This is a genomic window from Pedobacter sp. AC190, assembly GCF_979258025.1.
This window is the reverse complement of the sequence record NZ_OZ409824.1, coordinates 1326446-1384116: the sequence shown is the minus strand read 5'-3', so window position 1 is coordinate 1384116 and position 57671 is coordinate 1326446. Positions and strand designations below refer to the sequence as shown.

The 57671-nt window shown below is 36.7% G+C and carries 55 protein-coding genes and 1 tRNA gene (2 of these 56 running past the window's edge); 29 read left to right on the top strand and 27 right to left on the bottom strand.

Annotation, left to right across the window (positions count from 1 at the left end; genetic code table 11):
* A protein-coding gene (locus tag ACZZZI_RS06015) for an acyl-CoA carboxylase subunit beta (protein WP_463488934.1) crosses the window boundary here: on the bottom strand, positions 1-448 show its beginning. 1094 nt of this gene lie to the left of the window's left edge; 448 of the gene's 1542 nt are visible here — the first part of the coding sequence; it begins with the start codon at positions 446-448; the stop codon falls past the left edge of the window.
* Positions 449-832: 384 nt separating this feature from the next.
* Between ACZZZI_RS06015 and ACZZZI_RS06010 the strand changes: the two genes are divergently transcribed.
* From ACZZZI_RS06010 to can, 3 genes are all read left to right on the top strand, one after another.
* Positions 833-1177 carry a hypothetical protein gene (locus ACZZZI_RS06010; protein WP_316764473.1) on the top strand — a complete coding sequence of 115 codons (345 nt, stop codon included), beginning with the start codon at positions 833-835 and terminating at the stop codon, positions 1175-1177.
* 157 nt (positions 1178-1334) lie between these two features.
* Positions 1335-2939 (top strand): SulP family inorganic anion transporter, encoded by a 1605-nt coding sequence (locus ACZZZI_RS06005; protein ID WP_316764470.1) that lies wholly within the window; start codon positions 1335-1337, stop codon positions 2937-2939.
* A gap of 4 nt (positions 2940-2943) precedes the next feature.
* Positions 2944-3600 carry a carbonate dehydratase gene (gene can / locus ACZZZI_RS06000; RefSeq protein WP_344765866.1) on the top strand — a complete coding sequence of 219 codons (657 nt, stop codon included), beginning with the start codon at positions 2944-2946 and terminating at the stop codon, positions 3598-3600.
* Positions 3601-3646: 46 nt separating this feature from the next.
* Here can and ACZZZI_RS05995 read toward each other — a convergent pair whose 3' ends face one another.
* The 3 genes from ACZZZI_RS05995 to ACZZZI_RS05985 all read right to left on the bottom strand — a co-directional run bounded on the left by ACZZZI_RS05995 (position 3647) and on the right by ACZZZI_RS05985 (position 5178).
* A complete protein-coding gene (locus ACZZZI_RS05995; RefSeq protein WP_316764465.1) occupies positions 3647-3922 on the bottom strand; it encodes a hypothetical protein in 276 nt (91 codons plus the stop codon).
* Positions 3923-4252: 330 nt separating this feature from the next.
* On the bottom strand, positions 4253-4972 hold the full coding sequence (locus ACZZZI_RS05990) for a DUF3667 domain-containing protein (RefSeq protein ID WP_463488933.1): 720 nt from the start codon (positions 4970-4972) through the stop codon (positions 4253-4255).
* Positions 4973-4977: 5 nt separating this feature from the next.
* Positions 4978-5178 (bottom strand): hypothetical protein, encoded by a 201-nt coding sequence (locus ACZZZI_RS05985; RefSeq protein WP_344765868.1) that lies wholly within the window; start codon positions 5176-5178, stop codon positions 4978-4980.
* Between the two features lie 133 nt (positions 5179-5311).
* Here ACZZZI_RS05985 and ACZZZI_RS05980 point away from each other — a divergent pair, with 133 nt between their 5' ends.
* A complete protein-coding gene (locus ACZZZI_RS05980; RefSeq protein ID WP_463488932.1) occupies positions 5312-6073 on the top strand; it encodes a response regulator transcription factor in 762 nt (253 codons plus the stop codon).
* A 269-nt stretch (positions 6074-6342) separates the two neighbouring features.
* Here ACZZZI_RS05980 and pruA read toward each other — a convergent pair whose 3' ends face one another.
* The 3 genes from pruA to ACZZZI_RS05965 form a co-directional block, all read right to left on the bottom strand.
* Positions 6343-7977 carry an L-glutamate gamma-semialdehyde dehydrogenase gene (gene pruA, locus ACZZZI_RS05975; protein WP_316763620.1) on the bottom strand — a complete coding sequence of 545 codons (1635 nt, stop codon included), beginning with the start codon at positions 7975-7977 and terminating at the stop codon, positions 6343-6345.
* Positions 7978-8131: 154 nt separating this feature from the next.
* Positions 8132-9271 carry a sterol desaturase family protein gene (locus ACZZZI_RS05970; RefSeq protein WP_463488931.1) on the bottom strand — a complete coding sequence of 380 codons (1140 nt, stop codon included), beginning with the start codon at positions 9269-9271 and terminating at the stop codon, positions 8132-8134.
* A gap of 250 nt (positions 9272-9521) precedes the next feature.
* Positions 9522-10346 (bottom strand): alpha/beta hydrolase family protein, encoded by an 825-nt coding sequence (locus ACZZZI_RS05965; protein ID WP_344765870.1) that lies wholly within the window; start codon positions 10344-10346, stop codon positions 9522-9524.
* A 144-nt stretch (positions 10347-10490) separates the two neighbouring features.
* On the opposite strand from ACZZZI_RS05965, the gene ACZZZI_RS05960 reads away from it, so the two are divergent.
* Complete coding sequence (locus tag ACZZZI_RS05960; protein ID WP_463491816.1) at positions 10491-10721, top strand: hypothetical protein; 231 nt, start codon at positions 10491-10493, stop codon at positions 10719-10721.
* On the opposite strand, the gene ACZZZI_RS05955 is transcribed toward ACZZZI_RS05960, so the two are convergent.
* Positions 10629-11042 (bottom strand): DoxX family protein, encoded by a 414-nt coding sequence (locus tag ACZZZI_RS05955; RefSeq protein ID WP_463488930.1) that lies wholly within the window; start codon positions 11040-11042, stop codon positions 10629-10631. The genes ACZZZI_RS05960 and ACZZZI_RS05955 overlap by 93 nt on opposite strands.
* 103 nt (positions 11043-11145) lie before the next feature.
* Between ACZZZI_RS05955 and hemA the strand changes: the two genes are divergently transcribed.
* The 17 genes from hemA (at position 11146) to ACZZZI_RS05870 (ending at position 28409) form a co-directional block, all read left to right on the top strand.
* Complete coding sequence (gene hemA, locus ACZZZI_RS05950) at positions 11146-12372, top strand: glutamyl-tRNA reductase (protein ID WP_424058731.1); 1227 nt, start codon at positions 11146-11148, stop codon at positions 12370-12372.
* A gap of 460 nt (positions 12373-12832) precedes the next feature.
* A complete protein-coding gene (gene hemC / locus ACZZZI_RS05945; protein WP_424058733.1) occupies positions 12833-14413 on the top strand; it encodes a hydroxymethylbilane synthase in 1581 nt (526 codons plus the stop codon).
* Between the two features lie 417 nt (positions 14414-14830).
* Complete coding sequence (hemB, locus tag ACZZZI_RS05940) at positions 14831-15799, top strand: porphobilinogen synthase (protein WP_463488929.1); 969 nt, start codon at positions 14831-14833, stop codon at positions 15797-15799.
* Between the two features lie 96 nt (positions 15800-15895).
* Positions 15896-17266, top strand: coding sequence for a glutamate-1-semialdehyde 2,1-aminomutase (hemL, locus tag ACZZZI_RS05935; protein ID WP_463488928.1), 1371 nt, complete (start codon positions 15896-15898; stop codon positions 17264-17266).
* A 359-nt stretch (positions 17267-17625) separates the two neighbouring features.
* Complete coding sequence (locus ACZZZI_RS05930; RefSeq protein WP_344765878.1) at positions 17626-18492, top strand: sensor histidine kinase; 867 nt, start codon at positions 17626-17628, stop codon at positions 18490-18492.
* A gap of 8 nt (positions 18493-18500) precedes the next feature.
* Complete coding sequence (locus ACZZZI_RS05925; RefSeq protein WP_109926856.1) at positions 18501-19205, top strand: response regulator transcription factor; 705 nt, start codon at positions 18501-18503, stop codon at positions 19203-19205.
* On the top strand, positions 19205-19720 hold the full coding sequence (locus ACZZZI_RS05920; protein ID WP_463488927.1) for a hypothetical protein: 516 nt from the start codon (positions 19205-19207) through the stop codon (positions 19718-19720). Before ACZZZI_RS05925 ends, ACZZZI_RS05920 begins: the two co-directional genes overlap by 1 nt.
* A gap of 150 nt (positions 19721-19870) precedes the next feature.
* Positions 19871-20896 carry a uroporphyrinogen decarboxylase gene (hemE, locus tag ACZZZI_RS05915; protein WP_344765880.1) on the top strand — a complete coding sequence of 342 codons (1026 nt, stop codon included), beginning with the start codon at positions 19871-19873 and terminating at the stop codon, positions 20894-20896.
* A 44-nt stretch (positions 20897-20940) separates the two neighbouring features.
* Positions 20941-21174 carry a hypothetical protein gene (locus tag ACZZZI_RS05910; RefSeq protein WP_316763575.1) on the top strand — a complete coding sequence of 78 codons (234 nt, stop codon included), beginning with the start codon at positions 20941-20943 and terminating at the stop codon, positions 21172-21174.
* 2 nt (positions 21175-21176) lie between these two features.
* Positions 21177-21875: a zeta toxin family protein gene (locus ACZZZI_RS05905; protein WP_316763572.1), complete on the top strand. Its 699-nt coding sequence runs from the start codon at positions 21177-21179 to the stop codon at positions 21873-21875.
* A 36-nt stretch (positions 21876-21911) separates the two neighbouring features.
* On the top strand, positions 21912-22472 hold the full coding sequence (locus ACZZZI_RS05900) for a CopD family protein (RefSeq protein WP_463488926.1): 561 nt from the start codon (positions 21912-21914) through the stop codon (positions 22470-22472).
* Between the two features lie 50 nt (positions 22473-22522).
* Complete coding sequence (locus ACZZZI_RS05895; RefSeq protein WP_316763565.1) at positions 22523-23092, top strand: hypothetical protein; 570 nt, start codon at positions 22523-22525, stop codon at positions 23090-23092.
* Between the two features lie 156 nt (positions 23093-23248).
* Positions 23249-24397: a hypothetical protein gene (locus ACZZZI_RS05890; RefSeq protein ID WP_463488925.1), complete on the top strand. Its 1149-nt coding sequence runs from the start codon at positions 23249-23251 to the stop codon at positions 24395-24397.
* Positions 24398-25080: 683 nt separating this feature from the next.
* A complete protein-coding gene (locus tag ACZZZI_RS05885) occupies positions 25081-25650 on the top strand; it encodes an RNA polymerase sigma factor (RefSeq protein ID WP_025146912.1) in 570 nt (189 codons plus the stop codon).
* Entirely contained in the window at positions 25631-26386 is a 756-nt protein-coding gene (locus tag ACZZZI_RS05880; protein WP_344765882.1) for a hypothetical protein, read from the top strand. The genes ACZZZI_RS05885 and ACZZZI_RS05880 overlap by 20 nt, the downstream gene beginning before the upstream one ends.
* A 94-nt stretch (positions 26387-26480) precedes the next feature.
* A complete protein-coding gene (locus tag ACZZZI_RS05875; protein WP_316763547.1) occupies positions 26481-27296 on the top strand; it encodes an outer membrane beta-barrel protein in 816 nt (271 codons plus the stop codon).
* Between the two features lie 120 nt (positions 27297-27416).
* Positions 27417-28409 carry an ABC transporter ATP-binding protein gene (locus ACZZZI_RS05870; protein ID WP_463488924.1) on the top strand — a complete coding sequence of 331 codons (993 nt, stop codon included), beginning with the start codon at positions 27417-27419 and terminating at the stop codon, positions 28407-28409.
* 10 nt (positions 28410-28419) lie between these two features.
* Here the strand turns inward: ACZZZI_RS05870 and ACZZZI_RS05865 are convergent, their stop codons facing one another.
* The gene (locus tag ACZZZI_RS05865) at positions 28420-28830 is read right to left on the bottom strand and encodes a hypothetical protein (protein ID WP_316763541.1); all 411 of its coding nucleotides are present in this window, start codon (positions 28828-28830) and stop codon (positions 28420-28422) included.
* A 138-nt stretch (positions 28831-28968) separates the two neighbouring features.
* On the opposite strand from ACZZZI_RS05865, the gene ACZZZI_RS05860 reads away from it, so the two are divergent.
* Positions 28969-29529: a DUF4230 domain-containing protein gene (locus tag ACZZZI_RS05860; RefSeq protein ID WP_424058129.1), complete on the top strand. Its 561-nt coding sequence runs from the start codon at positions 28969-28971 to the stop codon at positions 29527-29529.
* A 57-nt stretch (positions 29530-29586) separates the two neighbouring features.
* Here the strand turns inward: ACZZZI_RS05860 and ACZZZI_RS05855 are convergent, their stop codons facing one another.
* The 15 genes from ACZZZI_RS05855 to ACZZZI_RS05785 form a co-directional block, all read right to left on the bottom strand.
* Positions 29587-29934, bottom strand: coding sequence for a cupin domain-containing protein (locus tag ACZZZI_RS05855; protein WP_463488923.1), 348 nt, complete (start codon positions 29932-29934; stop codon positions 29587-29589).
* Positions 29935-30060: 126 nt separating this feature from the next.
* Complete coding sequence (gene ilvA, locus ACZZZI_RS05850) at positions 30061-31311, bottom strand: threonine ammonia-lyase IlvA (RefSeq protein WP_463488922.1); 1251 nt, start codon at positions 31309-31311, stop codon at positions 30061-30063.
* Positions 31312-31712: 401 nt separating this feature from the next.
* Positions 31713-33218, bottom strand: coding sequence for a 2-isopropylmalate synthase (locus ACZZZI_RS05845; protein ID WP_463488921.1), 1506 nt, complete (start codon positions 33216-33218; stop codon positions 31713-31715).
* Positions 33215-34315: a 3-isopropylmalate dehydrogenase gene (gene leuB, locus ACZZZI_RS05840; protein WP_316763529.1), complete on the bottom strand. Its 1101-nt coding sequence runs from the start codon at positions 34313-34315 to the stop codon at positions 33215-33217. Before leuB ends, ACZZZI_RS05845 begins: the two co-directional genes overlap by 4 nt.
* A gap of 99 nt (positions 34316-34414) precedes the next feature.
* Entirely contained in the window at positions 34415-35884 is a 1470-nt protein-coding gene (locus tag ACZZZI_RS05835) for an ATP-binding cassette domain-containing protein (protein ID WP_463488920.1), read from the bottom strand.
* Between the two features lie 164 nt (positions 35885-36048).
* Positions 36049-36630 (bottom strand): 3-isopropylmalate dehydratase small subunit, encoded by a 582-nt coding sequence (gene leuD / locus ACZZZI_RS05830; protein WP_463488919.1) that lies wholly within the window; start codon positions 36628-36630, stop codon positions 36049-36051.
* Positions 36631-36688: 58 nt separating this feature from the next.
* Complete coding sequence (locus ACZZZI_RS05825; RefSeq protein ID WP_463488918.1) at positions 36689-37426, bottom strand: class I SAM-dependent methyltransferase; 738 nt, start codon at positions 37424-37426, stop codon at positions 36689-36691.
* Positions 37427-37440: 14 nt separating this feature from the next.
* Positions 37441-38844 (bottom strand): 3-isopropylmalate dehydratase large subunit, encoded by a 1404-nt coding sequence (gene leuC / locus ACZZZI_RS05820; protein ID WP_463488917.1) that lies wholly within the window; start codon positions 38842-38844, stop codon positions 37441-37443.
* 98 nt (positions 38845-38942) lie between these two features.
* Positions 38943-40424: a ketol-acid reductoisomerase gene (gene ilvC, locus ACZZZI_RS05815; RefSeq protein WP_463488916.1), complete on the bottom strand. Its 1482-nt coding sequence runs from the start codon at positions 40422-40424 to the stop codon at positions 38943-38945.
* A 156-nt stretch (positions 40425-40580) separates the two neighbouring features.
* Entirely contained in the window at positions 40581-41051 is a 471-nt protein-coding gene (locus ACZZZI_RS05810; RefSeq protein ID WP_463488915.1) for a DinB family protein, read from the bottom strand.
* A 79-nt stretch (positions 41052-41130) separates the two neighbouring features.
* Positions 41131-41769: an acetolactate synthase small subunit gene (gene ilvN, locus ACZZZI_RS05805; protein WP_316763511.1), complete on the bottom strand. Its 639-nt coding sequence runs from the start codon at positions 41767-41769 to the stop codon at positions 41131-41133.
* Positions 41770-41826: 57 nt separating this feature from the next.
* On the bottom strand, positions 41827-43575 hold the full coding sequence (ilvB, locus tag ACZZZI_RS05800) for a biosynthetic-type acetolactate synthase large subunit (RefSeq protein WP_463488914.1): 1749 nt from the start codon (positions 43573-43575) through the stop codon (positions 41827-41829).
* A gap of 163 nt (positions 43576-43738) precedes the next feature.
* Entirely contained in the window at positions 43739-45421 is a 1683-nt protein-coding gene (ilvD, locus tag ACZZZI_RS05795) for a dihydroxy-acid dehydratase (RefSeq protein ID WP_463488913.1), read from the bottom strand.
* A gap of 75 nt (positions 45422-45496) precedes the next feature.
* Positions 45497-46387 carry an aminotransferase class IV gene (locus tag ACZZZI_RS05790; RefSeq protein ID WP_463488912.1) on the bottom strand — a complete coding sequence of 297 codons (891 nt, stop codon included), beginning with the start codon at positions 46385-46387 and terminating at the stop codon, positions 45497-45499.
* 705 nt (positions 46388-47092) lie between these two features.
* Positions 47093-48238 carry a clostripain-related cysteine peptidase gene (locus ACZZZI_RS05785; protein WP_344765897.1) on the bottom strand — a complete coding sequence of 382 codons (1146 nt, stop codon included), beginning with the start codon at positions 48236-48238 and terminating at the stop codon, positions 47093-47095.
* Between the two features lie 556 nt (positions 48239-48794).
* Between ACZZZI_RS05785 and ACZZZI_RS05780 the strand changes: the two genes are divergently transcribed.
* A complete protein-coding gene (locus ACZZZI_RS05780; RefSeq protein WP_463488911.1) occupies positions 48795-50444 on the top strand; it encodes a fimbrillin family protein in 1650 nt (549 codons plus the stop codon).
* A 28-nt stretch (positions 50445-50472) separates the two neighbouring features.
* Positions 50473-51924 (top strand): fimbrillin family protein, encoded by a 1452-nt coding sequence (locus ACZZZI_RS05775; RefSeq protein WP_463488910.1) that lies wholly within the window; start codon positions 50473-50475, stop codon positions 51922-51924.
* A gap of 206 nt (positions 51925-52130) precedes the next feature.
* Here the strand turns inward: ACZZZI_RS05775 and atpC are convergent, their stop codons facing one another.
* Both atpC and atpD read right to left on the bottom strand, forming a co-directional pair.
* Positions 52131-52376, bottom strand: coding sequence for an ATP synthase F1 subunit epsilon (gene atpC / locus ACZZZI_RS05770; protein WP_010601039.1), 246 nt, complete (start codon positions 52374-52376; stop codon positions 52131-52133).
* A gap of 85 nt (positions 52377-52461) precedes the next feature.
* Entirely contained in the window at positions 52462-53964 is a 1503-nt protein-coding gene (gene atpD, locus ACZZZI_RS05765; protein ID WP_316763625.1) for a F0F1 ATP synthase subunit beta, read from the bottom strand.
* Positions 53965-54125: 161 nt separating this feature from the next.
* On the opposite strand from atpD, the gene ACZZZI_RS05760 reads away from it, so the two are divergent.
* From ACZZZI_RS05760 to ACZZZI_RS05750, 3 genes are all read left to right on the top strand, one after another.
* Positions 54126-55040: an SDR family oxidoreductase gene (locus tag ACZZZI_RS05760; RefSeq protein ID WP_344765901.1), complete on the top strand. Its 915-nt coding sequence runs from the start codon at positions 54126-54128 to the stop codon at positions 55038-55040.
* 117 nt (positions 55041-55157) lie between these two features.
* Positions 55158-55622 (top strand): redoxin domain-containing protein, encoded by a 465-nt coding sequence (locus tag ACZZZI_RS05755; RefSeq protein WP_316763484.1) that lies wholly within the window; start codon positions 55158-55160, stop codon positions 55620-55622.
* Positions 55623-55720: 98 nt separating this feature from the next.
* Positions 55721-55794: transfer RNA gene (locus ACZZZI_RS05750), tRNA-Arg, on the top strand.
* Positions 55795-56289: 495 nt separating this feature from the next.
* Here the strand turns inward: ACZZZI_RS05750 and ACZZZI_RS05745 are convergent.
* Positions 56290-56415, bottom strand: coding sequence for a hypothetical protein (locus tag ACZZZI_RS05745; RefSeq protein ID WP_316763482.1), 126 nt, complete (start codon positions 56413-56415; stop codon positions 56290-56292).
* 164 nt (positions 56416-56579) lie between these two features.
* Between ACZZZI_RS05745 and ACZZZI_RS05740 the strand changes: the two genes are divergently transcribed.
* Positions 56580-57671, top strand: partial view of an NAD(P)/FAD-dependent oxidoreductase gene (locus ACZZZI_RS05740; RefSeq protein ID WP_424056834.1) — the 5' portion only. 42 nt of this gene lie beyond the right edge of the window; 1092 of the gene's 1134 nt are visible here — the first part of the coding sequence; it begins with the start codon at positions 56580-56582; its stop codon lies off the right edge, out of view.

The following is a 57671-nucleotide window of genomic DNA, read 5'->3' as shown; positions in this document are numbered from 1 at the left end:
TTTTATAGAAAATATCAGCATAACCACCTAAAGAAACCACACCTTCCTGAATACGGGCACCACCGCTATCGTTCAAGCCAATTAAAGGCGCACCATTTTTCATGGCCATATCCATTAATTTGCAAATTTTTTCGGCATGTGTTTCCGACAAAGACCCGCCAAAAACAGTAAAATCCTGAGAGAAAACATACGTTAATTTGCCATTTATTGTGCCGTAACCTGTAATTACCCCATCGCCCAGATATTTTTCGCGTTCCATGTCAAAGTCGGTACTTCGGTGGGTAACCAGCATGCCAATTTCCTCAAAACTACCTTCATCCATTAAAAAGTGAATGCGTTCCCGTGCAGTAAGTTTGCCCTTTTTGTGCTGGCTATCAATACGATCTTGTCCGCCGCCAAGGTTGGCCTGGTTTATTTTATCTTTAAGTAAGGCAATTTTCTTATCCATATTTGGTCGTAATAGATTTTAAAATTAAAAATTAAATTTAGATGTAGCGCAAAGGCAGTACATCTAAATAACATTGCTCCCGTTTTTTGCTTGTACGCTTCACTTCGTCGATTCCTCCTCGTTGCAGGGTACCGCTTCAACCGGGGCTATTATCTGCTTTGGTTGCTTCGTTTTAATGGATTGCAAATTGCCAGGTATTTTATCTAAAATCCTGCTTAATCTGAAAATACTATGTGTTTTAGAAGGTTAGGTATACATTTTAAAAAGAAACAAAAATAATTTAGTTACCTTTTATTGCATTTTTTTTACAACATAATGCATAAAAAAACCAATTATCCGATTACTTTTGCAATACAACATTAGAATAAGATTAGAATTAGATCGATGTTTTTAAGAAAATACAGGTACATAATCGTAGCAGCATTTATGTTCATCTTCAGTTCGAAGATGGCTATTTCTGGTGCGCCTGTTTTTTGTGGAAGTATTGATAAGGAAATTATGAATGCCGTAATCATGCAAATCGAGTTAGAGCATGAAGGGGGCAAAGATACTTCTAAAAGCTCCGCAAAATTCACCGATTTTAAACTCAATGAACTAAACTACCCAATATTCTCTTACGAGTTTTCTTCAAGCCACATCATTCTGAAGAACAGTTTTATTGAGCATTTCAAAAGATATGTAGATCCATATCATGCTACCGTTCCAACACCACCTCCCAACTTTATCTAGTATTTTTTTATTGGGGCAACCTTTTATTTTTCTTTCGTAGAATTAATTATTAAAATTCGGGTTTATTTAGCGCGTTAATAATGTTATTCTTTTGAAAAAATTATTAAGGATTTTCCCACGATTTATTCGTTAAAATTTACCTGATAATTATATCATTATGCAAAAGTTTAATCCAGCCTTTTCTGGCTCGGACATGAAGAAATATTTTCTTAAAAAGAATTTAAAGAAAGATTTACCTTCAAGTATTGTAGTTTTTTTAGTGGCATTGCCACTGTGTTTAGGTATTGCCCTTGCCTCGGGCGCACCATTATTTGCTGGTTTAATTACCGGAATTATTGGTGGTATCGTTGTCGCTTCATTTAGTGGATCACAATTAAGCGTTAGCGGTCCCGCTGCGGGTTTAACCGTTATTGTGTTAGGTGCAATAACCTCGTTAGGAAGTTATCCAACCTTTTTGTTAGCTGTGGTTTTAGCAGGTGTGTTTCAGGTAATTTTGGGCATGGTTAAAGCTGGCACAATTGGCAATTATTTTCCTTCGAGTGTTATAGAAGGAATGCTTGCCGCAATTGGTTTAATTTTAATCCTTAAACAGTTGCCTCATGCTTTGGGGGTAGATAGCGATTTTAGTGGAGACGAGGGTTTCTTTCAGAAAGACCACGAAAATACCTTTTCTGCAATTTCTGCTGCCTTTAGTCATTTTAGTTTAGCTGCAGTTGTTATTAGCTTATTATCAATCGGTATTTTAATTTTCTGGCCTAAATTTAAAAAACTAGCTATTGTGCCTGCACCGCTTTTAGTTGTTATACTTGGAGTAACAGCAAGCTTTCTTTTTGCAGGAACAAATTATCAGCTACGGGCAGATCAAATTGTAAAAATTCCTGTTGTTAGTGGTGCAAGCGAATTCTTTAGCTTATTTACAATGCCCGATTTTTCTCAATTGGCTAATAAGGATGTGTACATTGTTGCCTTAACTATTGCAGTAGTAGCCAGTTTAGAAACTTTACTTAGTATAGAAGCGATAGATAAAATCGATCCGATTAAACGGGTATCGCCAACCAACAGAGAATTAGTTGCCCAAGGTTTAGGTAATATAGCCAGCGGTATGGTAGGTGGTTTACCAATGACATCGGTTATTGTACGAAGTTCTGCCAATGTAAATGCTGGAGGTCGAACAAAAATGTCGGCAATATTTCATGGTGTTTGGTTACTGCTTTCCCTGTTATTTATTCCGCAGGTTATTAATATGATTCCGCTTTCATGTCTTGCGGCAATACTCTTGGTAACAGGTTATAAATTAACCCGAATAGCTTTGTTTAAACACATGTACCATAAAGGCTGGAGCCAGTTTGTACCATTCGTTATCACGATAGTAGCGGTATTATTTACCGATTTATTAAAAGGTGTAGCGGTTGGTATGCTCGTATCGATTTTCTACTTATTGCGTACAAATATGCGTAATCCTTTCTTTTACAGAATTACCAAAGATGGCGACAAAAAGAATATCCGAATTAAATTGGCTGAAGAGGTTTCTTTCTTAAATAAAGCAGCAATACAGGTGGTTTTAACAAATATACCTCGTGAAACAAACGTAATTATCGATGGTTCTAACGCCCGATACATCGATCCTGATGTATTGGAAACCATTTTTAACTACAAACATAACGCCTATACAAAAGGCATTATAGTGACTCTAGAAGGTGTACAGAAACATTATACTGTACCAAAATTAAATAATACAATAATAGAAGACATTAATAAATAAAATTATGTGCGCTAAGACAATAGAAACAAAAGATATAACATACGATAGTTTATTACAAGGAAATAAGGATTGGGTGAAAGATGTGATTGATCAGGACCCTACTTTTTTCGATAAACTTTCCGATGGACAAAGTCCGCCAGTATTATGGATTGGTTGTTCTGATAGCCGTGTGCCAGCAAATCAAATTACCAATACGAAGCCAGGAGATATATTTGTACACAGAAACATTGCAAATGTTGTTGTGCATACCGATATGAATATGCTTTCGGTTTTAGATTATTCGGTAAACGTATTAAAAGTAAAACATGTAATTGTTTGCGGCCATTATGGCTGCGGTGGCGTTAAAGCTGCTTTAGGCAATAAACAAGTTGGTATTATTGATAACTGGTTAAGAAATATTCGCGATGTATATCGTACCCACGAACGTGAAATGGCCACCATTAAAGATCCAGACCAAAGGTTTGATCGTTTGGTAGAATTAAACGCCATAGAAGGCGCTGGAAATATTATGAATACCTCAATTGTACAAGCTGCATGGGCCAATGGCCAGGAATTAGCCGTACATGCCTGGGTTTATAGCTTAAAAACAGGGATAATTAAAGATATGAAGGTTACCTGTACCTGTCTAGACGACGTTGCACCTGCGTTTAAGGTTGGCTAAACATCTCTTTAGATGTAGTTTTTAGTTGTTTGTTAAGCCCTGGTCTTTATTGATCGGGGCTTTGTTTTTGCTCCGAATTTGGCATATTGCCTGCGTGGCCCTTGTTGCCCTTTTCGGCATCCTCTCGAGCTTCTTCTGAGCCGAAATCACCTCTTCCAAAGTTCCTTCCGAGGTTTCCAGCATCCGATTTTACTTTGTTCTTTTCATGGTTTTCATCGCTATGATGGCGAGGAACCAACTGATCGGGCATATTGGTTTTATCGGCTGAATTGTCTGCATTTTTATCTTTTAAATTCTCATTGTTATTTTTCTCGTTTTCCATGATATTATAATTTAGCTATAGAACAGTTGGAAATGACTATAGTTTTAAAGGATTTGGAAATAAATGCTTCAGGCGCTAAGGATGCTGAAGTCCCGTCATTTGGTATAGCCCTGGTAAAAACTCGGGCTGTCGCGGCTGTCGGGTTTAGGTTTAAAGAATGTGCTTTCTACATCATGCAGCCCTAAATAGTTGCAGAGACTTTATTACATAAACGGGATTGAAACAACATTTTTTCAGTTGTCTTTTCGAGTGCAGTCGAAAAATAGGGCTAAAGATTTATTATAATCCGATTAATGTTCGTACTGGTTTTTGCCTTAAAAAAATAAATTACTACGTAAATATCGTATCAATAAGGTAACCTATTAGTATTGCGGTAATCATTGAGGTAAGCATGCCTAATACATATGCGAAAAGCGCTTTTACATAGCTTGATATTTTTCTTTGATCGAAAAACTGACCAATTGCCCAGCTAATGTAACCAAATGAAAGCATGCCAGAATATTGCATTAGGCCAATTTTTGTAACACCTTGAATTAGTGCAAAAAGTGCTAAAATTAACATGGCTACGCCGATAACAAAGCACAATAGAATTAAGATTTCGAAAAAATTATAGTCATACTTTCTGAAAAACAACTTTAGCCAGGCGGCAATAAACACCCCCATAATAATATTTGCATAGCCATAATGACTTTGAATCCAGCCAAAAATGCTTGTTATTGCCTTGCTTTTGACTTCGTGAACACTGATATAACCATCCTCTATGTGGAAAAAGTGATTAATTGTTGTGTAAATTAAGGAAGTGATAATGATAAAGATAACAGGTTTTACCAGTCGGCTCCGATCATCGGAAATAAATCTTTTTATGCTTTTGCCTGGCCTGATCAGTAACGCTTTTATGGTGTATAAAATGCCCTTATCAAAATGCAGGATGTGTTCGATTTCGTGAAGGATATAATGCCCGTCGATTCTTTTTAATTGTGCTGGCTGAGCACAGTTGTTGCAATATTTACCAGCAAAATCATTGCTACAGTTAGTACAAGTAAGTATCATCAAAGTTAATTAAGATTAAATGAGTTTAACGCTATGCTAACTTGTTCAAAGTTATTAAGTGTTGGTAGAAAAATGATTACCAGGGCAATTATAATTTGTAAAAAGGCAAAAGCGTATTTGCCTTTCATAAATACGATGTACATAATTGCACATACCAGAATGGTGCATATTATGCCTGCTGAAATGATAAGGCCTTTAAGTTTCATTTTGTTTTTGGTTAACGCTTTTAAACTAAGCTTAAGAGTGTTTTTTTGGTTTAGTAAATGATGAGCGAACTTAACCGATCTAAATTTTATTGGCGCTACACTTTAGTGTAATTTTGCTATTTTAGTTTGCTAAATGAAAACAACTGTTAATACAAGTTTACTTACCAAAAATAAAATCAATCAGTTAATGCCAGATAATAATCTACAGTTAACTGATTATCTGGAAGTGGTTAAAGCTTTTGCCCGTTTAACCTATCAAAGTGTGTATGTAATCGATTATGCGCAAATGAAATTCGAATATGTTTCGCCTAACCCATTATTTTTAAGTGGTTATACTGCGCAGGAAGTTTTGGAATTGGGTTACGAATTTTATTTTAATAACGTGCCCGAAAGTGATTTAAAATTACTGACTTTAATTAATGAAACGGGGTTTGATTTCTTTGCAAAATTACCTGAATCGCAAAGAAAGAATTATAGCATTACTTATGATTTCAACCTGATTAAAAAGGATGGAAAACCTGTTTTAATTAATCATAAACTTACGCCTCTTTTTCTTACTGACGACGGAAGAATCTGGAAAGCCATGTGTTTAGTTGCGATTTCGAATAATCAAAATGCGGGTAATGCCATTATCGATAAGCAGGGATCGGATGAGGTTTGGAAACTTAATCTGGAGAACCGAATTTGGGGTAAGGTGCTAAAGCCAAAACTCAACGAAAGAGAATTAGAGGTTTTACGGTTATACGCCCAGGGTTTAACAATCAACCAGATTGCTGATAAGATATTTGTTGCGCCAGATACCGTAAAATACTATCGAAGAAGAATTTTCGATAGCTTTAATGTAGGTAATATTGTAGAAGCACTTTCTTACGCTGTTAACAACAAAATAATTTAGAAAGAACCATTAGTGATACGGATTTAAGCTTTGCAGCCCCAAATAGTTGCACATACTTTGCCATTTAAACAGGATTGAAACGATATCCTTTTTAGCCTGTCATTCTGAGCGTAGTCGAAGAATAAGGCTAAAAAGATAAAGTATAAAGCCCGACTAACCTTAATCTTAATGCTGTTTTTGCTTTCCAAATTTCTGTAAAAAAGAAAAACCCCTGATTGCTCAGAGGTTTTTTATACTATCGTCGGACTGTGTCGTTACAGATCGAAATACTAATCTTCAGCTAAGAAAGGATAACGATAATCAGTTGGCGATTCGAAAACCTCTTTAATGGTACGTGGAGAAACCCAACGTAATAAGTTAATCATCGAACCCGCTTTATCGTTCGTACCCGAACCTCTGGCGCCGCCAAATGGTTGCTGACCAACAACTGCACCTGTACATTTATCGTTAATGTAGAAGTTACCAGCTGAGTTGCGTAATGCATGACTTGCTTTATCAATCGCATAACGATCCTGTGCAATTAAAGCGCCTGTTAATGCATATGGTGAAGTGGTATCAATAACCTTTAAAATCGAATCGAAATCCTGATCAGCATAAACATAAACGGTTAATACAGGGCCGAATAATTCTTCGCACATGGTTGTATATTTCGGGTCATCAACCACTAAAACAGTTGGCTCAACAAAATAACCTTTGCTCTTATCGTAGTTACCACCAGCAATAATTTCTACACCTTTATCTTTCTTCGCCTGGTCGATATATTTAGCTAATTTATCGAATGAGCGCTCATCGATCACGGCATTAATAAAATTACTGAAATCTTCCGTCCCGCCCATTTTAAATGTTGCTAAATCGCGTAACATTTGTTTTTTAATTTCTGGCCATAAGCTTTCGGCAATGTAAACACGACTCGCAGCCGAACATTTTTGTCCCTGATATTCGAAAGCACCACGAACAATTGCCGTGTTTGCAATATCAACCTGCGCCGAAGGGTGTACTAAAATAAAATCTTTACCACCAGTTTCGCCCACAATGCGAGGGTACGATTTATACTTGTGGATGTTGGTGCCTATTGTTTTCCAGATTTCCTGAAATACTTTTGTAGAACCTGTAAAGTGAATACCTGCAAAATCAGGGTGATTGAAAATTACCTCGCCAGTTTCTGGTCCATCAGCATAAACCAGGTTGATTACACCATCAGGTAAACCCGCTTCGCGAAAAATTTCCATTAACAGATTGGCTGCATAAACTTGTGTATCTGCTGCTTTCCATACTACAACATTACCCATCATCGCTGCCGAAGCAGGTAAGTTAGCAGCAATAGCTGTGAAGTTGAAGGGCGTAAGTGCGAATACGAAACCTTCTAAGGGGCGTTGCTCTACACGGTTCCAGTTTCCACGAGGCGAAACAGGAGGTTGTTGTTTGTAAATATCACTCATGTAACTTACGTTAAAACGCAAGAAATCAATTAATTCGCAAGCCGCATCTATTTCTGCCTGATAAGCATTTTTGCTTTGGCCAAGCATGGTAGCCGCGTTTAATTTATAACGGTATTTACCTGCAATTAAATCAGCTGCCTTTAAAAAGATTGCTGCTCTGTGCTCCCAAGAAAGGTTTTCCCAATCTTCTTTCGCAGCTAAAGCGGCATCAATAGCTTGCGCAACATGGGTTTTGTCGCCAATACTATATTGCGCTAATATATGTTGATGATCGTGTGGTGGAACAACTTTACCCTTTTTAGTGGTATGTACTTGTTTGCCTCCAATATACATCGGGATGTCTTGTTGGTGCGAGCGAGCTTCAGCAAGTGCTTCTTTTAGAAGAGCACGCTCTTTACTGCCTGGACCGTAATTTAATATAGGTTCGTTTACCGGAGTTGGTACGTTAAAAAATCCTTTAAGCATAGTGTATTTTTTATGAGTTGCGCAAAGATAAGGCTTTTACACGAAGGCAATTCTATTATTCTGTAAAGAAAATGGGGCAAACGTTTGATTGATTTTTATCATCAGAATCTATTTATCTCATCGGGATGACAGTTAGTATGCTCCATAAGTTAATCTATCGATCACTGCGTTCCTCCATATTCAAATCCGTATCAAAAGGGCTTTTCGTAAAAGGATAAATGGTTTGTTTCACAAAGCCTTTTGGATATTCTGCTTCATGAACGCCAGTCCCAGCTGGCCAATCTTTGCCTGGTAGGTAATATGTTCCAAATATCATATCAATAAAAGGGAATATCGATGCAAAGTTATGCCCATAATATTTAGGGTCTTCGCAATGGTGCCAATGGTGGTATTGAGGGGTGGTAAAAATGTATTTCAATGGGCCAAAATTTATCCTCGTATTGGCATGAATTAATACGGCATGAATGGCAATGAAAATGATATAAACATTAAATACTGTAGATGAAAAACCTAAAATATACAATGGAATAAATGTCATTGCTCGGGTAAAGAAGATATCAATAAAATGCGTTCGGCTTCCTGCCAGCCAGTCCATATTTTGTGTAGAATGGTGTATAGAGTGAAAACGCCATAAAGAAACTCTAGTGTGAAAAAAGCGGTGCGCCCAATATTGAAATAAGTCGGTAGCGAAAAAAGCCAAGAATAACGCAACAATAAAAGGCAAGCCTTGTACCCAGATGTGCAGTTGATCTAGACCCATCCAGCCGAAAAACAATACAGCAGGTTTTTGCGTTACAATACCAAAAAACTGAATAAACAAATGACTAATTACAAAGTAAGTTAAATCGGTTCGCCACTCTTCATGGAATTTGGTTTGCTCGTTATTTTTCGGAAAAAACAATTCGAGCGGAACAAAAATAGCAACCATTAAAAGTAAATCCAATATCATCCAGTCTAGACCAAAATGCCAGTTCGATTTTACAACATCTCTACCTTCGACACTTAGTGCGCCTAAAATTACAGCTAAGGCTGCAAGTAAAAAACCTGGCCAACCCCATTTCAGTTTTTTGCTTAGTACCACACTTAAAGCAGCAAAAAAGAAGGAAGCAATTACGCCACCAAGCATGAGCACTTCCATACTGTCTTTGGTGTAAATTTCTCTAAATTCTGGGGTGGTTAATTTTTCTGGATAGTGAAAGCAGAGAATTCCAAGCAGGGCTAAAGCCGCTAAAAAGATGGAGATGTAGCCACTAATTTGTCCTTGGCCGACTACTAAACGTTTATTTGGAGACATTAATGTATGTTTTGTTTGAGAACAAGTATAGCAAAAATTTGGAATGATGTCTTACATCAAAAACAATAAATGATTTTTTAGCACTCACATTCAACAATTTGTAATTCCTTCATTTGCAAAAATATATGGAAGGTTTCTTTTCTTTATTTTGAAATTTAAAGCGTTTCAAGGCGCCTAAAAAATAAAACGAGACTGATATTTCTATATAACACAGCCTCGTTTGGAATTCTTTTTATTAATTCATTTTCTGCTACTCTTTTAAAAACACCAGACATTTCTCGCAAACTTTAAACAATAGTGGCGGTAAGGTTTCACTTTCGTAGGGATGACTGGCTCCATACACATGATTTGCGCCTTCGATTTTAACTAATCTACTGGATGGATTTGCATCTGCAAGTTTTTGTGCATTTTCAAAAGGAACATTTACATCATCATCGCCCTGTACAATTAACCAGGGAATGTTGATGCGTTTTGCAGCATCGATGATGTTAAGTGTATCAGCATTTTCTTGAAAATCTTCGAGCAAGGTTTTATTTAAGGGCATTTGCTCTTTTGTGCGGGCATTGGTTACATAGATTTTTCCTGTTTTTAACCATTCTGCTTCCTGGTCCTTTTTCCATAAAGAGCTAAAATCGGTAATGGCGCTCCAGGAAATCAATTTGTTAATTCTTAAATCGTTGGCCGCTTCTATAATGCTTAACCCGCCACCGCGACTATGGCCAATTAGGTTTACTGGGGTTTCTTTACCGTATGCTTTTTCTATGTAATTCAAAACTTCATTCAAATCAAAAAGCTCTTTCGAAACGGTATTATTTGCAAAACCATCTAAGTCGGTCACGTCTTTTGGATTGCTTGCGGGTACACCACTGTATGTGAAATTGAATTTTATGTAGCGATAACCGTTGGCTGCAAAGTGGCGGGCAACTAAATTATGTGCGCCCCAATCTTTAAAGCCTTTAAACCCATGAACAAAAAGTACAATTGGCGTATTTGGGTTTTTATCATCAAATGTAATATCGCCAATAATTAATTTTCCATCAGCGCCGCTTAGGCTAAAATCATTTTGTTTAATCATAATTTAAGGTATTGGTATATAAATATAAACCTACAAAACCAGAATTTGTTGTTCGGGTTGCTCTGTCTTGTGTTTTTGAAGTGAAATATATTTATCCTTTTTTTATTCGTATATGGCTTGATTTATTCTGCTTAAAAAACGAATATGGCTAAAGAAAACCAAACCCCAAATCAAGAATCAGAAAATGGATTTTTTGATAATTTAAAAGGCAAATTGAATGAATTTACGCAAAAAGCGAGTGATGCTTTTGATGAAATAAAAGAAAACCACTGCCTTTGCTTTTCATACTTCGACAGGCTCCGTGTAACTAATGGTGTAAATCCACGCCCACCATATGAAAAATGCTTGAAAAGGAATCCGGATCCAGGCTATTAATGGTGTAATTTCAATTGATCTTAACATAAATGGTGCTTTCTGAATCATGTAAATATGGGCGGGCATGAAGGCTAGAAGCATTAAGATAATTAGCCATGCGGCAAGTTTTTGCGTTCGCTTAAAAAGCAGCATAAAACCAAAAGTAATTTCAGAAATGCCCGATAAGTAAATTAAAAATTTTTGGGCGGGCAACCATTCGGGCATAATTGCGTAATAACCTTGGGTGGATCGAAAATGGTTAAAGCCTGCTGCAATGTAGAATAAGGCATAAATGCACCGAAAGATTTTAAAAGCTGGGGAAGGATTGTCAGTGTTTTGCATTTATTTAAAACCGTTCTAAATTGATGTATATTACAGATTAATGACGGTGACATGCGTTAACCGTGTTACTTTTGTATCCCGATAATAGTTAACAACGGAGCACTTGGAATATTTAAAAGTAATAGCTTTTACGCATCACCACATCGACCTGAAATCTTTAGGGAAATTAGTTATTTGTGACCAGAGTTTAGATAGCAGGTTGAAGAATATTCAAACGGAACTTCCTGTTAGTGAAATTTTCTATCTTGGTACCTGTAACCGTGTAGAGTTCGTTTTCCTTACCAAAGAAAAAACCGATAAAGAATTTATCACTAAATTTCTAACGGTTTTAGATATGGGGTTGCCTCCTGAGTTTATGGAGCGTTTCCTTGATAATGTTACCGTTTACGAAAATGAGGAGGCTTTTAATCACTTGCTCAGAACTTCTTGTTCTTTAGAAAGTTTGGTTGTTGGCGAAAAAGAAATTCTTGCTCAAATACGTAAAGCTTACGAAAACTGCCGTGATGCAGGTTTTACGGGCGATTATATGCGTATGATTATGGAGCGGGTAGTGAAAACGGCAAAAGAGGTTTACACGCACACCAATATTTCAAAAAATCCAGTTTCTGTTGTTTCGTTGGCTTATCGTAAGCTAAAAGAATTAAATATGTGTGGCAATTCACGCGTATTAATTATTGGCGCTGGCGAAACCAACCAGAATATTGCAAAATACCTGAATAAGCATAAGTACTCTAATTTTTCAGTTTTCAATCGTACGCTTTCTAAGGCCGAAACTTTGGCTGAAGAGTTAAATGGTAATGCCTATCATTTAAGTGCATTAGAAACTTTTACCGAAGGGTTTGATGTGATTATTACTTGTACTGGTTCTACCGAGGCTATCATTGACGAAGAGCTTTATGCCAAATTGCTTAGCGGCGATACGGGTAAAAAGGTAATTGTTGATTTGGCCATTCCAAATGATGTTGCTCCAGCGGTTATCCACAACAATCCCGTTCATTACATCGAGGTTGAATCTTTAAAAGAGGTTGCCCGCAAAAACATTCAGGAACGTTACAACGAATTGGTGCATGCCGAAGATATTATTAGCAATAACATTACCGAGTTTTTTACGGTTTTAAAACAGCGCCGCATCGAATTAGCTATGCAAGATGTTCCCCGCAAGATTAAAGAAATTAAAAACACAGCACTTAATGGTGTGTTTGCCGATGAAATTAGTCAGATGGACGAGGCTTCTCGTGAAGTTTTGGAACGTGTAATGAATTACATGGAGAAAAAATGTATTAGCGTTCCAATGATTATGGCTAAAGAAATTTTAGTTAATCAATCTTAATTCAACCGTTTTTGTTATGGTCGTCATTCTAGATTTGTAGCAATCTTAACGTGTCGAGTCTTTACTATTCCTAGGCTTAATTTTTCTTAATTCCTTAATGGTTAAATTAATTGGAAAAGCAATCTTCTATGCTTCTGTGATTCCGAGTTACAAAAAATCTGTTTGATCGGTTGCAGATGCTCGTGCCTCAGCATGACAGGATATTCAGGCTTCCTATAAAAACGGATTTCCAATGCAGTCAGGTTTAGTTGAGGTAGATACAGTACTTTTAGCTCAAGAACCACCCCGCCATGCGGTCACCCCTTCAAAAAAGGGGGAATTCACCTCAATTTAATTAGAAAATTAAGAATTCTTTTAACTTTCAGCTTTAACCAATTATGTAACCTCACTGTCTCATTTTTAAACAATTTATGGTATAAGCACTATTTACCTTAAATTTGCGACACATTAAAAGTTTACAGTGAAGAAATTAACCATCGGAACACGCGGTAGCGAACTTGCACTATGGCAGGCAAATCACATTCAAAGTGAATTGGCGGCTATTGGAATTGAAGCAGAAATTAAAATTATTAAAACGCAGGGCGATAAAATCCTGAATTTACGTTTAGATAAATTAGAGGGAAAAGGCTTTTTTACCAAAGAATTGGAAGAAGAGCTTTTAGCTGGAACAATCGATTTGGCGGTTCATTGCCTGAAAGATTTACCAACTAATCATCCTGCTGGGTTAACTATCGCTGCAATTCCAACTCGTGAAGAAGCAACAGAATATCTTTTGATTTTAAAAGATTGCGTTGATGTTTCGCAGAAGCTTTCTTTGAAAAAAGGGGCAATGGTAGGTACTTCTTCAAACAGAAGAAAAGCGCAGCTTTTAGGTTTGCGCTCTGATTTAGAAATTGAAGATTTACGTGGAAACGTTCCAACCCGCATTCAAAAACTTCGCGATGAAAATTATGATGCTATTATGCTGGCGAAAGCAGGTATTAAGCGTTTAGGTTTAGATGTAAGTGAATTTCATGTAGAGGAATTAGAACCAACTGAATTTGTTCCAGCGCCTGCACAAGGTGCTTTGGCTATTCAAATCAGAGAAAATGATCATGAACTTTTTGATGCTTTACAAAAACTCCACGACCCAGCAACAGCGGAGGAAGTTGGAGTAGAACGTAAAGTATTAAATATTTTTGAGGGCGGTTGCCACATGCCTTTAGGTTGTTACTGCAAAAAAGAAGACGGCCAATTCGAAGTGTGGACTTCAAAAGCAGAAACTGCCGATGATTTTCCCGAGCGTTTGTTTCTACGTTCGGAAACGACAGAGGGTTTAGCCGAAAAAATTGTAGCCAAATTTGACAAGGAAAGAAAGAAACCTGCAAAGGTTTTCATCTCTCGTGAAATTGGTGAACATAGTTATTTCCGTAAAGCTTTAGAAAGTAATAATATAGAAATAGAGGGACGTTCGTTAATTCGTACATTTCCAATCGTTACTGTTTTAGATCAGTTTATATTAAAGAATATTGACTGGATTTTCTTCAGTAGCCGAAACAGTGTTGAGTATTTCTTCAATTTAAAGCCGCAGTTACCAAAGAAAACACAATTTGGTGTAGTAGGCAGAGGGTCTGAAGACGCCTTACGTAAGTTTGGGCATTTCGCAGATTTTGTTGGTACTAGCGGTGATATTTCAGAAGTGGCAGAAGATTTTGCAAGATTAGTTTCTAGCAAGAATGTATTGTTTCCAAGAGCACAAGATTCTTTACAGTCGATTCAAAAATCTTTGCCAGCGGATGCGAAAATCATCGACTTACCAATTTACGAAACGGTAATAGAAGAAAATATAGACCAAAGTTATGCGGATGTGCTGATTTTTACTAGTCCATCGAATGTTGATGCATATTTCGCTGATAATTTATTGGAACCTGGTCAGCAAGTGATTGCTATTGGTAATTCTACAGGTAAAAAATTCGACGAAATGGGCGTAAAATATGCTTTGCCATATTCCCCTGATGAAATCGGATTGTCGGAAGCAGTTTTTGGGATAGAGATTAGGTAGAAGCTCAGCTGAAAGCTTTAAGCGAAGACTTTGGGGGCAGAAAGGAAGTTTCAGAAGGTAAAGAAACACCCGGTCCTGCGGGACACTTCTCTGGAAGAGAGGAATTAGAAACGAGCAGAAAAAAGATGCATTTTATTGCAGCATACCCTGAATTGACGATCTTGCTTATGAACGAAGTATCTGCAGCTGATGAAGCATATTCTTCGTGCATCAGTATGACGCATGTTAAAAAAGGTTACAATCCTCGACAATATTGGTGAGGACTGTAATTATCGAGGCATTACTGAAATTGCTTTTCATATTTCTATTGCGCTCTAAAAATAAAAATGTTTCGTGAGGACACTAACCATGATGCTCCGAAAAATATACAATACTCAAGTCTTGATACTTGATACTAAATACTTGATATAAAATAAGATGTTACATCGTCCGCGAAGATTAAGGAAAAACCCGTTGGTTAGAGAGATGGTAGCCGAAACTCGACTATCGAAAGATATGTTTGTGTACCCTTATTTTGTGGTGCCAGGAACGAATGTTACACATGCAATTGATGCCATGCCTGGTGTAAACCACTATTCGGTTGACACTTTGGTTAAGGATGTGGAAGCTGGAATGAAAAAGGGCCTGAATAAAATCATGCTTTTTGGTGTTGGCGATGAAAAATCGGCTGATGCGAAATCTGCTTATCACGACCATTCGTTAGTGCCAACGGCGGTTCGTGAATTGAAAAAACAATTCGGCGAAGATTTATATGTAATTACTGACGTTTGCGTTTGTTCTTATACGAGTCACGGTCACTGCGGAATTATGGAAAACGATTATGTTCAAAATGATAAAACAGTTAATGTGATTGCGAAAATGGCTTTAACACATGCGCAAGCGGGTGCAGATATGTTTGCCCCATCGGATATGATGGATGGCAGAATTGAAGCCATGCGTAATCTTTTAGATGAAAATGGTTTTGTAAATGCGGCCATTATGAGTCATGCCACAAAGTTTGCATCGGCTTATTATGGTCCGTTTAGAGAAGCTGCCGATTGTGCTCCAAGTAAAGGCGATAGAAAAGCATATCAAATGGATTTTAGAAATCCTTTGGAAGCTTTACGTGAAGCGCAGTTGGATGAACAAGAGGGTGCGGATGTTTTGATGGTTAAACCTGGTTTGGCTTATCTGGATATTATTCAACGTTTGAAACAAGATACCAACTTACCAATTGCGGTTTACAATGTTTCTGGCGAATATTCGATGGTTAAAGCTGCTGCTGAACGGGGCTGGATTGACGAACAAAAAGTGGTTATGGAAACCATGCATGCCTTTGCAAGATCAGGAGCAAGCATTATTACCACTTACCATATTAAAGATATTTTAAATAACGATTGGATGTAATTTGAGCTGAAAGCTTTAAGCCGAAAGATCGAAGCCACTTTATAACGCTTTATATTCACTTTCAGCTTTAGTCTTTCAGCTTTAAGCTTAATAAAAATGTTAGATTCATTAAAGAAAATGTTTTCAGGCAATGAGGCCGATATTCCAGTGAATACAGGAAGTAAACCTGATATTTCGCGTGTAAAATCTGCGGAGTTATATGAGAAATCGAAAACGTATTTCCCTGGTGGGGTAAACTCGCCTGTTAGGGCCTTCAAATCTGTTTATGGTACGCCACTTTTTATCGAAAAAGGCGATGGTTGCTACATTTGGGATGCTGATGGAAACCAGTTTATTGATTTTTGCGCAAGTTGGGGTCCGCTGATTTTAGGGCATAATAACCCGAAAATACGCGAGAAAGTGACTGAGGTGATGCAAAATGGAATGAGCTTTGGCGCACCCACAGCTTTGGAAAATGAACTGGCAGAGTTGATTATCAAGAACAATCGTTTTGTTGAGAAAATTCGTTTCACAAGTTCTGGTACAGAGGCGGTAATGTCGGCGATTCGTTTGGCAAGAGGCTTTACTGGAAGAGATAAAATTTTGAAATTCGAGGGGTGTTACCACGGTCATAGCGATTCGCTTCTGGTTAAAGCAGGTTCGGGTTTAGTTACTTTTGGGGAAACTTCTTCTGCTGGTGTGCCAAAATCTTTTGCTGAAGAGACCATTGTGATTCCTTTAAATGATAAAGGGGCAATTGAACAAGCTTTCATTCAATTTAATGACCAGATTGCTGCGGTTATTATTGAGGGAATTCCTGCCAACAATGGCTTAATTTTGCAGGATGAAGAATACATTCATTTCTTAAGCAAAATTTGTAAGGAAAATAATTCGCTTTTAATTTTTGATGAAGTGATTACTGGTTTCCGTGTTGGTTTTGAGGGCGCTGCTGCATATTATGGCATCACACCTGATATTGTAACTTACGGAAAAATTATCGGTGGTGGTTTACCTGTAGGTATGTACGGTGCGAGGGCTGAAATTATGGCGCACATTTCACCTGATGGCGGCGTTTACCAAGCGGGTACTTTGTCTGGCAATCCAGTGGCGATGGCTGCGGGAATCGCAACCCTAACAGAGCTAAATAAATCTAGCTTTTACAAGGACTTAAATAATAAAACCCAAGATTTTGTAGCTAGTATTCAGCGTTTTGCAACTGCTAGAAATTATAAATTTAAAGTGTTTACGGTCGGTTCTATTTTCTGGTTCGCTTTTACGGATAAGGATAAAATTCAATCGGCTGATGATATTGATGCGGGTAGCATGGAGAAATTCAAGGTAATGCACCGCGAATTATTGAACCGTGGGGTTTATTTAGGTCCATCGGGATATGAGGTTGGTTTCGTATCTTCAGCACATACGAAGACAGAATTGGAGAAAGCGAAGAGAGCGATTTTTGAGGCGCTTGATTTGGTGTTTAAGAAATAGGTTTTTAACTAAGGAGGGCACCGAGGTTTTTAAAGAGTGGAAAGAGTTTTTTAACCATATAAGAATATAAGAAAACAAACAAATTTTTCGTGAAGACACGAACCGTGGCGATTCGGGAGAGTGGAAAAAGTTTTTCAACCATATAAGGCATATAAGAAAACAAAAAAAATGTTTCGTAAGGACACGAATCATGGAGACTGAAATAACCAAATAAACAAAAATTGCTTTCCATACTTCAACGCTGAGTATGACAAATAAACGTTTCGTGAGGACACGAACCATGCGATAAATAATATCATTTAGCATCTAAGGAATAATATCTTAAAATCCTTAAATCATAAAAATCCTGGTAAAGACAGATGAAGAAATCCATTATCATATTTTACGCGTTACTACTTTACGCATTGATTCAGCTCATTTCTTGGGGTACTTTGGTGGTGCGTTTGCAGCCGAGTCGCATGACGATGATTATGGGGGAGGGCTCGGTGTTTTTGTTTCTGCTTTGTATTGGCGGTTATTTTCTCCATCAATCATTAAAACGCGAAGATAAACTAAGAGAGCAACAGCAGAATTTTTTGATGTCGATTACCCATGAGTTGAAATCGCCTTTGGCTGCGATAAAACTTTCTATCCAAACCATTGTTAAAAGAGATTTAGATAAGGCCCGACAGGTTTCGCTTTTAAATAATTCGTTAAAAGATATTGAGCGTTTGGATGATTTGGTTGAAAATATGTTGTTAGCAACCAAGATTGAAAATCGTTCTTACACTTTTCCGAAAGAGGAATTTAATTTTTCGGAACTGGTTTATAAAATTACGGATCGGTTGCAGGTTCACTCTTGCGGAAACGAGCAACTGATCAATGCGCAAATTCAGCCAAATTTGCAGTTAATGGGTGACAAGTTTGCCTTATCGTCAGTTGTGACGAATTTGATTGAAAATGCGGTTAAGTATTCAAGTCCTTGTGATGAGATAAATGTGCTTTTAGGCCAAGTTGACGGGCATATTCAACTGAGTGTGATTGATAAAGGACCAGGTATTTCAGATGCCGAAAAAATGTTGATATTTGATAAGTTTTACCGAGTTGGTAACGAGAATGTCAGGAAAGCGAAAGGAACAGGTTTAGGCTTGTTTATTGTGAAAGAGGTTTTACAATACCATGATGCAGATATTACAGTAAAAGACAATTTGCCTCAAGGAAGTATTTTTGAAGTAACATTTAGTTAATCTCAATTATGTCACAAAAATTAAGAATTCTATTGGTAGAAGACGAGGATCACTTGTTAGATGCTATCAAATTAAACCTGGAACTTGAGGGTTATAAAGTTCACGCCGTTAAAGATGGCAAAACCGCTCTTAAAATATTTAAAGAAGAACGCTTTAATCTAATTATTTTAGATGTAATGTTGCCTGAAATGGATGGTTTCCAAGTTTGTGAAACAATCCGTTTAGAGAATGCAGAAGTTCCGATTATGTTTTTAACTGCTAAAAACACGTCAGAAGATCGTGTTTTGGGTTTGAAAAAAGGTGCTGATGATTATTTAGTTAAACCTTTCAACTTAGAGGAATTAATTCTTCGTGTTGGTATTTTGGTAAAACGCAGTTTAAAATCGGATGATTTAAAAGAGCTAAACTCTTACAAAATTGGCGATAAAACGATCTATTTTAACTCTTTCGAATTGAAACACGACGATGGTACGATTACGCCATTAACGAAAAAAGAAACGATGTTGTTGAAGCTTTTAATTGAGCGTAAAAACGATGCGGTTTCTCGTGAGCAGATTTTAGAAACGGTTTGGAATTATGATGTTTATCCATCGACCAGAACGATTGATAACTTCATTTTAACGTTCCGTAAGTATTTCGAGCCAGATCAGAAAAACCCTGTTTATTTCCACTCGATTCGTGGTGTAGGCTATAAATTTACTGATATTCATTAATGTACAATAGTCTCGGTAGGTATGTGTTGATGGCCGTTTTTGTGCTTGCTGCGTTGGTTTGTGTTTATTACAATCAATACCAGCTGGCGGCGGTTACGGGGTTTTTATTTTTATTTATTATTTGGAGTCATTTCAGGCATAGTTCTGTTTTAATGGCCTCAAAATATTTTAAAAATAATGAGTTTGATAAGGCGAAGTTGATGCTAGCGGAAGTTCCGAATGCAGAAAGACTATCGAAAAACCGAAGAGGCTATTATGAATTTATGCAAGGCAACCTGGCCTTAAAAGAGGAAGATTACGAAAAGGCTGAATATCACTTTCAGTTAGCCAGTCGTTTTCCTGTTGGCGGAAAGAATGAGAAAGCTTATGTATTAATACACCTGGCTAATCTCGCTTTGCGAAAAAAAGATAAAGAAAAGGCAGAAGCATACACAAAGTTGGCCAAGGAACTTGCAGAATCATCACTCTCGAAAGATATTATTGTGAAAATAGAAAAGGAAATAGGCAAATTATAATACTAATATTGTCATTTTGAATAACGAAGCACCAGTTTAGGAATAAAAAGGTACTTCGTTTTTTTTTTATTTATACCTTTGCGCAATTAAAATTTTTAAGCATTAAGCTGTTAAGCCTTTTTTTGGTTCTTAATACCTGAAATACAAATCATGAAGAATAATTTATTTTTAGACGCTGCATTTTCAAAACAAACAGAACGTCCTCCAGTTTGGATGATGCGTCAGGCTGGTCGTTTTATGCCACAATATTGGGAGATTAAAAACAAATACTCTTTTTTAGAGATGTGTAAAACTCCAGAAATTGCTGCAGATGTAACGATGCTTCCTGTTGATTTGTTGGATATTGATGCGGCGATTTTATTCTGCGATATTTTAGTAACAGGTGAGGCTATGGGTGGCGATTTGAGCTTTACTCAAGGCGTTGGACCGAAGTTTGCAAATCCTGTGCGTAATGCACAAGATATTGAAAACTTAAATGTTGATTGTTTGGATGAACTACAATACGTTGCTGATGCGATTAAAGTGATTCAACAGCGTTTAAATGGTCGTATTCCTTTGATCGGCTTCGCTGGTGCACCTTTTACGGTAATGAGTTACTTAATTGAGGGTGGTTCTTCTAAGGATTTTAAATTAACGAAGCTTTTTATACACAACCAACCAGAATTGGCGCATAAGCTTTTAGCTAAAATTGCTAGAGTAACGGCTGATTATTTGAATCTTCAAATTGCTGCTGGTGTTAATGCTGTTCAAATTTTCGATAGCTGGGCGCTTGCATTATCTTGGAATGATTATCAGGAATTTTCACACCGTTATATCCAGGAAATTATCTCGAACTTAAATAGAAAAGATATTCCTGTAATTTCTTTTTGTAAAGGAAGTTCGGTTTTTGCGCCAATTATGGCAGAAGCTAAACCTGATGTAATTTCTGTAGATTGGAATGCCGATTTGTTAAACATAAAAAATGCTTTGCCAAAAGGTATTGCTGTGCAGGGAAATTTAGATCCCCATATTTTATATGCGGATCAATCGGTGATTAAAGCGCAAATTCATAAACTGTTTGAGCGTATGCGTGGAAGGGAGGGATTTATCTTCAATTTAGGTCATGGTATTATGCCTGATATTCCTTTTGATAACGTGAAATATGCAATTGATGTGGTGAAGGAGTTTAGGTATTAATTTCAACTCATTTTGCTTATATTAGCGTAAATAATTTACGAGCCATGACAGTCAAATCATTACGTGACGAAGATAGATTGCCAATTAAACAGGTAATTAACGCCATAAATAAAACGATGGATGAGGTTCTTCGCGTAGTTGATGCTATGGATTTAGGTAGAACTGAAGTGAAAGCTGATGGGGTTTATAGAACTTTCAATAACGGCGAAATCGTAAAGATTTCTTCTGGGAACTTCACTAAAAAAAGAGTAGGTAAAAAAAGAATTAAACTGTTTTAATAATGGCTATCAAGCCTAAATTGAGAGTTTTCGCTGGGCCAAATGGTTCTGGTAAAACAACACTTTATAATTCAATTAAGCCAATTTATTTTTCAACCAAGCTTTTTGTAAATGCAGATAATCTTGAATCAGATTTTAAGAAAAACAATTTTTTAAATCTATCAGAGTTTGATATTATCTGTTCACATACCGAATTTGAGCAATTCAGCATTTCAAATGGATTATATTTAAAAGCAGGTTTCAAATTCGAAAGTTGGAATCTCGTTGTAAAAGAAAATGTTATCGTAAAAGGAGAATTTGATGACATCGAATATAACTCTTATCATTTTGCAATAGTTGCTGATTTTATTCGCCACAAATTAATTGAGTCTAGAAAATCATTTTCTTTTGAAACAGTTTTTTCTCATCCATCTAAGTTAGCACTCATCGAATTCGCTCGTCAGAATAATTATAAGGTTTATTTATATTTTGTTGGAACAGAAACACCTGTGATGAATCTAGAACGGGTAAAGGATAGGGTAAATAAAGGTGGTCATTTTGTTGATGGTAAAAAGGTTGAGAAATGCTATTTTCTTACAATGGATTTACTTATAGATATGTTAAAAGAAGTTGATGAAACTTATCTTTGGGATAATTCTGGTTCCAAAAATAATTATATTGGGAATATAAAGAATGGAATTTTAAATCTTGAATATACCTAATTGGATAAGCACCTATATTTTGAATAAAATCAAATCATGATAGAAACCCTTCAGCCATATTATTACTACTTTCTTGCGGTACACATCGTATTTGTAATTAGTTGGATGGCGGGTTTATTTTATATTTTAAGTCTGTTTATTTACCACACGGAGGCCAACGAAAAACCAGAACCCGAAAAAAGTATCCTACTAACTCAGTTTACTAAAATGGAGGCTACATTATGGAAAATTATTGCGACACCTGCAATGGTTATTTCAGTTTTGGCTGGCATTTCTATGCTTACTTTGCGCCCAGGTTTATTGCAGGCAGATTGGATGCATGTTAAACTTGGCTTTGTAGTAGGTTTGTTGATTTATCATTTCATTTGCCAAAACATTGTAAAACAGCTTAGAAATGGTCAATTCAAGATGACAAGTTTTCAATTGCGTTTATGGCGTGAGCTGGCTACTATTTTTATGATTGCGATTGTATTTGTAGTGATTTTAAAGAATGCCATTAACTGGGTTTACGGCTTAATTGGTATAATGGGTATTGCATTGGCAATAATGATTGCGGTGAAGCTTTATAAGAATTATCGGTTAAAGAATAAGAAATAAATTTTATTTTGTGGAACGTTCTTAGTTTTAGCATCTTCAGAATAAAGAAGATGCTAAAACTATACTTTTTTGCCTTGTTAAGTCTAATTTTAAAAATTAACAGGGTAGAAGCGAAAACCATTTCAGTTGATCCTGATTCAATATATCAACAACAAGCAAAAATTTTCATCAACGACATTTATGCAGAAAAGCTGAAATCCAAAAGATCCGTGCTAATCAATGAACCACAATTTTATCGCCATGGCTTAGAAGATTCAGATACTAGTTTTTTTGATACAAAAGAATTGTCTTATATAAAAAAACAAATTCAAGAACCGGAATTAAAATCTTGGCGAAATTTAATTAGTACGCAGATGAATTGTATAAGTAAGGATTCTCTTAACCGCATTCTTAAAAAGGAATATTTGAGATTATATAATGGATGGGATTATTTTTATAGGTATGTCGGTAAAGATATTCACATTTTTTCAAGCCCTATATTTATAAAGAATTATCAATATTGCTTATTTTATACTGAAATATCGTGTGGGTTAGGATGTGCTAGCGGAGAAACTTTTCTCTACCGTAAAAAAAATGGAAAATGGGCAAAGTTTAAATTAATTTATAGCTGGATAAGTTGATCTTATTTGTTAATAACAAAATTTAGGCAATTTCCTTTTCAAGGAGAAATTTTGTTTGCTTTTCGTCAACTTGCACCTGGTTCTTAATACTTGATACCTGCTACTTTATACTTTACCAAAAAACTATCCTAAATTTGGGCGATAAAATCCAAGCTCATGTTTACAACCACAGGTTTGAAAAAAACCTTACTCTTTATATCTTTTCTTTTCACAACTTATATTGCTTCGGCACAGTTTAATCAATCGGCTTTAGAAAACAGAATCCGTCCAGATAGTAGCTTAACCAACGAGGTACATTTTAGCTTCTATAACCTTAATTACGTTCGTAATTACGAATACACAAATGATTTCCATGACGGTTATACTTTGTACGGAACGCAGTTACAACCCCAAATTGTGTATTATGCGCATCCTAATTTGGCGATAACGGCTGGTGCTTTTATCCGCAAAGATTTCGGTAGAAACGGAATTACTGATGCTAAGCCTTTGTTTAACTTAAAATACCACAAGCGTAATTTAACCTTGATTTTTGGGAGTTTAGAGGGAGGGATTCAACATAAATATATTGAGCCTCTTTACGATTTTGAGAGAACAATAACGAACCCTATTGAATATGGCACGCAGTTATTAGTGGAGCGTAAGAAATTTAATTTAGATGCCTGGATTGCCTGGCAGAAAATGATTGATAAGGGCGAGGCTGCAAAAGAAGAAATTGTCGGTGGTTTATCTACAGAAACCACGATTGCAGAAAACAACGGCTGGAAGTTTAGTTTCCCTGCACAGTTTTTAGCTTTCCACCAAGGTGGACAAATTGATATTTTAAAAGAGATTCCGATTAGTACGGTTTTTAACGGCGCAGCTGGTTTGAAATTACACAAGGAGATAAATACTAATATAAAACAGGTTTATACCGATAATTATATTGCTGTTTACAAAGATTTATCTCCTGATAAACGTCGTGTTTTTCAAGGCGGTTTTGGCATGTGGTTAAATGCAGGAGTTGAAAGTAAATGGGGAAGTCTGGTGGCTTCTTACTGGAAAGGAAATAACTTTATTTCGATTAAAGGAATGCCTTTGTACGAATCGGTTTCGAGTAATTTATACACCAACGGTTTAAAGCAAAGCGGTAGAAATATTGTTTCGTTGCGTTATGCTTACCAAAAAGAATTAATTCCGCATTTGTATCTTGATGTTCGCTTTGAACCGCATATTGATCTGGATAATACGGATAAACAGCTACAGTTTAATCATTCGTTTTTTTTAACTTATAAACAGGATTTTAGATTGTTTAAGGCAAAGAAATAAATTTTTGTCTTAGCCAGACGGGCTTTTTTCTTTTGACAACAAAAGAGACAAAATTGCCAGCTGAAAATTTTTGTATCGAAGTTAGTAATTTGGCTTGGTTAATGCATCCCCAAAAATTTGTTAGGCTGGATATAAGATTAACGAAGATTTTCTGCCTGGGCTTTGCTGGATGGAAAAAAATAATTGCATTAGAATACCGTTTGCTGAAGCAGACGGCAAGGAAATGTAAATCGTTTTAAAATAGCTATTCATTGCCGTTGGCTTTAGCCAACGGAACTATAAATATACTTTTCGGCTTTAGCCAAATTCTCCGCTTTGCTGCTTTGTGTTGAGCACTCCTGGCGTTTCTAAACCCGATAGCAGTGCAAATACTTTTTGATGCAGCAACCCTAAATATACTGTCATGCTGAGGCACGAAGCAGCTGCAGCCGATGAAACAGATGCTTCGTGCCTCAGGATGGCAGAAGTTAAAAAAGATTGGAACGGATAGCGGGACTAACGCCTCAAAAAATCTCCTGCCATTGCTTTCCAAATCAAAAATCTATATCTTTCTTGAAATTTATTTAATATTTATCTTACTGATAATCAGTGTGTAAAAATGAATTTTAACTTTTATTTAACTTTTTCTTACTCCTCATGCAACCAATGTTTGTAATCTGCCATCTTCTATATACAAACACACAATGAAATTGACGCGAAGCTATACGATAAACGATTTGATGGAAGGCTGCAAAGCTGGCGACCGAAAGATGCAGGAGCTGCTTTATAAGCAAACTGCCTCGAAAATGTTGGCCGTTTGTATGCGCTACGCAAAAGACAGAATGGAGGCCGAGGATGTATTGCAAATGGGATACATCAAGATTTTCCAAAAGATTAAGGAATACCGTGGAGATGGATCTTTTGAGGGCTGGATTAGAAGAGTAATGGTAAATACTGCAATTGAAAGTTACCGTAAAAATTTACGCAGCTTAAATGTGGTAGAAATTGATGAGGCTTATGAGCAACCTTCGACAGGGTTTGATTTTGGTACACTGGGTATGCAGGATTTGATGAAAGTGATACAAAAATTGGCAGATGGTTACCGAATGGTTTTCAATATGTATGTAATAGAAGGCTACTCACACAAAGAGATAGGAGAAACTTTGGGGATCTCGGAAGGAGCAAGCAAATCGCAATTATCGAGAGCGAGAGCAATATTAAAAGAAGAAATTATAAAAATGGAGGGATTTGGTTATGCAACCTATACAGGATAAGGATTTTGATAAGTTATTTAAAAATGCTTTTGAAGATGCCGAAATTACGCCATCGAGAGATTTATGGAGCAGTATTGAAAGTGAAATTGAGCCAAAGAAAAAAAGGATTATTCCAATTTACTGGTTGTCGGCAGCGGCGGTTTTACTTGTTGCAACAGTTGGCTTTTTGATTTACCAACAACAGGATGTTAAGCCAAAGCAATACGCTAATAATGTTACGCCGAAAGTTGAAACACCAGTTATAACGAAACAACCAACTCAGGATTCGGCGGTTTCGATTGTAACGCCAGTTGAAAAGGTAGAACAAATCTTGCCTATTGTAAATGCTAAACCAGTTACTACTTTGGCTAAAACCATGGTAAAAAAAGAGGTTAAGCCTGTAGAAAAACAGAAAGTGGTTACCGCACCTGAAATGCAAAAACAGGAAATTATGATTGCGAAGGTTGAAGAGCCAAAACAGGATATTAAAGAAAAAATTGATGCTGCTGTTTCCAAGGCTAATTCTGAAACAGTTTATGCTTCAACAGCTTCAGTTATTAAATCGGATGTTGTTGATAGTGAAAACAATCAAGCGGAAAGTAAAGGAATTAGAAATGTTGGAGATGTTGTAAACTTAATTGTTAACAAAGTTGATAAAAGGAAAGATAAGTTTATCCAATTCCGTACGGATGATGATGATTCTTCTCTCTCATCAATAAATATTGGCCCGTTTAAATTCGGCAAAAAGAAAAAATAACCAGGATTGATTAAGATTTAAGGATTTTAAGATCGGATGTTTAAATCTATCATTTAATAATTCATTCACTTTAAAATATAAACACACACAAAATATGAAACGTCTAATTTTTACAGCACTTATGGTAGGTGGACTTGCCAGTGCTTTTGCTCCAAGTGCTTTTGCACAACAAGATACAGTAGTTAAAGACTCAGTAGTTACCAAGAAAAAAGCTAAATATAACTTAACCATTGGCGGTGGCAATCTTATTACTAAAATTGGCGATTCAACAGATAATTCAAAAAAAGGTCGCTTTGTAGGTGGAGTTACTTTTACCCGAGTTGATTTAGGTTTCTCCAGATTAATTGATAACGGAAGTTTTAATTTATCTCCAAATAATGAATTTTTAGATTACAAAGGTGGTAAAACAAGTACATTCTCTTTCGATGTTTTGCAATTCGGTTACCGTTTTAACTCTAACTTTAAGGTTTATGTAGCGGGTGGTTTCGATTGGACATTAATTCGCCTTAGAAAAGATATTACTATTGCCAAAAATTCAAGTGAGTTTGTTTACACCGAACAGCCTGTTCAGTTCTCTAAAAATCGTTTCTCGAGCAGTTATGTGCATATTCCTTTAAACTTCGAATTCCGCACCAATCAGAGTTCTAAAGGTAAAAGATTCTACGTGGTTTTAGGTCCTGAAGTAGGTTTCTTATTAAACGGTAAAATAAAACAAGTTAGCGATGAGCGTGGCAAAGAAAAACAGTACGATAGCTACCATTTCCAATCGGTACGTTATGGTGGTACGGTTAGAATTGGTTACGGAGGCTTAGGGTTGTTTACTAAATATTATTTCAACGATATGTTTACGACTACACAACAAGCTGGATTGAAAAATATGAGTTTCGGGGTAACCTTTGGCTTAAATTAAAATATAACAACACACAAATAAGTTAAATCCTGTTTCGGTTAGGCGGAACAGGATTTTTTTGTATAACAACAATTTCGATTTAGACTTTAGTCTTTCTGCTTTAAGCTTTATATTTACTCCGTGAGCGATAATATAATCAGTGTAAAAAACTTAACGAAACAATACCAGGCTGAGCAAGCTGGAGGAATTAAAAATATTACTTTCGATATTAATCGGGGGGATGTAGTAGCGATTATTGGCGAAAGCGGTAGCGGTAAATCAACTTTATTAAAATCTATTTATGGTTTATTAAAAACCGATAATGGTGAAATATTTTTTGAGGAAGAGCGAATTAAGGGGCCAGATGAACAGCTGATTCCTGGGCATAAGCAGATGAAAATGGTTACGCAGGATTTCTCGCTCAATATTTATGCTAAGGTTTACGATAATATTGCCTCACAGCTATCTAATACTGATTTAAAAACCAAAGCCGAAAAAACCCTGGCTATAATGGAACATTTGCGGATACTTCCATTACAAAATAAAAAGATAATTGAACTGAGTGGTGGAGAACAACAACGTGTTGCAATTGCCAAAGCGATGGTTGCCGATACTAAAGTTTTATTGCTTGACGAACCTTTTAGTCAGGTGGATGCTTTATTAAAGAACCAATTACGTGCAGATATTAAGCGGGTTGCTGCAGAAACTGGAGTTACGGTAATTTTGGTTTCTCACGATCCTGCTGATGGTTTGTTTCTTGCTGATCAGCTTCTTATTTTACGGAATGGTGAACTTTTACAAACTGGTAAACCATCTGAAATTTATCAGCAACCAAAACATATTTATACGGCCCAGATTTTAGGAAATGCAGTGGTTTTATCTCGCGGCGACGCAGAAAAACTGGGTTTGAAAACTTTTGCAGGATCAGTTGTTTTCTATCCGGAATGGGCAGAAATTAATAGCAATTGGAGTAGCAGACGTTTTGAAGTTAAAGACGTTTATTACAAAGGTTTTTATGATGAACTGTTGCTTGAAAGAAACGGTGTTAATGTTCGGGCGTTGCAATTGAATAGGGGCGAGCATAAAAAAAACGACCACGTTCAGTTGAACATTAGTCGTTTTTTAGAGTTTTAATGTAAGTCTTTTAATCTGCAGAAGAGGCAACCAAAACAATTCTTGCACCAATACTAGCCGTAGGTCTAACTGGTAAAGTGTTTCTATTGTTATTAAATTGAAGATATACCCTTATTCTACCTGGAAAAGAACTGTAGCTGTAAGAGTCGGTTCCGTAAGTAAATGGTAATGCATCATAACCATCGTCGTTAAAACGGGCAAATGACAAGATTATACCATCATCTTCATATTGTTCGATTCTGTTGTCGGTGATATCTACATAGTAAAAAAGGCCATTTGCATCACTTCCCGAAGTCCACTGATTTGGCTGAATAGTTTTATACAGTGTAATGTTCGGTGTGTTTTGAACAATCGTGTCCTTTTTGCAAGATGCCAAACCTAGTGTGACAATGCAAAGCATTAAAATAGTTAGCTTTTTCATATTGATTAGTGTTTATTTGTGTGTGTTGCTTTGCGTATTACAAAACAACTGCCAAAAATTCTGAATCACACATTATGGATTAATAATTGTTTATCAAATAGAACACGACATTGAAATTTGAATTCATATCTTTTAAAAATGAGAGTAATTTTTAGAGTTTTGCCCTGGTTAATTTTATTGGTTGCGGGATACTTTTTTATTTCGAAAAAGTTTAGCATTAATACTTCAGTTGAAAGTAAACATCAGCTTTTGGTAGAAAAAATCGAGGCTATTGGTAAATTAGAGCTGGTTCGCTACCAAATTAGCGATGTATTGGAACATAAAAACAAAACAGATTTTTTGCCTGAAGCAAGCGTTTTACTCATTGTAAAAGCAGAAGCTGTTGGCTGTATCGATCTTACTAAAATAACTAAAGATAATATTGAAATTGATGCGGATACAGCTGTAGTAAATTTACCACAGCCAGAGATTTGTTATGTAAAAATTGACCACAAAAACTCTAAAGTTTACGATACCAAAATGGCTTTTTTCCGCGAAGCGGGATTAGTTGATGAAGCTTACAAGGCTGCAGAAAAACATGTTGCTGCCGAAGTTAAAAAATCTGATATTTTGGCGCAAACAAAAACCAATGCATTAAATGTGCTTAAGCCAATAATTGAGGGTTTAGGGTATAAAAATGTAAAGCTGACTTTTGATTAGATTATTTTTTTTATCATTTTAAATCTTAGTACAGCTAAGTTTAAGCAGTAGCCAATATTATAAAAAATCTTCACGGTGTGGATTAAAAATATCAACCAGTATTCCAGCCTCCAGGCAAACTACACCGTGAAATATCATCGTTGGAGCATAGAAAATATCTCCTTCATTAAGGATTTTCCTATTATCGCCCATGGTAACTTCAAAACTCCCTTTCGCCACATAACTTAGCTGCAAATGCGGATGATTGTGAATTGTGCCAATTGCATCTTTTTCAAAGGCAACTTTAACCAGCATCAGGTTATCGTCAAAAGGCATTACTTTACGTTTCACGCCTGCACCCAAATCATCCCAATCGATGTCGTTGTCAGTTATTAATGTTTTGTTTGTTAGATCTTTGAAATTCATTTTCTTATGAGATTTTGTCCAATTGAGCTTGTCGAAACGTTGTTCTTCGACAGGCTCAGAATGACAATTTTATAAAATGTTATTTGCTTTCTCTGCGAAAAACTTAGGGTTCTTTTCGGTTAAACTTTATACCAAATACTCAAACAAAGTTTGATCCTGATTCAGTTCTATAATCTCGAATTTAAAATCCTTCATGCGCTGCAATAAACTGGCATAATCATCTTTATCAGTTAACTCAATACCAACCAAAGCTGGGCCATTTTCTTTATTCGTTTTTTTAATAAACTCGAAGCGGGTAATATCATCATGCGGGCCTAAAACCTCGTTTACAAATAATTTTAAAGCACCTGGTCTTTGTGGGAAACGAACAATGAAATAATGTTTCAAACCTTCAAAAAGCAGAGATTTCTCTTTGATTTCCTGCATGCGCTCAATGTCATTATTTCCACCACTGATCACACAAACAATGTTTTTTCCTACAATTTGATCCTTTACCTGTTCTAGTGCCGCTACCGACAAAGCTCCGGCAGGTTCTACAACAATCGCGTCTTCGTTATAAAGCTTCAAAATAGTAGTACAAATTTGGCCTTCAGGAATCAAATAAGTCGAGCTGAGCAATTCCTTACAATATTGGTAAGTGATCCAGCCCATTCTTTTTACTGCCGCACCATCCACAAAACGTTCGATGTTTTCAACAGTTATTGGTCCGCCGTTTTTAAGGGCTTCGCTTAACGATGGCGCACCCATTGGCTCTACCCCGAAAATTTTAACTTCAGGTTTTACGGTTTGCAAATAAGCGCTCACGCCCGATGCTAAACCACCACCGCCAACAGGTACAATTATGGCATCTAAATCAGGTAAATCCTGAAAAATTTCCATCGCAACCGTAGCTTGTCCTTCAATTACCTTTTCATCATCAAAAGGAGGGATAAAGGTCGAAGATTTTTCTTCACAATAAACTAGAGCCTCCTTTAAACAATCGTCAAATGTATCGCCCACCAAAACAATTTCAATATTGTCGCCACCAAACATATTTACCTGTTTGATTTTTTGCTTAGGCGTAATTTCGGGCATAAATATTACACCTTTAATGCCTAACTTTTTGCAAGAATAAGCGACGCCTTGAGCGTGATTGCCAGCGCTGGCACATACAATTCCGTTTTTTAAAGCATTTGCATTTAAAGCACTTATTTTATTATAAGCACCACGTAATTTATAGGAACGTACAATTTGTAAATCTTCCCTTTTTAGGTAGATATTTGCATTGTATTTTAACGATAATCCAGCATTAAATTCAAGAGGAGTACGTTTCACTACACCTTGTAAGGTTTTAAATGCGCTTTCAAAATCGAAAGTATTTTTTATTGTATCATTCATTTGTTCAGTATAAAGTTGTAAGAATCAAGTATCAAGATTTGACTCACACTTATTTTTTTTGAAAAGCATGTTCAGTGCTTTTCGGTATTGCAGTCCTCCCCAACATTGTTGGGGATTGCAATCTTTTTTAGCTTCTATCATGCTGAGGAACGAAGCATCTTTTTCATCGGTTGCAGATGCTTCGTTCCTCAGCATGACAGAATATTTTAAGGTCGCGTCAAACAAAGTATTCCCACTGCTGTCAGGTTTGAGTTTGGGCCGTCATTGCGAGGTAAGAAGCAATCTTACAACTTAATATTATTTTTTTTCGCTTTAAGATTGCTTCGTACCTCGTAATGACAATTCCGTTTTTATCTTTCTGCTTTGATCTTTCTGCTTTGATCTTTCTGCTTTAACCTTTCTTACAAAAACTTATTAATCGCATCTAAATATGCATTCGCCGATGCTTTCACAATATCAGTGCTGAAACCAAAACCCACAAAAGATTTACCTTCGTAGTCCACTTTCATATTTACCTTACTCACATCATCGCTACCGCCATGCATTGCTTGTATGGTAAATTCTTTAAGAGTAATATCTTTGTCGATAATACTCACAATTGCATTTATTGTTGCATCAACTGGGCCATTTCCTTCAGCTTTTGCTTCTTTCTCTACACCTTCGTATTGTAATTTAATATTAGCTGTAGGTTTAGCCTGGTCGCCGCAAACTACCTGAAGTAAGTTTAATTTATAGCCGTTCTTGTATGATTCAATTTCGCCATCACTCATCAAGAAAAGTAAATCATCATCCGTAATGTCTTTTTTCTCATCAGCTAAAACCAAGAAACGTTCGTAAACATCATCAATATTAATTTTTTCAATATCGTAATCTAAACGCTCTAAATGATGTTTTAAAGCATGGCGACCGCTACGAGCAGTTAAAATGATATCCGCACTGTTTAAACCAACATCTTCAGGATTAATAATTTCATAGTTTTCGCGGTGCTTCAAAAATCCATCCTGGTGGATACCAGAGCTGTGAGCAAAGGCATTTTTACCAACAATTGCTTTATTTGGTTGTACTGGCATGTGCATCATGCGACTAACCATTCCACTGATTTCTGTGAAATATTTACTGTTAATCCCTGTATGTAAACCTAAAGCATGTGTTTTAAGAATCATCGAAACTTCCTCCAAAGCAGTGTTCCCAGCTCTTTCGCCAATTCCGTTAATGGTACATTCAATTTGACGTGCACCATTTAATACGCCTGCAATGCTATTTGCTGTGGCAACGCCCAAATCATTATGACAATGAACAGAAATAATGGCCTGATCTATATTTTTAACGTGCTCTTTTAAGTAAAGAATTTTGGAGCCATATTGGTCTGGCAGGCAATAACCGTTTGTATCAGGTATATTAACAACCGTTGCACCAGCTGCAATTACAGCCTCAATCATTTGCGCCAAAAATGCATTGTCTGCTCTTCCTGCGTCTTCCGCATAAAATTCCACATCTTCCACAAACTTTTTAGCATATTTTACAGCCTCAACTGCTCTTTCTAAAATCTTTTCGCGGGTACTGTTAAATTTATATTGGATGTGCATATCCGATGCGCCTATACCGGTGTGGATACGTGGGTATTTGGCATATTTCAAAGATTCTGCAGCAACATCTATATCTCCTTTGATCGCTCTAGTTAAAGCACAAATGGTTGGGTTTTTAATCGCTTTTGATAACTCGACAACACTTTGAAAATCGCCAGGACTTGAAATTGGGAAACCAGCTTCAATTACATCAACGCCAAGTAATTCAAGTGCTTTGGCAATCTCAATTTTTTGGTTGGTGTCTAACTGGCAGCCTGGAACCTGTTCGCCATCGCGTAAGGTGGTATCGAAAATATATACTTTATTTGGATCGTGTATCATGATGCTTGTATTGTGGATTTTTTTTGGGATAAAAATTTCAATACCAATTTGCCCATTTCGGCTGTGCCTAAAACTTTAAATCGGTTAGTGGTTTGGTCGGCAATGTCATGTGTTCTGAAACCTTCTTTCAAAACCGCATCAACGGTATCAACAAGTAATTTGGCTTCTTCTTTTAGTCCGAAACCAATTTCTAGCATCAACGCAGCCGAGAGGATCGAAGCTAAAGGATTAGCTAAGTCTTTACCCGTGATATCATGCGCAGAACCGTGGATTGGCTCAAAGAAACCAGTGCTTTCTCCAACAGATGCTGATGCTAGCATACCCATTGAACCTGCTATTTGTGAGGCTTCATCAGTTAGGATATCGCCAAATAAATTTGCAGTTAAAACCACATCGAATTTCTTAGGATTTTTAATGAGCTGCATCGCTGCATTATCAATAAACATGTGCTCGGTTTCTACATCAGGATATTGTTTTGCAATTTCCTGAACGGTTTCTCGCCATAAACGAGAACTTTCTAAAACATTCGCTTTATCTACCGAACATAATTTTTTACTACGTTGCTGAGCAGCTTGGTAAGCTTTGTGCGCAATACGCTCTACTTCGTAACGGTGGTAAATCATTAAATCAGAAGCGGTATTTCTATCTTCAGAACGTGTTTTTTCGCCGAAATAAACATCTCCCGTTAATTCGCGGAAGAATAAAATATCCGTTCCTTTTAATATTTCGGGTTTAATACTCGATGCCTGAAGAAGTTCATCGAATAGTAATATCGGGCGGAGGTTTGCAAATAAACCAAGTTCCTTGCGGATTTTTAATAAACCTTGCTCAGGTCTAACTTTTAAACTTGGGTCGTTGTCGTATTTGGCATGGCCGATGGCACCGAAGAGGATGGCATCGCTTTTTCTTGCTTTCTCTAAAGTTTCGTCTGGCAATGGTTCGCCTGTGACCTCAATGGCCGCGTGACCCATTAAAGCTTCATCAAACACAAATTCATGGCCAAAAATTTCTGCAATTTTTTCTAATGCTGCTTTTCCCCAGGTGGTTACTTCTGGTCCAATACCGTCTCCAGGTATTACTAAAATGTTCTTCTTCATTTTCGACTTTTATTGTTTTCAGCTAATCATTTGCCACGGAGACTCGGAAATTGGGAAAAATTGATTCCGTGTATTCTGTGTTTCTGTGGCAATTCTGCTTTAGCTTAGTATTTCTATATTTAAACTTTCAACGACTTTTACCTCGCCTTTTTCTAATAATATTCTTTTCTCGATGCAGGTTGGCAACTGCGATTCAAAATGGCCAACATAAATTAAGGTCATTCCATTGCTGCACAACTCATCAACCAATTGGTTAAAATGTACCGTTTGCTGTTGGTCTAAACCTTGGCATGGTTCATCCAGAATCAATAATTCTGGGTTTTTTATTATGGTTCTTGCCAATAAAACCAATCGTTGTTTTCCCAATGGGAGCGAACTTAAGAGCTCGTTTTTATTTTCAGTTAAACCAAAATATTCTACCAATTCATTAACTTGTTGGCCTTTAGTGTAAGGCAGCTGTTGAAATAATCCAACCGTGTCATAAAAACCAGAAGCAATACTTTGCCAAACCGTTGCCGAAGCATCAAAATACCAATGAAACTCAGGTGAAATTAAACCGATATGCTGTTTAATGTCCCAAATGCTCTCGCCACTTCCACGTCGGTTGCCAAACAAGTAAAGTTCATTGGCGTAAGATTGTGGATGGTCGCCATTTACAAGGCTTAATAAAGTTGATTTTCCAGAACCATTATGTCCTTGCAATAACCATTTTTCGCCAGCTTTAACTTCCCAATTGATGTTTTTTAAAACCTGTTTTTCGCCATAACTGATGTTAACGTCAACCATTTTAATAATATTCTCGGAAGAATAAACAGGCGATTCTTTTAGGAAATCTGGAATTTCTTTTGAATGTTGATCATCAGAAACTGATGTTATAGCTCTTGAATTAGAAACTGAAATTTGACCATTTATTATTTCCGCAAAGCGATGAATAGAATTTGGTAACTCCGAATCATTACAAATTAAAATCAACTGAACACCATCCGTTGAAACTTCATTTAATAAAAGGTTAAGGTTTTTGCGTGATGCGGCATCCAGGCCTGTATAAGGTTGGTCGATAATTAACAATTGCGGCTTTAACCACAAAGCTTTAACGAGCTGCAATTTTTTATGTTCTCCGCTAGATAATTCAATCAGTTGCGAGCTGGCAAATGAAGAAAAATTTAAAGCTTCTAAAATGTGTTCAACTTTATCTAAGTGAAGACCTTTTTCCTTGCCATAGCTAATTAATTCTGCATGAACGGTAAGTGTATCCTTCGCCTGCTGGCTAGTATAACGTTGTTGATAATAGAAATTGGCAACGCCTTCTAAATTTTTAAACTGATACCAGCTTTCTACGAATAAAACCTCTGCTGGTAAATGACTTTCATTATTGAAATTGATTTTTACCTCGCCAGCCGCATTTTGCAAGCCTGCAATAATTTTAGCTAACGAAGTTTTTCCGCTTCCACTCGTGCCACCTAATGCCCAGTTTTCGCCACGATTAATAGTCCAAGTCAAATCCTTTAACACCGATTTTTGTTGGTGTTTTAGGTTTAAATCCTGAATACTAACGAAACTTTCTTTCATGCTATTTTATTTTTCCCTTCGGGATGATTACAACGATTAAAGTGATTCCACTGATTCTTATAGGCGGTCGTCATTGCGAGGTACGAAGCAATCTATCGCTTTAAGATTGCTTCGTACCTCGCAATGACGAGTGTGTTCGCGTTTCGCTTTAGTCTTTCAGCTTTTTACTTCTTCTCAAACTCTTCAATCAAACTTTTCTGAGCCAGGATGAAATCGATATCATCATAGCCATTAATCAAGCACGATTTTTTGTAAGCGTTAATCTCAAAAGATTCCTGTACACCGCTTTCAACGATCGTAACCGTTTGGTTTTCTAAATCAACCTCTAAAGGAGATTTTGCATTGATATCTACAGCTTTAAAAATTTGAGCTAAGAAATCTTCGCTTACCTGGATTGGCAATAAGCCATTGTTCAGGGCATTACCTTTGAAAATATCAGCAAAAAAACTACTGATTACCGCATCGAAACCTGCATCCTGAATAGCCCAAGCTGCGTGTTCACGACTACTGCCGCAACCAAAGTTTTTTCCTGCCACTAAAACTTGGCCGCTATATGTCGGATCGTTTAACACAAAATCAGCTTTAGGTTGATTATCGTTTTCATAACGCCAATCGCGGAACAAGTTTTCGCCAAAACCCTCACGAGTTGTTGCTTTTAAAAACCTCGCAGGGATAATCTGGTCGGTATCAATGTTCTCTATGTTTAAAGGCACTACTGCCGATGTTAATTTTGTGAACTTTTTCATTTTATTAGTATCAAGTTGGGAGTAACAGGATCGAGAACCCTTTTATCGACTTATTTTTTTATTTATTTGCAGCAAATACTACAAAATTGTAATACTGATAGTAGCAATTCGCATTTTGTAATCCTGCATTTTCAAGCCATTCTAACTGCGGCTTTAAAGGCGCCATAATATCAACCTTAATTCGCTCAAACGCACTTTGTTTCTCCTCATCCGTTAGGTTCGGATTTTGCTCCACATGATTTTTCCAGTTTTCAGTAAAAACTTTTTCTGCCACTTCAGTTTCCCCTAAAACCTGATCAGCGTTGATAAACCAACCTCCAGGTTTGAGCGTTTTTGCAATTTTGCCAAACAACTGTTGTTTCAATTCATTTGGTAAATGGTGTATCGCGAGTCCTGAAACCACTAAATCATAATGATTTTCTGGTAAATCTACAGTGGAGAAATCGGCGTTTAAAAAACTAATGTTTTCATTTCGCTCGAAACGCTCCTCTGCTTTTTTAAGCATCTCTTTAGAGATATCAACCAAAGTTATTTTCGCCTCAGGGTATTTCTCATGAAAGAACGCACTCATCAATCCAGTTCCTGCACCAACATCCAAAATGCTTTTAACTGCTGGAACATTTTCCGACAGCGCTAAAGCGGTACCATAAAAATCATCAAAACAAGGAATAAGAAAACGCCTTTGCCTATCGTACTTCTCAGATACTGCATTAAATTGGTTTTGAATTTCTTCCAAACTCCCCAACCCTATAAAGGGGGCTTCTGTTCTATCGTTTATGCTTATCGAATTAGACATTTCTACTTTTTGGGTTAGGGGGTTAATAATTCCCTCACATCCGTAATCACACCTGTAACAGCAGCAGCAGCAGCCGTTAACGGACTAGCCAATAAAGTTCTAGCATTTTGCCCTTGTCTGCCTTCAAAATTTCTGTTCGATGTTGAAACACAATATTTTCCAGCTGGAATTTTATCTTCGTTCATACCTAAACAAGCGCTGCAACCCGGTTCACGTAACTGGAAACCTGCAGCTTCGAAAATTTTATCCAAACCTTCGTTTTTAGCTTGCTGCTCTACTTGTTTCGAACCGGGAACAATCCAGACCGTAACATTATCCGCTTTGCGTTTATCTTTTACAAAATCAGCTACTTCACGCAAATCTTCAATACGAGAGTTGGTGCAACTTCCAATGAAAACATAATCAACTGGTTTGCCAATTAATGAAGCATCATCATCAAAACCCATGTAGTCCAACGCTTTTTGATAAGAAAGTTTTTCTTTTTCTGGTTGAGCATTTGTTGCAGGGATGTTTTCCTGGATACCCATTCCCATTCCTGGGTTGGTTCCATAAGTAATCATTGGTGCAATATCTGCCGCATCGAAAGTTAAAACGCTGTCGAATTTTGCATCAGCATCGCTGTATAAAGTTTTCCAATAGGCTAAAGCTTTACCCCACGCTTCGCCTGCAGGCGCAAATTCTCTACCTTCTATGTAATCGAAAGTAATTTGGTCTGGAGCAATTAAGCCACCTCTGGCCCCCATTTCGATGCTCATATTGCAAATCGTCATCCGAGCTTCCATACTTAAACTCTCGATTGCCGAACCAGCATATTCGATGAAATATCCAGTTCCACCAGCTGCAGAAATCTGAGCGATGATGTATAGGATGATATCTTTTGCGCCAACACCTTTTCCAAGTTCGCCATTAACCTCAATTTTCATGGTTTTAGGTTTCGATTGCAACAAACATTGGGTTGCGAAAACCTGCTCAACCTGTGATGTGCCGATTCCGAAAGCAATCGCTCCAAAAGCACCATGGGTAGAAGTGTGGCTATCGCCACAAACCATCGTTTTTCCTGGTAAGGTAATACCCAACTCTGGGCCAATTACGTGAACAATTCCTTGAAATGGGTGTCCTAAGCCATAAAGTTCAATCCCAAATTCTGCACAATTTTTGGTCAGCATATCCACTTGGTAGCGAGAAAGCTCTTCTTTAATTGGCTGTAATTGGTTTAACGTTGGCACGTTATGGTCGGCTGTTGCCACCGTTTGTTGTGGACGAAAAACAGGCAAACCTCTTTTGCGCAAGCCATCAAAAGCCTGAGGAGAAGTTACCTCGTGTATTAAGTGTGTATCAATGTATAAAATATCAGGAAATCCTTCTTCACTTTTTACAACGTGTGCATCCCAAATTTTTTCTACTAATGTTTTTGACATTTTATTTTGTATTTAATGTTGTCAGTCTGATCCCGTCGAAGACCGTTTAAAGAATAAAAAGAATCCTTCGACAAGCTCAGGATGACATTCTTTTTATTCTATGCAGTTTTAATTGCTTTCATCGCAGTCATTGCTTTACGCAAAGTAGCGCCAATTTGTTCTACTTCATGAGAACGGATCGCTTCGTTAACATCGATTAATTTTCTGTTATCAACAGCGCCATCTTTACCATCGTTAAAGTTTTTACCAACTAAATCAGTATCCACTTTTTTCATGAAATCAGCCAATAATGGTTTACAAGCCTGGTCGAATAAATAACAACCGTATTCAGCGGTATCAGAAATTACGCGGTTCATTTCAAACAATTTCTTACGGGCAATAGTGTTTGCGATAAGCGGTGTTTCGTGTAGCGACTCGTAGTAAGCAGATTCTGGTTTAATACCAGCCTGAACCATCGTTTCGAAAGCCAATTCAACACCAGCACGAACGAAAGCAACCATTAATAAATAGTTGTCGAAATATTCTTGCTCGCCAATTTTAACATCGCCAGCAGGAGTTTTTTCGAAAGCAGTTTCGCCAGTTTCAGCTCTCCATGCCAATAAGTTTTTATCGCCAGCAGCCCAATCTTCCATCATGATACGGCTAAATTCGCCACTCATAATATCATCCTGGTGTTTTTGGAATAACGGACGCATAATATCTTTTAATTCTTCCGAAATTTCGAAAGCTTTAATTTTAGCAATGTTGCTTAATCTATCAACCATTGCAGTAATACCGCCTTGCTTTAGCGCTTCAGTAATTACTTCAACACCATATTGAACCAGTTTAGATGCATAGCCAGCATCAATTCCTTTCTCAACCATTTTATCGAAAGATAGGATGGAACCTGTTTGCAATAGACCACAAAGAATGGTTTGTTCACCCATTAAATCAGATTTGACCTCAGCAACGAAAGATGATTTTAAAACACCAGCTCTATGACCACCTGTACCAACAGCATAAGCTTTTGCTTGTGCTAATCCTTTACCTTGAGGGTCGTTCTCCGGATGGACAGCAATTAAAGTTGGTACACCAAAACCACGAACATATTCTGCTCTAACTTCGCTTCCAGGGCATTTTGGAGCCACCATAATTACCGTTAAATCTTTGCGGATTTGCATACCTTCTTCCACAATGTTGAAACCGTGAGAGTACAATAATGTAGCGCCATCTTTCATTAAAGGCATAATTGCATTTACAACAGCAGTGTGTTGTTTATCTGGCGTAAGGTTAATTACCACATCCGCACCAGGAATTAATTCTTCGTAAGTACCAACTTTGAAATTGTTTTCTGTTGCATTTTTCCATGAATCTCTTTTGCCTTCAATCGCTTCTTTACGCAACGTGTAACTTACATCTAAACCACTATCTCTTAAATTTAAACCTTGATTTAAGCCTTGAGCGCCACAACCTACAATCACTAGTTTTTTGCCTTTCAAAGCGCTAACGCCATCTAAAAATTCGTTGCTATCCATGAAATCGCAAACACCCAGTTGGTTTAATTTTTCTCTAAGAGGTAATGTGTTAAAATAATTTGACATCGTTTTTGTTATTTATTTTATGGTTCTATTTTCTAATAATATTATTGTTAAGTCCGTGTCTTCACGAAACAGTTTTTCTTTTCGGGATAATTGACCGATATATTATGTGCGTTCCTCGCAATGACGAGTGTGTTAGCTTTCGTCTTTTCGCTAACCCTAAACCCTTTCTATACCTTTCTTCAGCGCCCAGGCATATCCGTAATGCACATTATCATGACCGATAGTCGTAATCAGCACTTCTTCAATGCTTTTCATTTCCACACCATAGGTTGATGTTGAAAAAGGCGTGATGTTCGCAAATACACCATTTGCATAATCTTCTTTTATCTTTTCAATACTATCAAGTGCTAAAGCTTTTAATTCTGCAACTTCTTCAGCTGTTACAGTATAAGTTGGACGAGTATCTTTTTTATAAAACTCATTGAATTTTACCGAGCTGGCATCAGCCAAAATCCCTGTACGGACATAACAAAGCGTTTGCGTACTCACTACCACATGCCCGAAATTCCAGATGATATTGTTGTTGTAACCTTCGGGAATTTTATTCAACTGCTCAATCGTTAAGCCATCCATCAACTGAATAAAAGCTTTACGGGAGTTAATTATAAAATCAAATATTTCGTTCATTTTTTCTATTGTTTTAGGTTTTAAGTTATACGTTTTACGTCCTGAACTTATAACTTACCACTTATAACGTAGTACTTATTTACATGGTAAAAATCTTCTCGCCTTTATCTAAAAACTCATTCTCAACAAGTTCTTCTCCAGGTTCAAAAGCTTCAAATTCTTTTAATTTTTCGTGGAAACCAGCACTGTCTTTAATAATCGCAACCCTGGCTGAGCGCACAAACTCAATTAGTTCATAAGGTTCTAAAGCTTTCACTAAAGCATCAGTTTCTTCTCTGTGGCCAGTTACTGCAAAAACGGTATAATCTTTACGGATCACGACTGCACTCGCACCATATTGTCTAAGTAATCGTTCTACAGTTACTTTCTCTGCAATTTCATCCGTAGATACTTTGTATAAAGCCAGTTCCTGCCAGATGATTTCTTCGTTGGTGTTGAAATAAACTTTCAAAACCTCAATTTGCTTCTCAATTTGACGAGCTAATTTTCTAACAACTTCATAGCTCTCCGTAATCACAATATTGAAACGGTGTATGCCATCAATTTCAGATGGAGAAGTATTTAAACTTTCAATATTGATTTTTCTCTTCGAGAAGATAATCGCAATCCTGTTTAATAAACCAATACGATTTTCAGCATAAACCGTGATGGTATATTCCTGCTTTCCTTCTATATCAGCTTTGTCAATTTTATGTTCTATTGTGTTTTCAGTACTCATGATAATTTCTTTTGGCAATGATTTTCGCTTTAGTCTTTCTGCTTTACTCTTTTCAGCTTATTTCAATCTAATCTCGCTTACGCTCATTCCTTGTGGAACCATTGGGAATACGTTATTTTCTCTTCCAACCATTACTTCCAGTAGAAACGAACCTTCGTGATTAATCATTTTTTCCAAAGCGGTTCTCAAGTTAGTACGCTCATCAACTTTATCAGCTTCGATATAGTAAGCCCTAGCTAGCGCCACAAAATCAGGACTTGTAATGTTTACCGATGAATAACGTTTATCATTAAACAGCTCTTGCCATTGGCGAACCATGCCTAAGAAACGGTTGTTCAAAATCAGGATTTTAACAGCTGCACCAAATTGCATAATAGTACCCAGTTCTTGTGGAGTCATTTGGAAACCACCATCGCCAATAATAGCAATTACAGTTTTGTTTGGCGCACCATATTTCGCACCAATTGCAGCAGGTAAACCAAAGCCCATTGTGCCTAAACCACCTGAAGTAATGTTACTTCGTGTATTATTAAATTTAGCGTAACGGCACGCTACCATTTGGTGCTGACCAACATCGGTTACAATCACTGCATCGCCGCCACAAATTTCATTGATGTTGCGTAATACTTCGCCCATCGTTATTTCATCTCCTTTTGGATAAAGTTCAGGTGTAATTACCTGGTCGATTTCCTGCTGATTGTAATCTTTGAATTTAGCAACCCAGTCTTCATGTTTATTTTCTTTAACCAGATTGGTTAATAGGGGTAAGGTTTCTTTACAATCACCCCAAACACCCACATCAGCTTTAACATTTTTATCAATTTCAGCTGGGTCAATGTCGAAATGAATAACTTTAGCCTGTTTTGCATATTTATCTAAACGACCAGTCACTCGGTCATCGAAACGCATTCCGATAGCGATTAATACATCACAATCGTTAGTTAAAACATTTGGGCCGTAATTACCATGCATCCCTAACATACCAACATTTAGTGGGTGCGAAGTAGGAATTGTACCTTCGCCCATAATTGTCCATGCGGCTGGAATACCACTTTTCTCAATAAATGCTTTAAATTCTTCTTCGGCGGTTCCTAAAACAACACCTTGTCCGAATAATACGAATGGTTTTTTAGCTGAATTGATTAATGCTGCAGCTTGCTCAATATACTCAACCCTAACTTTTGGTTTCGGACGATAAGAGCGGATATGATTACACTTCACATATTCAGGAAATTCCTCAATCTGTATTTGTGCATTTTTAGTAATGTCAATTAAAACTGGTCCTGGTCTTCCGCTTTTAGCAATGTAAAAAGCTTTAGCTAAAACTTCAGGTATTTCTTTCGCGTCTGTAACCTGATAATTCCATTTGGTAACAGGTGTGGTAATGTTAATTACATCCGTTTCCTGAAAAGCATCAGTTCCTAACAGATGAGCGAAAACCTGACCTGTGATACACACTAAAGGCGTACTGTCGATTTGAGCATCTGCCAAACCTGTAACCAAGTTGGTTGCGCCAGGTCCACTTGTTGCGAAGCAAACACCCACTTTACCACTAGCTCTTGCAAAGCCCTGAGCAGCATGGATACCACCTTGCTCATGACGAACCAATATGTGCTGTAATTTATCAGTGTAATCGTACAATGCATCGTAGATTGGCATAATTGCTCCTCCAGGATAACCGAAGATGGTGGTTACGCCTTCTTCAATCAATCCATTCAACAAAACCTGCGAGCCTGTTCCCTTGAAAGTTTTTGAGGTTTCTGCCTTCGCCTCGGTTTGTTGTATTGTATCTTGTGCAGTTTCCATAATTATGTTTTTGCGGTTCTATTATTCTTTAATCTTAATATCATAAATTGTGACATCAAGGGATCATCTCAAATTGTGATGATTGGTGTCTTAATTATATGCGGTCACAATTTGTGACCGGTTTAAATTTGACATTTACTTCCCCCTTGAGGAGGTTAGGGGGTTAATATTCATCAGTTACGCAACCACTTGCTGCATCTGATACTGTTTTAGCATATTTATATAAAACACCTTTTGTAACTTTTAATGCTGGTTGAACATATTTCTTTCTTCGCTCTGCGATAACATCTTCGCTCACTTGTAAACTAATGATGTTATTTACAGCGTCGATTAATATTGGGTCGTTATCTTCAACCAAACCAATTAAACCACCTTTGTAAGATTCTGGCGTAATGTGACCTACCACAAAACCGTGAGTACCCCCAGAGAAACGACCATCGGTAATCAAAGCAACGGATTTGCCCAAACCCGCACCAATAATTGCAGAAGTAGGTTTTAGCATTTCAGGCATACCTGGAGCTCCAACAGGACCTGAGTTTTTGATTACGATTACATCGCCAGGCTGAACACGACCACTAGAAATACCCGCAATTAAATCATGCTCGCCATCAAATACACGTGCTGGACCTTCAAATTTTTCTCCTTCCTTACCAGAAATCTTTGCAACAGAACCTTTTTCTGCTAAGTTTCCGTAAAGGATTTGTAAGTGACCTGTTGGTTTGATCGGTTCACTTAATTTTTGAATGATTTTCTGGTCATAATCCATAATCGATTTCACATCAGCCAAGTTTTCAGCCATTGTTTTTCCAGTTACGGTTAGGCAATCGCCATGCAATAAACCTTCGTTTAATAAAAACTTCAACACCGCAGGAATCCCACCATATTGGTGTAAATCTTGCATTAAGTATTTTCCACTTGGTTTAAAATCGGCCAATACGGGTGTGATGTCACTCATCTTTTGAAAATCATCTTGCGTAATTTCTACGCCGATCGCTTTACCCATTGCAATGAAATGCAACACCGCATTTGTACTTCCACCTAATATAATGATTGAACGAATTGCATTCTCGAATGCTTTTCTCGTCATGATATCAGATGGTTTAATATCTTTTTCTAATAAAACTTTGATGTATTTTCCAGCATCCAAGCACTCTTGTTTTTTCTCAGGACTAACTGCTGGATTTGATGAAGAATAAGGCAAACTCATTCCTAAAGCCTCAATTGCCGATGCCATTGTGTTTGCGGTGTACATACCACCACAAGCGCCTGCACCAGGACAAGTATGTTTAATAATGCCTTGATAATCTTCTTCTGATAAATTACCACAGATTTTTTGTCCTAAGGCCTCAAAAGCCGAAACAATATTTAGCTCTTCACCTTTGTAATGACCAGGAGCAATTGTGCCACCATAAACCATAATCGATGGGCGGTCTAAACGAGCCATTGCCATAATCGCACCTGGCATGTTTTTATCACAACCTGGAATCGAGATAATTCCATCATAATATTGCCCACCACAAATGGTTTCGATACTGTCTGCAATTACATCGCGACTTACTAAGGAGTAACGCATGCCGTCAGTTCCATTGCTCATTCCATCACTTACACCAATGGTGTTGAAAACCAAGCCCACTAAATCATTTTTCCAAACGCCAGCTTTAACATCTTTTGCAAGGTCGTTAAGGTGCATGTTGCAAGTGTTGCCATCGTAACCCATACTCGCAATACCCACTTGGGCTTTTGCCATATCTGCATCGGTTAATCCGATTCCGTAAAGCATTGCTTGCGCAGCAGGTTGTGTTGGGTCTTGTGTAAATGTTTTACTGTACTTATTTAATTCGCTCATTGTTAAAATATGTTGTGGTTCTGTTAGTTATATTGTCTGTATCGTATCTTGATACATGATTCTCGCAACTTGATACTAAATAATCACTTCGTAGTTTACTTTTTCAAGTACCAGGTTTTTATAAGCCCGTTGTATGGTATAGCCTATAGACTCTCTCCAAAGAGTTCGGAAAACAATATCATCTATGGAAGCAATCCCAGCAATTTCGGTAGCCGTGCCGCATAAGAAAGCACTGTCTGCTTGTTTCAAATCTTCAACTGTCAATTTTTTCTCGATACATTCGATATCTAGAACAGTACAAAGTTCTTTAACGGTGGCTCTGGTAATTCCAGGTAAAATATTTCCTAGTGATGGCGTGAAAAGTTTGCCATCTTTTTCTAAGCAGATGTTTGCTCCCGAAGCTTCGGCTACAAAACCGTGCATATCTAAAAGCAATGCCTCATCGTAACCTTTAATGTTGGCTGCGGTAGTTGCTAAGATGGAGTTCACGTAGTTTCCGCTCAATTTCGCTTCCATTGGAGTCGATTTAGGATTCGGTCTTTCGTAATCAGAAATGGTTAATTTTAAAAGTTTATTACCTGAATAAGCATCCCAATCCCAAGCACAAATTAAAATCGAAACGCCGCTAGGTTCATTCAATTTCATATTTGGGTGGCAAAAAACCAACGGACGGATATAAGCATCCTTCAGTTTATTTAAAGTAAGTAACTTATAAGTTTCCTTAATCAGTTCCTGCTTATCCCATGGAAAAGGAATGTTTGCCAGTTGACAAGAACGTTCTAAGCGATCGAAATGGGCAGCAGCTTTAAAAATGCGATTGCCATTATGCGTTTTGTAAGCTCTAATACCCTCGAACGCTGCATAGCCATAATGTAACGACTGTCCGTAAAGATCAGTACTGCTATCAACAGCCTTTTCAAACTTTCCATCAAGGTAAATAATCGTATTAGAATTATAGTATTTCATAATACCGTGTTTTGTTATTTAAAAAAAGCGTCCTGTTTGTATCAGGACGCTTTAGGTATATTTAGTTTTTTAAATCTATTTAAAAGCAGTCCGTTTTCTTCCCTAAAATATTTAGGAGAAGCAGGTTAAGTAAAATGACAGATAATAACACAATGTTTCCAGCTGCAATTGCAGTAGAGTTATTTAAAAATGTGTTATTTGATGTGATCATTACTATTGCTTTGTTTATAAAACCAATTTAGTTTTTGGTTCATAAATATGCAAGAGAAATCAGAAAAAAATGAAATAAGAATATAATTTTGATTTTTTATATTAAATCAGAACAATATTCTTATTCTGTTTAAGATTAGTGATTTAATCTCGACGACCGTAGACTGAATATCAAAACGGTATACGGTCTATTTGTTATGCTTGCATTATAAATTTTCTAATTTTCTGCCTAAAATTGCTTTTAGTGCTTAAATATTTAAAAAAATACTACCAAAAATGAAATCTGTTCAGTTGAGTTTTTACTTGTTGATATCTGAATTTTCACGGTGCATCATCTTCATCCCATAAAGCCATCGATCTGGAATATTTAAAAGACTTCCTTCGGATTCTAAGCCAGGCAACATTTTCGAAAGTGCATTTTCTTTTCTTAATGTTTTTTGAAGTTTGTTGATTGTCCTTGCTTTAAGTTGTTGGTATAGTTAAATAAAAGTGGGTTTACTTATCAAAAGGAATATAGAACCCACTGTTTGAATACCACTGTAGTTTTTTATAATAAGTTAGGTTAACATCGCCTTGATAAGGAATGTAGCATGTAAGTCCAGAAAATGTTTTTATCGGTGTGCCTAAAAAGTTTGCAGTAGCAGCTTTATATAAAATGGTTTTATCTAATTGAGCATAAATACTCGTCAAGTCATTATTTGCAAAATTATGATTTAAGAAGTCTCCAAAATCATAATTAGCCACGGGGAAATTAGTAGTGAAATCTAACCGTTGAATATTATCGCTAATAAATTTATTACCATAAAGTTTTGTTTTAAGCATAATTGCTTTCATTTCCGTAGCTAATTGCACAAGTTCGCTTGCTTTGACTAGCACAACCGTAGCAGATTGTCTATCGTCTGTATAAGCATTATAATAATCGTAATATGCTTTTGCTACATCTTTTAATTGAGCTGAACCTTGAAATAAGTAGGGCGTAATTTTTTGATAGGGAAAACTTTCTGCAATGGTTTCGGCGGGGGATGCGATAATGTATTTCGCTTTATCTTTAAATTCATACAAAACTTCTACTCCACCCATTGAGCAGGCATCGAAGATGATAAATTCAAGATTATTTGGTAAAGCGTTTTTTAAATCTATAATATCGATCTCTTTTCCAGTATCTCGCCCAAATGATTTTGTTTTAATTATTGCTGATGTTGGGGGAGCCCATGAAGTGGCATGCGACCAGAGTATAAGTCCGTAAGTTTCTGCAGGATACTCTGTTTGAGCATACTTAACTACGTCTTTTAAAAATTCAGGGTCTGAATTACTACTATTCTCGAAAGTTTTAACGGTGTCGCTAACAATTTTGTTTTCATCAGGATCATATTTAATCTTTAATAGATAAGAACGAACGCTACTGGTTTTAATGTACACCAATAATGTGCCATTAATGTTTGCAGCACCTTTTTCCATTTGGTTGATGCTGTTTAAAGCATCGTAACGTAAATCGTTATTTGCCTCCATATAAACCAACACCATCTTCGACACTTTTATCTTTTCAGGCGTTACATCGATATTTTTCTTACAGGAAGACTGAAGAGAAATTATACCAATAATAAAGAGTGATTTTAAAAAAAAATGTTTTAAAGATTTCATGACTGTTTTTTAGCAGAGCAAAAGTACTTAAATTCTATGCCGACTAAAACGAACGACTCTAAAGTGAAGATTCATGATGCATTGAAATTTTTAGGTTTAAAGAAATGCGAGAGCTATAAACTTAAGATTTCAAAATAATTTTTGGAGGTAATCTAAGTCATTAAATACAACTGATATAACTTTAACTTTAGTTTATCTGATTGTTATACAGTTGTTTAAATATAATTTTTATCTGCCTCTTGCTATTTATTTAAGCTTTTAGCTTTAAGAAATGTGCCTGTTATGGCTACAAAAAGTTATGTTAACAAACCATTATTATTTATTTTTTTTAGCACCGAAGCTTAACGTAAGCTTCTTTTTCGCTTAACTCAAAGCGTACTGTATTGGCCTTTCTTTGCAGTAACATTTAACTAATCATTTTCTAACGGTGCGCCAATAGTGCTCATTAATGTATAATAAATCAGACGTAATCTCAATCATTCCTTAAAGTTTTAGGCGCTTTCAGCCTCAAATAAAAAACACAAAAACAAATAAATTTTTAACATAACGAACAAAAATGAAAATCAGAAATTTACAATTTGGCTCTATTGCTATGCTCATGCTTTTAGGTACTGCCTGCCGAAAAGACAATGCTCCAGAAGTTGTTAATGAAAATCGTACTGCAGTACAGTTTTCATCTTCAATTAACGGACAAATTAAAACAAAAGCAGCAGATAACAGCTGGAGTGCAAATGATGCAATCGGCGTATTTATGAAAACTGGTACAGGTTTAACCAATGTTTTATCTGCAAATAAAGTTTATTTAACGCTTGGCGATGGCGAATTTAAACCATCAAATTTAGAGCAGACCATTTATTATCCTGAAGATGGAAAAGCAGTAGATTTTATCGCTTATTATCCATTCGATCAAAATCTTTCTGGTAACATTTATTCAGTAAATGTTAGTGCACAAGGTAACCAACCTGCAATCGATTTACTGTATGCAAATAATGCAGTGGGTTTAAGCAAAACCAGTACGAATGCTAATCTTGTTTTCTCTCACCAATTATCCAAAGTAGAATTTACTGTTAAAAATGGTACTGGTGTTGCAGATTTAAATGGCTTATCAGTAAGTATAACTGGTTTAAAAACTAATGCCAATTTCGATTTGGCAACAGGAACAATTACTCCTCAAAGCCAAACAGCAACTATTTTAGCTAAAACTGGTGTTCGAAATGCAGCCACTGTTGCTGAGGCAATTTTAATTCCAACTACTGACGAGGTAGGAACAAAAGTGATATTTACATTAGGTGCTAAAACTTTTACCTGGGCTTTACCGGCTGGTACCAAATTCGAAAAAGGTAAAAAATATAGCTACGAAATTGAATTAAAAGGCGAAGGCACAAGCCCTGTAGGAACTGCTGCATTTATTAAAGCAAGCGTTATAAACTGGAATGATGTTCCTTCTGGTTCATACAATCTTGATCAGGAAACTGTTGTTGTAACTCCTCCAACTTTGTCTGGTTATATGGAAACTCCTGCAATTACAACTGATGAGAACACCGTTTACGTTTCACACGGTTTTCCTGGAAAAACAGGTGTAAGAAATTACGCAATGTTATACGATAAAAAATATAAAATGGCTTATTGGGTAGCTTATCCTTTACATGCATCTTATATTGGAAGCTCTGGCCGTTCTGATGCATGGGCATTTGATCCTTCAATTGCCTCAAGCGATCAGGTTGATTTGGGTAGTTCTTTTGGTAATGGTTACGATCGCGGTCACCAAATTCCTAGTGGCGATCGTACAGCTTCTAGAGATTTAAATGCAACTACTTTCTATTATTCTAACATGACTGCTCAAGTTTCTTCCATGAACCAAGGCATTTGGAACAATTTAGAACAACAAGTTAGAACCTGGACTGCACAAAGTGATACACTTTATGTAGTTACTGGTGCCGCAATTAAAACAGCAACTGATCAAAACATTACTTATGCTAAAGGTTCTGCTATTCCTAAATATTACTATAAGGCGTTAGCAATGAAAAAAGGGAGTACATATTATACAATAGGGTTTAGAATCAATAATCAGGTTATCCCTTCGGGTAACAACTACAATACTTACCGTGTAAGTGTAAGTGATTTAGAAAAAGAAACAGGTTATACTTTCTTCCCTAAACTTTCTGCTGAGGTTAAAGCAACCGTTGATAACACGATCTGGAAATAAACAAACATAATAATACTTTAAAACGAACATGAGAAATCAAAACATTTTATTCGCGACAGCAATTACGCTGTTTGTAATGAGCAGTTCTTGTAAGAAAGATAACGCTCCAGTTGTAACGAACCCTAATGCAACGGCGGTTAAATTTTCTTCAAGCATTGATGGCCAAATTAAAACTAAAGCATTAAATGATGCCTGGGAAAGCAGTGATGCAATTGGTGTATTCATGAAAACTGGTACAGGTTTAACTTCTGTTATTTCTGCAAACAAAAATTACAATACAACAGGTGATGGCGAATTTAAACCATCAGCAGCTGATCAAACCTTATACTATCCAGAAGATGGTAAAACAGTAGATTTCATTGCTTACTATCCATTTAAGCAAAGTCTTCCTAGTAACAATATTTATGCTGTTGATGTAAATAATCAAACCATCCAAAGTGCAATAGATTTGTTATATGCAAACAATGCAACAGGCTTAAGCAAAACCAGTACAAATGCAAACCTTGTATTTTCTCATAAACTTTCGAAAATAGAGTTTACCGTTAAAAATGGTACTGGTGTATCTGATTTGAATGGCTTAAGTACAGCCATTGCAGGTTTAAACACTAAAGCTGATTTCGATTTAGCTACAGGAATTTTAGCTAATCAAACTCAGGCTGTTGAAGTTGTCGCTAAAACTGGTCTTAGAGGTTCTGCTGTAGTTTCTGAAGTTATTGTATTACCAGTTGAAGATGCTTCTGGAAAACAAATTACTTTTAGCTTGCCAGCTGGAAAATTCAAACTGACTTTACCAGCTAATACTAAATTTGAGCAAGGTAAAAAATATAGCTACGAAATTGAATTGAAAAATGGCGGTACAGCTACTCCTGTTGCTGTTGCAATTTCTGCTACTATTACCAACTGGAATAACGTTCCTTCAGGTTCTTATACTGTTGATCAGGATGTGGTTGTGGTAACTCCACCAGTTGGCGAAGATAAAGTGCTTTATACAGAAGGTTTTGGTACGGGAACAATTGGTACAACAAAACCAAAAATTGCAACTTATACTAACTACGATAACAAAACTTTCACATTTGCTGATAGCTACGGAAATGCAGATTTAAGAACTATTTCTACTTATGGCGACGGAACAAATGCACATGTTTGGTTACCTGCAGCTAAAGATGCTTCAGTGGTAATTTCTGGAGTTACTGTTAGTGGGTATTCGAAATTAAAAATTAAATATGATGCAGCAGCAAACATTCAAGGTTCAAGTTCAACTGGTAATTTGAATGTGATCAAAGTTAAAGTTAACGGCGTAGAATATGCGGTAACCAGTCAACCAATTGTAGGTGCTGATACAAATAAATTTTACACGTTAGAAGTTGTAGGTGATGTTCCTGCACTTGCAAATAACACAGTCGAATTTTTTGGTCCAGCTGCTACAAACACTTTAGGTTTACGTTTAGATAACGTTATAATTACAGGTACAAACAAATAAGAAGACTTATTAATAATATGAATAGCTTGTTTTGCTTCGGCGAAACAAGCTATTTTGTTATAAAGAATATTAAACCAAATTACTTTCAAGGTTCGGAAAAACTTGCCTTAGGCGAATTGTTTTTCAATAGAAATGAGAAATTCTTTGATCACAAAAAAAGCCTTTCCAAATTAATTGAAAAGGCTTTTTAAATGAGTTAAGTTATGTTATGCAATGCCTTCTGCCAAAACTACAATCTTATTATGAATAGCTTCAACTACGCCACCTTTAATAAAGAAACGTTGTTCTTCATCTTTGCCTGCTTTTATAATAACTTCTCCATCTTCTAAAGTTGAGATGATTGCCGCATGGTCTCTCAAAATTTGAAAAGAACCTAAAGTTCCAGGAACTGTAACTGCGGTTACTTCACCTTCGAAAACTTTTTTATCTGGAGTTAATATTTCTAAATTCATTTTTTTTGATTTGAGTATCAAGTAGCTAGTATCAAGTATCAAGATTTTATTGTTGGTCTTGATACCTGATACTCAAATTTCGATACTAGTTCGCTTCTGCTAATAATTTTTTACCTTTTTCAATAGCGTCTTCAATGCTACCAACCAAGTTAAATGCAGCTTCAGGATATTCATCAACTTCACCATCCATAATCATATTGAAACCTTTGATGGTATCTTTAATGTCAACCAATACACCTTTTAAGCCTGTAAATTGCTCAGCTACGTGGAAAGGTTGAGATAAGAAACGTTGAACACGACGAGCTCTAGATACTACTAATTTATCTTCTTCAGATAATTCGTCCATACCTAAGATCGCGATGATATCTTGTAATTCTTTATAACGTTGTAAAGTTTCTTTAACACGTTGTGCAGTGTTATAGTGCTCATCACCTAAAACGGCAGGAGAAAGGATACGTGAGGTAGAATCCAATGGATCTACCGCTGGGTAAATACCTAACTCAGCAATTTTACGAGAAAGTACCGTAGTTGCATCTAAGTGGGCGAAAGTTGTAGCTGGCGCAGGGTCAGTTAAATCATCCGCAGGTACATATACAGCCTGTACAGATGTAATTGAGCCACGTTTAGTTGAAGTAATACGCTCTTGCATTAAACCCATTTCAGTTGCCAATGTTGGTTGGTAACCTACCGCAGATGGCATACGACCTAATAAAGCCGATACCTCAGAACCTGCCTGAGTAAAACGGAAGATGTTATCAACGAAGAAAAGGATATCTTTTCCAGCGCCTTCGCCATCACCATCACGGAAATATTCTGCAACTGTTAATCCTGATAATGCTACACGAGCACGTGCACCAGGAGGCTCGTTCATTTGACCGAAAACCAATGTTGCTTTAGATTCTTTTAATTTTTCAGTATCAACTGCGTTCAAATCCCATCCACCTTTTTCCATTGAGTGTAAGAATTCATCACCATAGTTAATTACGCCTGATTCGATAAACTCACGAAGTAAATCGTTACCCTCACGAGTACGCTCACCAACACCTGCGAATACTGATAAACCAGCATAAGCTTTAGCGATATTATTTACCAACTCCATGATTAATACAGTTTTACCTACACCAGCACCACCGAACAAACCGATTTTACCACCTTTTGCATAAGGCTCTAATAAATCGATAACCTTTATACCAGTAAAAAGTACTTCAGTTTCTGTTGATAAATCTTCGAACTTAGGAGGAGTAGCGTGAATCGGGCGACCGTCAGCTTTATCTACTGCAGTGATTCCGTCAATTGCGTCACCTACTACGTTAAATAAACGACCTTTAATTTGGTCGCCAACTGGCATTTTAATCGCTGAACCAGTATCAAGTACCTTCATTCCACGAACTAAACCATCAGTAGAATCCATAGAGATTGCACGTACGCGGTCTTCGCCTAAATGCTGTTGAACTTCTAAAACAATTTTTTGTCCATTTTCTTTTGTTATCTCTAACGCATCGAAAATTTTAGGTAGATGGGCATCATCAGCAAAGCTAACGTCAACCACTGGGCCGATAATTTGTGCTATTTTTCCTAAGTTAGGCATATCTGTTGTGAGTAAATTTATTACAGTCAATGAATTAAAGCTGTTTGTAAGGGCTCCAATTCGGTTGGCAAAGTTAAGTTATTCTTGCTATATTTTAAATATATATTATAAAATTTTTAAACAAGGTTTTTATAGATAATTTAGAGGCATAAAATCATCAAATGAAAACCATTTTAGTAACTGGCAGTAACGGCCTTTTAGGCCAAAAATTAACTGAAAAAGTTTTAGCCGAAGGACGGGTAAAACTCATTGCAACTTCAAAGGGTGCTAATCGTTATCCTATTGCAAACGGATATGAATACGCCGAAATGGATATTTTGAATAACGGGCTGGTTAAGCAAGTTATCGAAAAGTATCAGCCCGATGCGATTATACATACCGCCGCAATGACTAATGTAGATACTGGCGAGGCTGATAAAGAACTTTGCCATCAATTAAATGTAGATGCAACTCAAAACTTAATATCGCTTTGCGAAAAAAATAATATTCGCTTTATACATTTAAGTACCGATTTTATATTTGATGGAGCAGATGGTCCATACAAAGAAGAAGATGCGCCAAATCCTTTGAGTTATTACGGAGAAACTAAACTATTAGCTGAATTAGCTGTTAAAGAATCGACAGCAAATTGGGCCATTTTGCGCACTATTTTAGTTTACGGTATTACTAATGATATGAGTCGTAGTAATATTGTGCTTTGGGCGAAAGGTGCATTAGAAAAGGGGCAGGCTATAAATGTAGTAAACGATCAATGGAGAATGCCGACCTTGGCCGAAGATTTAGCAGAGGCCTGCTTGTTAGCAGTAGAAAAAAATGCGCAAGGTATTTATCACGTTTCGGGGAAAGATTACATGAGCATTGCAGATTTAGTGAGAAAAGTTGCCGATTATTGGTCGCTTGATAAATCGATAATTTCTGAAATAAGTTCTGAAAGTTTAAATCAATCGGCTAAGCGACCAATTAAAACTGGTTTTGTATTAGATAAAACAATAAAAGATTTAGATTATAAACCACACAGTTTTGAAGAAGGACTGAAAATTGTGGATGAGCAGATGAAAAAAGTAGCAAGTGTTTAGTAGCAAGATTGGGAGACAGTAATTAGAAAACGAAAAACGTAACGGCCGATTTGTGAAGCCACAGCTGCAGTAAACCTTCAATAATAAAATATTTACAACAATTTAATAATAAAAAATATGTCATTACAAGTTGGCGATCAAGCCCCAGATTTTAAATTATACAGTTCTGATTTAGCAGAAGTTTCTTTATCAGCTTTTAAAGGTAAAAAGGTTATTATTCATTTTTTTCCGATGGCTTTTACGGGTACTTGTACTGAGCAATTGTGTACAATGAGAGATAACTTTAGTTTTTACGAAGGTATTAATGCGCAAGTATTAGGTATTTCAGTTGACTCTCCTTTTTCTTTAGCAAAGTTTAAAGAAGTGCAGAATTACCAATTTCCATTATTATCCGATTTTAACAAAAATGTATCAGAAGAATATGGTGCTTTGTACAATGAATTTGTATTCGGATTGAAAGGTGTTTCTAAAAGAGCAGCATTTGTTATTGATGAAGAAGGAAAAATCGCTTATGCTGAGGTTTTGGAAGATGCACACGACTTGCCTGATTTTAAGGCGATTGATGAAGCCTTGAAAGGTTAAGTTTAAACTTGCAATATATAATTTTGATTTTTTTTAAAATTTAATTGGAAATTAAAATATCAAATTATACCTTTGCAGTCCGTTAACAATACGGAAACGCATTTGTAGCTCAATTGGATAGAGCATCTCACTACGGATGAGAAGGTTTGGGGTTCGAATCCCTACAAGTGCACGAAAAAGAAAGCCTTTGAGAAATCTGAGGCTTTTTTTGTTGCATCGCGTTCCATTCAAAATGTCGGATTATTAATAATTAGAGCCTGTGATTCGTCTATGGTAAACAATAACTTGTTTGTACAGCAAAAGTTAATCGAATTTTGTCCGCCGGAGTTTTAAAAACTCGAATTTGTTTTAAAGTATAAAGCAGGAAATTTTTTATTCCTTTTTCGGCATTCAATTCTGCGACTTTTTTTGTGGCACTCAATTACCTAATTAAACATTTTCTTATTGCGGATTAATTTTATAGCAGCAAAGCCAACACCATCAGTCTCATTTCCTGTTATTAGTTCAAGCGTTTTGAATTTGTTCGCTCACGCAACGAATTAATTTTTTCGTGCCCAGGATACAGAGCCCATCTGATTCTTTATTAATCTTGATAGTATGCGAAAAAACACCATTCTTGGATCTTTAGACTGGGGAGTGGGGAAAATTGTCGGGCTGAACTGTATCATTAAGCAATTTTGCTAATGGATGCTGCATCATGCTCATTACGCAAGGAGAGCACTTTGGCTGCATCGACGATGTTCATTCTCAAATCTTCGCTAGCTTTTCTTACTTCTCTTGATGTCCATATCATATGCTAATATAGATATCAATAGGCAAATGATTTACATTTCCGAATTTTTTCGATCAATGAGCATGCTTCTGTCAAAAAATGGTTTAATTTTTTTATCGAATTAATTCTTGTGGGCAGTGACTTTTTACTGAACAATAAACCAGGGAAATTGTTATCTTAACCATATGCAGATTGAAACGGAAATCCTTGTAATCGGTGGCGGACTGGCCGGCTTGACCGCGGCGCTGCATTTACAGCAATCTGGATTTCACGTCACGCTAATCGAGAAAAAACCTTATCCACATCATAAAGTTTGCGGGGAGTATGTTTCCAATGAAGTACTGCCATATTTAAGCTGGCTTGGCATTTCTTTTGAAAGCCTGAAGCCGGCTTTGATAACCAGCTTACAGTTTAGTTCTGTTTCCGGATCTTTCCTGAATGCGAGTTTGCCGCTCGGCGGATTTGGGCTAAGCAGGTATGTGATGGATGATTTCCTCTACCAAGAACTCTTAAAAAGAGGTGTGTCGGTGCTTTTCGATACAGTTAATCAGGTACTATACAAGAATGATCTTTTCTATGTGGAGACTAATGCAAATAAGCAATTCGTTGCCAGCCATGTTTTAGGAGCCTTTGGCAAAAGATCCTCACTTGATAAAACGCTTGGACGGGATTTTATGCAGAGTAAATCTCCTTACCTTGCTGTAAAGGCGCACTATGAGGGAGAGTTTCCGTCTAACCTGGTTGCCCTGCATAATTTCAGTGGAGGATATTGCGGGATTTCAAAAGTTGAAGATAACAAACTTAATATATGTTATCTCGCGAATTTTAACCGTTTCAAGCATTTTAAGAATATCGAAAGCTATCAGCAGGAAGTGCTATATAAAAATAAGTTTCTTAAAACTATTTTAGAGGATTCAAGAATGATTTTTGAAACGCCGCTAACTATAAGTCAGATTTGCTTTGAGTCAAAGGAACCTGTTTTTGATCATATTCTCATGATAGGTGATACTGCAGCTTTAATTCATCCGCTTTGTGGAAACGGCATGGCAATGGCCATACACAGTGCTAAAATTGCATCTGAACTTCTGATTAGATTTTCCCAAAGTAAAGGACTTTCCAGAATGGTGATGGAAAAGGAATATACAAAGCAGTGGAAAGGTCTTTTTCAAAGAAGACTCTTCGCGGGAAAAATCTTGTCCGCTGTTTTCAGTAATCCCACTATACAGAAATTAGCCCTGGGTACTTTAACTAAAATGCCTGGTCTGCTTTCAAGAACG

Bases quoted from the DNA above. Each gene is read 5' to 3' on its own strand.
- ACZZZI_RS05845 (WP_463488921.1), bottom strand. From the start codon at position 33,218: ATGATACACGATCCAAATAAAGTATATATTTTCGATACCACCTTACGC.
- ACZZZI_RS05835 (WP_463488920.1), bottom strand. From the start codon at position 35,884: ATGAAAGAAAGTTTCGTTAGTATTCAGGATTTAAACCTAAAACACCAA.
- ilvD (WP_463488913.1), bottom strand. From the start codon at position 45,421: ATGAGCGAATTAAATAAGTACAGTAAAACATTTACACAAGACCCAACA.
- ACZZZI_RS05920 (WP_463488927.1), top strand. From the start codon at position 19,205: ATGTACAATAGTCTCGGTAGGTATGTGTTGATGGCCGTTTTTGTGCTT.
- ACZZZI_RS05865 (WP_316763541.1), bottom strand. From the start codon at position 28,830: ATGAAAAAGCTAACTATTTTAATGCTTTGCATTGTCACACTAGGTTTG.
- ACZZZI_RS05960 (WP_463491816.1), top strand. From the start codon at position 10,491: ATGGCTAAAGAAAACCAAACCCCAAATCAAGAATCAGAAAATGGATTT.
- hemL (WP_463488928.1), top strand. From the start codon at position 15,896: ATGTTAGATTCATTAAAGAAAATGTTTTCAGGCAATGAGGCCGATATT.
- ACZZZI_RS05780 (WP_463488911.1), top strand. From the start codon at position 48,795: ATGAAAATCAGAAATTTACAATTTGGCTCTATTGCTATGCTCATGCTT.
- ACZZZI_RS05955 (WP_463488930.1), bottom strand. From the start codon at position 11,042: ATGCAAAACACTGACAATCCTTCCCCAGCTTTTAAAATCTTTCGGTGC.
- ACZZZI_RS05990 (WP_463488933.1), bottom strand. From the start codon at position 4,972: ATGATACTTACTTGTACTAACTGTAGCAATGATTTTGCTGGTAAATAT.
- ACZZZI_RS05895 (WP_316763565.1), top strand. From the start codon at position 22,523: ATGCTAAAACTATACTTTTTTGCCTTGTTAAGTCTAATTTTAAAAATT.
- can (WP_344765866.1), top strand. From the start codon at position 2,944: ATGTGCGCTAAGACAATAGAAACAAAAGATATAACATACGATAGTTTA.
- ACZZZI_RS06005 (WP_316764470.1), top strand. From the start codon at position 1,335: ATGCAAAAGTTTAATCCAGCCTTTTCTGGCTCGGACATGAAGAAATAT.
- ACZZZI_RS05925 (WP_109926856.1), top strand. From the start codon at position 18,501: ATGTCACAAAAATTAAGAATTCTATTGGTAGAAGACGAGGATCACTTG.
- pruA (WP_316763620.1), bottom strand. From the start codon at position 7,977: ATGCTTAAAGGATTTTTTAACGTACCAACTCCGGTAAACGAACCTATA.
- ilvB (WP_463488914.1), bottom strand. From the start codon at position 43,575: ATGGAAACTGCACAAGATACAATACAACAAACCGAGGCGAAGGCAGAA.
- leuB (WP_316763529.1), bottom strand. From the start codon at position 34,315: ATGAAGAAGAACATTTTAGTAATACCTGGAGACGGTATTGGACCAGAA.
- ACZZZI_RS05760 (WP_344765901.1), top strand. From the start codon at position 54,126: ATGAAAACCATTTTAGTAACTGGCAGTAACGGCCTTTTAGGCCAAAAA.
- ACZZZI_RS05970 (WP_463488931.1), bottom strand. From the start codon at position 9,271: ATGTCTCCAAATAAACGTTTAGTAGTCGGCCAAGGACAAATTAGTGGC.
- ACZZZI_RS05910 (WP_316763575.1), top strand. From the start codon at position 20,941: ATGACAGTCAAATCATTACGTGACGAAGATAGATTGCCAATTAAACAG.
- ACZZZI_RS05980 (WP_463488932.1), top strand. From the start codon at position 5,312: ATGAAAACAACTGTTAATACAAGTTTACTTACCAAAAATAAAATCAAT.
- ACZZZI_RS05875 (WP_316763547.1), top strand. From the start codon at position 26,481: ATGAAACGTCTAATTTTTACAGCACTTATGGTAGGTGGACTTGCCAGT.
- ACZZZI_RS05885 (WP_025146912.1), top strand. From the start codon at position 25,081: ATGAAATTGACGCGAAGCTATACGATAAACGATTTGATGGAAGGCTGC.
- ACZZZI_RS05880 (WP_344765882.1), top strand. From the start codon at position 25,631: ATGCAACCTATACAGGATAAGGATTTTGATAAGTTATTTAAAAATGCT.
- atpC (WP_010601039.1), bottom strand. From the start codon at position 52,376: ATGAATTTAGAAATATTAACTCCAGATAAAAAAGTTTTCGAAGGTGAA.
- ilvN (WP_316763511.1), bottom strand. From the start codon at position 41,769: ATGAGTACTGAAAACACAATAGAACATAAAATTGACAAAGCTGATATA.
- leuC (WP_463488917.1), bottom strand. From the start codon at position 38,844: ATGTCAAAAACATTAGTAGAAAAAATTTGGGATGCACACGTTGTAAAA.
- ACZZZI_RS05860 (WP_424058129.1), top strand. From the start codon at position 28,969: ATGAGAGTAATTTTTAGAGTTTTGCCCTGGTTAATTTTATTGGTTGCG.
- ACZZZI_RS05785 (WP_344765897.1), bottom strand. From the start codon at position 48,238: ATGAAATCTTTAAAACATTTTTTTTTAAAATCACTCTTTATTATTGGT.
- ilvA (WP_463488922.1), bottom strand. From the start codon at position 31,311: ATGAATGATACAATAAAAAATACTTTCGATTTTGAAAGCGCATTTAAA.
- ACZZZI_RS05790 (WP_463488912.1), bottom strand. From the start codon at position 46,387: ATGAAATACTATAATTCTAATACGATTATTTACCTTGATGGAAAGTTT.
- ACZZZI_RS05900 (WP_463488926.1), top strand. From the start codon at position 21,912: ATGATAGAAACCCTTCAGCCATATTATTACTACTTTCTTGCGGTACAC.
- ACZZZI_RS05775 (WP_463488910.1), top strand. From the start codon at position 50,473: ATGAGAAATCAAAACATTTTATTCGCGACAGCAATTACGCTGTTTGTA.
- ACZZZI_RS05890 (WP_463488925.1), top strand. From the start codon at position 23,249: ATGTTTACAACCACAGGTTTGAAAAAAACCTTACTCTTTATATCTTTT.
- atpD (WP_316763625.1), bottom strand. From the start codon at position 53,964: ATGCCTAACTTAGGAAAAATAGCACAAATTATCGGCCCAGTGGTTGAC.
- hemB (WP_463488929.1), top strand. From the start codon at position 14,831: ATGTTACATCGTCCGCGAAGATTAAGGAAAAACCCGTTGGTTAGAGAG.
- ACZZZI_RS05745 (WP_316763482.1), bottom strand. From the start codon at position 56,415: ATGATATGGACATCAAGAGAAGTAAGAAAAGCTAGCGAAGATTTGAGA.
- ACZZZI_RS05965 (WP_344765870.1), bottom strand. From the start codon at position 10,346: ATGATTAAACAAAATGATTTTAGCCTAAGCGGCGCTGATGGAAAATTA.
- ACZZZI_RS05855 (WP_463488923.1), bottom strand. From the start codon at position 29,934: ATGAATTTCAAAGATCTAACAAACAAAACATTAATAACTGACAACGAC.
- hemE (WP_344765880.1), top strand. From the start codon at position 19,871: ATGAAGAATAATTTATTTTTAGACGCTGCATTTTCAAAACAAACAGAA.
- ilvC (WP_463488916.1), bottom strand. From the start codon at position 40,424: ATGTCAAATTATTTTAACACATTACCTCTTAGAGAAAAATTAAACCAA.
- ACZZZI_RS05930 (WP_344765878.1), top strand. From the start codon at position 17,626: ATGAAGAAATCCATTATCATATTTTACGCGTTACTACTTTACGCATTG.
- ACZZZI_RS05825 (WP_463488918.1), bottom strand. From the start codon at position 37,426: ATGTCTAATTCGATAAGCATAAACGATAGAACAGAAGCCCCCTTTATA.
- ACZZZI_RS05995 (WP_316764465.1), bottom strand. From the start codon at position 3,922: ATGGAAAACGAGAAAAATAACAATGAGAATTTAAAAGATAAAAATGCA.
- ACZZZI_RS05985 (WP_344765868.1), bottom strand. From the start codon at position 5,178: ATGAAACTTAAAGGCCTTATCATTTCAGCAGGCATAATATGCACCATT.
- ACZZZI_RS05810 (WP_463488915.1), bottom strand. From the start codon at position 41,051: ATGAACGAAATATTTGATTTTATAATTAACTCCCGTAAAGCTTTTATT.
- leuD (WP_463488919.1), bottom strand. From the start codon at position 36,630: ATGAAAAAGTTCACAAAATTAACATCGGCAGTAGTGCCTTTAAACATA.
- ACZZZI_RS05755 (WP_316763484.1), top strand. From the start codon at position 55,158: ATGTCATTACAAGTTGGCGATCAAGCCCCAGATTTTAAATTATACAGT.
- ACZZZI_RS06010 (WP_316764473.1), top strand. From the start codon at position 833: ATGTTTTTAAGAAAATACAGGTACATAATCGTAGCAGCATTTATGTTC.
- ACZZZI_RS05905 (WP_316763572.1), top strand. From the start codon at position 21,177: ATGGCTATCAAGCCTAAATTGAGAGTTTTCGCTGGGCCAAATGGTTCT.